Source organism: Oscillibacter ruminantium GH1, from assembly GCF_000307265.1.
Lineage (GTDB): Bacteria > Bacillota > Clostridia > Oscillospirales > Oscillospiraceae > Oscillibacter > Oscillibacter ruminantium.
In genome coordinates, this window is record NZ_DF158900.1 from 10,887 (window position 1) to 68,557 (window position 57,671).

At 51.4% G+C, this 57,671-nt stretch carries 39 protein-coding genes, 3 pseudogenes and 1 riboswitch; of the genes and pseudogenes, 27 read left to right on the forward strand and 15 right to left on the reverse strand.

Annotated elements, in window-relative coordinates; translation table 11 throughout:
* Window positions 1-158 precede the first annotated feature (158 nt).
* Both ON16_RS15400 and ON16_RS12275 read right to left on the reverse strand, forming a co-directional pair.
* A complete protein-coding gene (locus ON16_RS15400) occupies window positions 159-281 on the reverse strand; it encodes a rubredoxin (protein ID WP_081579695.1) in 123 nt (40 codons plus the stop codon).
* A 33-nt stretch (window positions 282-314) separates the two neighbouring features.
* On the reverse strand, window positions 315-1,667 hold the full coding sequence (locus tag ON16_RS12275; RefSeq protein WP_040663118.1) for an oxygen-binding di-iron domain-containing protein: 1,353 nt from the start codon (window positions 1,665-1,667) through the stop codon (window positions 315-317).
* Between the two features lie 511 nt (window positions 1,668-2,178).
* On the opposite strand from ON16_RS12275, the gene ON16_RS12280 reads away from it, so the two are divergent.
* The 3 genes and pseudogenes from ON16_RS12280 to ON16_RS12290 all read left to right on the forward strand — a co-directional run bounded on the left by ON16_RS12280 (window position 2,179) and on the right by ON16_RS12290 (window position 5,229).
* Window positions 2,179-3,111, forward strand: a complete 933-nt coding sequence (locus tag ON16_RS12280; RefSeq protein WP_040663122.1) for a tyrosine recombinase XerC — start codon at window positions 2,179-2,181, stop codon at window positions 3,109-3,111.
* A 144-nt stretch (window positions 3,112-3,255) separates the two neighbouring features.
* Entirely contained in the window at window positions 3,256-4,143 is an 888-nt protein-coding gene (locus ON16_RS12285) for a tyrosine-type recombinase/integrase (RefSeq protein WP_040663124.1), read from the forward strand.
* Window positions 4,136-5,229 (forward strand): annotated as a pseudogene (locus ON16_RS12290) (IS91 family transposase). The gene ON16_RS12285 and the pseudogene ON16_RS12290 overlap by 8 nt, the downstream one beginning before the upstream one ends.
* A gap of 325 nt (window positions 5,230-5,554) precedes the next feature.
* On the opposite strand, the gene ON16_RS12295 reads toward ON16_RS12290, so the two are convergent.
* Window positions 5,555-6,475, reverse strand: coding sequence for a carbon-nitrogen hydrolase family protein (locus tag ON16_RS12295; protein WP_040663127.1), 921 nt, complete (start codon window positions 6,473-6,475; stop codon window positions 5,555-5,557).
* Window positions 6,476-6,594: 119 nt separating this feature from the next.
* Window positions 6,595-7,086: a GNAT family N-acetyltransferase gene (locus tag ON16_RS12300; RefSeq protein WP_040663130.1), complete on the reverse strand. Its 492-nt coding sequence runs from the start codon at window positions 7,084-7,086 to the stop codon at window positions 6,595-6,597.
* A gap of 290 nt (window positions 7,087-7,376) precedes the next feature.
* On the opposite strand from ON16_RS12300, the gene ON16_RS12305 reads away from it, so the two are divergent.
* Complete coding sequence (locus ON16_RS12305; RefSeq protein WP_040663133.1) at window positions 7,377-8,369, forward strand: linear amide C-N hydrolase; 993 nt, start codon at window positions 7,377-7,379, stop codon at window positions 8,367-8,369.
* 279 nt (window positions 8,370-8,648) lie between these two features.
* On the opposite strand, the gene ON16_RS12310 is transcribed toward ON16_RS12305, so the two are convergent.
* The 3 genes from ON16_RS12310 to ON16_RS12320 all read right to left on the reverse strand — a co-directional run bounded on the left by ON16_RS12310 (window position 8,649) and on the right by ON16_RS12320 (window position 12,426).
* Window positions 8,649-9,044, reverse strand: coding sequence for a hypothetical protein (locus ON16_RS12310; protein WP_040663137.1), 396 nt, complete (start codon window positions 9,042-9,044; stop codon window positions 8,649-8,651).
* A gap of 324 nt (window positions 9,045-9,368) precedes the next feature.
* Entirely contained in the window at window positions 9,369-10,982 is a 1,614-nt protein-coding gene (locus ON16_RS12315) for a P-loop ATPase, Sll1717 family (RefSeq protein ID WP_081579716.1), read from the reverse strand.
* 298 nt (window positions 10,983-11,280) lie between these two features.
* Entirely contained in the window at window positions 11,281-12,426 is a 1,146-nt protein-coding gene (locus ON16_RS12320; RefSeq protein WP_040663140.1) for an IS256 family transposase, read from the reverse strand.
* A 398-nt stretch (window positions 12,427-12,824) separates the two neighbouring features.
* Here ON16_RS12320 and ON16_RS12325 point away from each other — a divergent pair.
* The 7 genes and pseudogenes from ON16_RS12325 to ON16_RS12360 all read left to right on the forward strand — a co-directional run bounded on the left by ON16_RS12325 (window position 12,825) and on the right by ON16_RS12360 (window position 25,297).
* A pseudogene (locus ON16_RS12325) lies at window positions 12,825-14,153 on the forward strand (phosphoadenosine phosphosulfate reductase).
* Complete coding sequence (locus tag ON16_RS12330; protein WP_040663142.1) at window positions 14,143-14,664, forward strand: IbrB-like domain-containing protein; 522 nt, start codon at window positions 14,143-14,145, stop codon at window positions 14,662-14,664. Before ON16_RS12325 ends, ON16_RS12330 begins: the two are co-directional and overlap by 11 nt.
* A gap of 253 nt (window positions 14,665-14,917) precedes the next feature.
* A complete protein-coding gene (locus tag ON16_RS12335; RefSeq protein WP_040663145.1) occupies window positions 14,918-15,793 on the forward strand; it encodes a metal-dependent transcriptional regulator in 876 nt (291 codons plus the stop codon).
* Between the two features lie 523 nt (window positions 15,794-16,316).
* Window positions 16,317-16,832, forward strand: a complete 516-nt coding sequence (locus tag ON16_RS12345; protein ID WP_144032126.1) for a hypothetical protein — start codon at window positions 16,317-16,319, stop codon at window positions 16,830-16,832.
* A gap of 93 nt (window positions 16,833-16,925) precedes the next feature.
* Window positions 16,926-22,115 (forward strand): S-layer homology domain-containing protein, encoded by a 5,190-nt coding sequence (locus ON16_RS15105; protein WP_051131745.1) that lies wholly within the window; start codon window positions 16,926-16,928, stop codon window positions 22,113-22,115.
* 186 nt (window positions 22,116-22,301) lie between these two features.
* A complete protein-coding gene (locus ON16_RS12355) occupies window positions 22,302-23,816 on the forward strand; it encodes an S-layer homology domain-containing protein (RefSeq protein WP_040663151.1) in 1,515 nt (504 codons plus the stop codon).
* 278 nt (window positions 23,817-24,094) lie between these two features.
* The gene (locus tag ON16_RS12360) at window positions 24,095-25,297 is read left to right on the forward strand and encodes an ABC transporter ATP-binding protein/permease (protein WP_243441832.1); all 1,203 of its coding nucleotides are present in this window, start codon (window positions 24,095-24,097) and stop codon (window positions 25,295-25,297) included.
* Here the strand turns inward: ON16_RS12360 and ON16_RS15410 are convergent.
* The 5 genes from ON16_RS15410 to ON16_RS12380 form a co-directional block, all read right to left on the reverse strand.
* Window positions 25,281-25,376 carry a rubredoxin gene (locus ON16_RS15410; protein ID WP_081579717.1) on the reverse strand — a complete coding sequence of 32 codons (96 nt, stop codon included), beginning with the start codon at window positions 25,374-25,376 and terminating at the stop codon, window positions 25,281-25,283. The two genes, ON16_RS12360 and ON16_RS15410, sit on opposite strands and share 17 nt — an antisense overlap.
* Before the next feature lie 607 nt (window positions 25,377-25,983).
* Complete coding sequence (locus ON16_RS12365) at window positions 25,984-33,033, reverse strand: S-layer homology domain-containing protein (RefSeq protein WP_040663154.1); 7,050 nt, start codon at window positions 33,031-33,033, stop codon at window positions 25,984-25,986.
* 11 nt (window positions 33,034-33,044) lie between these two features.
* Window positions 33,045-33,260 carry a hypothetical protein gene (locus ON16_RS12370; RefSeq protein WP_040663157.1) on the reverse strand — a complete coding sequence of 72 codons (216 nt, stop codon included), beginning with the start codon at window positions 33,258-33,260 and terminating at the stop codon, window positions 33,045-33,047.
* A 161-nt stretch (window positions 33,261-33,421) separates the two neighbouring features.
* On the reverse strand, window positions 33,422-34,708 hold the full coding sequence (locus tag ON16_RS12375) for a GHKL domain-containing protein (protein WP_040663159.1): 1,287 nt from the start codon (window positions 34,706-34,708) through the stop codon (window positions 33,422-33,424).
* Window positions 34,705-35,442 (reverse strand): LytR/AlgR family response regulator transcription factor, encoded by a 738-nt coding sequence (locus tag ON16_RS12380; protein WP_040663162.1) that lies wholly within the window; start codon window positions 35,440-35,442, stop codon window positions 34,705-34,707. The genes ON16_RS12375 and ON16_RS12380 overlap by 4 nt, the downstream gene beginning before the upstream one ends.
* Here ON16_RS12380 and ON16_RS12385 point away from each other — a divergent pair.
* From ON16_RS12385 to ON16_RS12415, 7 genes and pseudogenes are all read left to right on the forward strand, one after another.
* A complete protein-coding gene (locus ON16_RS12385; RefSeq protein ID WP_081579718.1) occupies window positions 35,426-35,923 on the forward strand; it encodes an ATP-binding protein in 498 nt (165 codons plus the stop codon). The genes ON16_RS12380 and ON16_RS12385 overlap by 17 nt on opposite strands.
* 1,282 nt (window positions 35,924-37,205) lie before the next feature.
* Entirely contained in the window at window positions 37,206-37,520 is a 315-nt protein-coding gene (locus tag ON16_RS12390; RefSeq protein ID WP_040663167.1) for an ArsR/SmtB family transcription factor, read from the forward strand.
* A 77-nt stretch (window positions 37,521-37,597) separates the two neighbouring features.
* Window positions 37,598-38,602 (forward strand): permease, encoded by a 1,005-nt coding sequence (locus ON16_RS12395; RefSeq protein ID WP_040663170.1) that lies wholly within the window; start codon window positions 37,598-37,600, stop codon window positions 38,600-38,602.
* A 185-nt stretch (window positions 38,603-38,787) separates the two neighbouring features.
* Window positions 38,788-39,063, forward strand: a complete 276-nt coding sequence (locus ON16_RS16365; protein WP_352416666.1) for a thioredoxin family protein — start codon at window positions 38,788-38,790, stop codon at window positions 39,061-39,063.
* Between the two features lie 163 nt (window positions 39,064-39,226).
* A pseudogene (locus ON16_RS16175) lies at window positions 39,227-39,634 on the forward strand (arsenate reductase ArsC); the annotation flags it as partial.
* Between the two features lie 109 nt (window positions 39,635-39,743).
* A riboswitch (NiCo riboswitch) is annotated at window positions 39,744-39,848 on the forward strand.
* 142 nt (window positions 39,849-39,990) lie between these two features.
* The gene (locus ON16_RS12410) at window positions 39,991-42,522 is read left to right on the forward strand and encodes a cation-translocating P-type ATPase (RefSeq protein WP_040663173.1); all 2,532 of its coding nucleotides are present in this window, start codon (window positions 39,991-39,993) and stop codon (window positions 42,520-42,522) included.
* 193 nt (window positions 42,523-42,715) lie between these two features.
* Window positions 42,716-43,660 (forward strand): magnesium transporter CorA family protein, encoded by a 945-nt coding sequence (locus ON16_RS12415; RefSeq protein ID WP_040663175.1) that lies wholly within the window; start codon window positions 42,716-42,718, stop codon window positions 43,658-43,660.
* A gap of 162 nt (window positions 43,661-43,822) precedes the next feature.
* On the opposite strand, the gene ON16_RS12420 is transcribed toward ON16_RS12415, so the two are convergent.
* Window positions 43,823-45,064: a peptidoglycan-binding protein gene (locus tag ON16_RS12420; RefSeq protein ID WP_040663178.1), complete on the reverse strand. Its 1,242-nt coding sequence runs from the start codon at window positions 45,062-45,064 to the stop codon at window positions 43,823-43,825.
* A gap of 340 nt (window positions 45,065-45,404) precedes the next feature.
* Between ON16_RS12420 and ON16_RS12425 the strand changes: the two genes are divergently transcribed.
* Genes ON16_RS12425 through ON16_RS12435 form a run of 3 tightly spaced genes read left to right on the forward strand, consistent with a single transcriptional unit; the run spans window position 45,405 to window position 50,427 of the window.
* Window positions 45,405-46,973: a S8 family serine peptidase gene (locus tag ON16_RS12425; protein ID WP_051131747.1), complete on the forward strand. Its 1,569-nt coding sequence runs from the start codon at window positions 45,405-45,407 to the stop codon at window positions 46,971-46,973.
* 2 nt (window positions 46,974-46,975) lie between these two features.
* Entirely contained in the window at window positions 46,976-48,682 is a 1,707-nt protein-coding gene (locus ON16_RS12430; protein ID WP_051131748.1) for a S8 family peptidase, read from the forward strand.
* A gap of 38 nt (window positions 48,683-48,720) precedes the next feature.
* Window positions 48,721-50,427 (forward strand): S8 family peptidase, encoded by a 1,707-nt coding sequence (locus ON16_RS12435; RefSeq protein WP_051131749.1) that lies wholly within the window; start codon window positions 48,721-48,723, stop codon window positions 50,425-50,427.
* 353 nt (window positions 50,428-50,780) lie between these two features.
* Here the strand turns inward: ON16_RS12435 and ON16_RS12440 are convergent, their stop codons facing one another.
* Together ON16_RS12440 and ON16_RS12445 are read right to left on the reverse strand one after the other, a co-directional pair.
* On the reverse strand, window positions 50,781-51,023 hold the full coding sequence (locus tag ON16_RS12440) for a helix-turn-helix domain-containing protein (RefSeq protein WP_040663180.1): 243 nt from the start codon (window positions 51,021-51,023) through the stop codon (window positions 50,781-50,783).
* A 282-nt stretch (window positions 51,024-51,305) separates the two neighbouring features.
* Window positions 51,306-51,548 (reverse strand): helix-turn-helix domain-containing protein, encoded by a 243-nt coding sequence (locus tag ON16_RS12445; RefSeq protein ID WP_040663183.1) that lies wholly within the window; start codon window positions 51,546-51,548, stop codon window positions 51,306-51,308.
* Between the two features lie 111 nt (window positions 51,549-51,659).
* On the opposite strand from ON16_RS12445, the gene ON16_RS12450 reads away from it, so the two are divergent.
* The 6 genes from ON16_RS12450 to ON16_RS12465 all read left to right on the forward strand — a co-directional run bounded on the left by ON16_RS12450 (window position 51,660) and on the right by ON16_RS12465 (window position 57,476).
* The gene (locus ON16_RS12450; RefSeq protein ID WP_040663186.1) at window positions 51,660-51,890 is read left to right on the forward strand and encodes a hypothetical protein; all 231 of its coding nucleotides are present in this window, start codon (window positions 51,660-51,662) and stop codon (window positions 51,888-51,890) included.
* A 266-nt stretch (window positions 51,891-52,156) separates the two neighbouring features.
* Complete coding sequence (locus ON16_RS15670) at window positions 52,157-52,639, forward strand: hypothetical protein (protein ID WP_144032128.1); 483 nt, start codon at window positions 52,157-52,159, stop codon at window positions 52,637-52,639.
* 24 nt (window positions 52,640-52,663) lie between these two features.
* Entirely contained in the window at window positions 52,664-54,514 is a 1,851-nt protein-coding gene (locus tag ON16_RS12455) for a LuxR family transcriptional regulator (protein WP_144032129.1), read from the forward strand.
* Between the two features lie 10 nt (window positions 54,515-54,524).
* Window positions 54,525-54,827 carry a hypothetical protein gene (locus ON16_RS12460; protein ID WP_040663188.1) on the forward strand — a complete coding sequence of 101 codons (303 nt, stop codon included), beginning with the start codon at window positions 54,525-54,527 and terminating at the stop codon, window positions 54,825-54,827.
* Between the two features lie 13 nt (window positions 54,828-54,840).
* Window positions 54,841-54,993, forward strand: a complete 153-nt coding sequence (locus tag ON16_RS15835; RefSeq protein ID WP_158441629.1) for a hypothetical protein — start codon at window positions 54,841-54,843, stop codon at window positions 54,991-54,993.
* On the forward strand, window positions 54,990-57,476 hold the full coding sequence (locus tag ON16_RS12465) for an S-layer homology domain-containing protein (RefSeq protein ID WP_040663191.1): 2,487 nt from the start codon (window positions 54,990-54,992) through the stop codon (window positions 57,474-57,476). The genes ON16_RS15835 and ON16_RS12465 overlap by 4 nt, the downstream gene beginning before the upstream one ends.
* The last annotated feature ends 195 nt before the right edge of the window (window positions 57,477-57,671 follow it).

Sequence of the window (57,671 nt, forward strand, 5' to 3'; positions counted from 1 at the left end):
TTACAAATATTCAAGTGCAAAAAAACAAAATAGGCGGGATAGTTCAGCAGTGCAAAAAAAGGATGTATTTGACTGAAGCTATCCTGAAAAATGACGATAAAAACAGGCCGTCCCCCTGAAGAAAAGAGGGAAACGACCTGCTTTTTCATGCCAATCGTTTATTCTTCCGGCTTGAAGTGGCTCTTATCGGCATCGCATAGAGGGCAGGTGTAGTCGTCGGGCATGGGACCTTCGGTAGCTTCGTCATAGATGAAGCCACAAATATCGCATACATACTTCATAAAAAGACTCCTTTCTATTTGTATTTTATTTTGTCAGGTTAGGGGCTCAAAATCACTGGCAGGACGATGGCAAATTGGACATTCAAAATTGTCCGGCAAGGTATCTCCCTCATAAATAAAGCCACAGACCTTACAGACAAAGCCCTTGGGTTTGGACGCTTCATTGTCCTCGACGAGGGCGGGCGTATCTCCGTGTACGGAAGCAGCCAGAGCCTTGGCCAACGCCTCGAGTTCCTGATCCTGGCCGGGAGCCAAGGCGGATTTCAGTGTTAAGGGGGCCTCCAGAACCTCTGTATTCTTCATCTCGCATAGGAGCTGAGACATCAGCTTTCCACTGGATGGAGCCCAGGAGCCATTTTGAATCAGGGCCACCTTTCGGTTTTGCAGGTTGTGGTGCGCCATGACATGAAGCAGATTTTCCATGGAAATAAAGATGCCGTTGTTATAGGTGGTAGAGGCAAAGACAATGTGACTGTACTTGAACAGATCGGACAGAACATAAGAGTAGTGGGTTACCGAAACATCGTACATGTCGACAGGAATCCCCAGTTCTGCCAGCCGACAGGCCAGAATGTTGGCTGCGGCTTCGGTCCCACCGTAGACCGAGGCAAACGCAATTAAAACACCCTGAACCTCCGGCTCGTAGGCGGCCCACTTGGAGTATTTATCCAGCATATAATCCAGATTTTTTCTCCAAATCGGACCATGGAGCGGACAAATCATCCGAATATCCAGCTTGACGACTTTGTTCAACAAAGAGATTACCTGGGGACCATACTTGCCCACAACGTTTGTATAGTAGCGCCGGGACTCATCCAGCCAGTTTCGGTCGAAGTCCACCTCGTCAGCGAAGAGAATTCCGTTTAGCGCCCCAAACGTACCAAAGGCATCGGCAGAAAAGAGAATTTGATCAGTGGAGTCGTAGCTGACGATTACCTCAGGCCAGTGAACCATGGGAGCATTATAAAAGGTGAAGTGATGCCGCCCCGTGGAAAGGGAGTCTCCTTCGTCGACTAAGACAACTTTCTTTGGATCAGTGCAGTGAAACTGGCGGATCATATTTACGGACTTTCCGCTGCACACAATAGTGGCTTCCGGATGACGGAGCATTAAGTCACCCAATGTGGCGGCGTGGTCGGGCTCCATGTGGTGGACAAAGACATAGTCCAGCGCGCGACCGTTAAGTGCGTACTCCAGATTTTCGAAGAACTGGGCCTGGACCGCACGGTCTACGGTATCAAACAGGACGGTTTTTTCATCCAGAAGCAAGTAAGAGTTAAATGACATGCCTTTAGGGGTGGGGAGGACCGCCTCAAAATGAAGATGCTGGCGGTCACTGGCGCCAATCCAAAGCAAATCATCGATTACCTTTCGAATGCAGTGCATAGCAAAGCCTCACTTTTTCAGAATGTGTTTTTGATTCAAGCAATGCGGCATCAAGTAAAAACTTGGCAATGGATGAAGAAGGAACATGCTCGACGCAAGAGGATGATAACTGCAATATAGATATTAGCCGAGAGTAAAATAAAGGTGCTTTTCTTATTTTCATTGTACTGTCTGTCACCGTTTTGTCAAGTGGCAAGAGCGGCATTATATCATTTTTGGGCACGATGACCTCAAATGTCGCTTCGTCCCAAAAACTGTGGAGGTGTTAATGATAACTACGAGCGAATATTCAACCAGCGCGGGCAAAGCGGAGATCGTATCGTAACTGAACATATATTGCAGAAATCAAGTAATCGTCGTCTATGTACTTTGCGGTGGAGGCCTTCGACAGTGAGAAGGAGAAACTGGCCGCGTCGGAGAATTTCTCTATTTACTATTACTTCCCAGTATGCTACTACTGCGTCTATTTCTTTTGCATATTGTCAAGACTCCAATCAAGGAGGGATACTATATGCAGTCAAACAAATCCTGCCCCATCATTGAGCAATACCTTGCATACTTGATAACCGTCAAAGGTCGAAGCCCAAATACCATATCGGAGTACCGATTAGATCTGCTCCAATTCCTTTGTTATATCGCTAATTCAAGGGGATATACACACTCTGATTTTAGCTTTGCAGACTTGGATTTCATCCGGTCCATCCGCCTTGGTGATATGTATGCCTTTTTGGCCTATTGTCAAGAAACATTGAATGCAGCGCCAGGCACCAGATACCGAAAGATTGTTTCCATGCGGCAATTCTGGAAGTATCTCAAGACAAAGGTGCACTTAATTGACAACAACATAGCAGAAGAATTAGAGACACCAAAGTTGCCCAAGCGAAATGTACGGACATTGACATTGGAAGAGTCTGTACGCCTGCTGATACAAGCAAAATCTTGCTCAGCTCGTGACGATTGTATTATCACTATTTTTCTCAACTGCGCCTTGCGTTTGTCCGAGTTAGCATCGTTGAATATTGATCAGGTTGACTCCGATGTTATCTCTATCATTGGCAAAGGAAATAAAGAGAGAAAAATTTATTTGACACCCGCCGTTAAACAATCACTTGCAAAATGGCTTGCCATCCGTAGCACGTTGAAGGTCGATAGTAATGCACTGTTTATCTCTAGGAATAGAGGCAGGCTTACAACACGTTCCATACAAAACGTCGTTAAAAAGCATATCGTTGCCGCTGGCATCAATCCAGAAGGTTTGTCCACGCATAAGCTTCGCCACACTGCAGCTACACTCATGTACAAGTACGGGCATGTAGATATTCGATCTCTTCAGCAAATTCTTGGTCATGAAAGCATTGCTACCACGGAAATTTATACGCATGTGGATGACCGCCAGTTGCAAGCCGCTGTGAATGCCAACCCCTTGGCCATGATGTTCACTTGAGCATCATGGCTTAAACATAGCACTAAACCGCTAGCGCGGTAGTATCTAAACCCAAAATTTTCCTTCTATTAAACCTGCTGCAAATGCGGCAGGTTTTCTCTTTATCCCGTACAATGGAAGCATCACTTTTAAGGAGATGGTTCCATGACAAATGAAGAGGTCTTTTCTCGAGCCTACGATGAGGTGCGACTGCGAGGTTTGTCGCCCAAAACAGTTGAGTCATATCTGGGCCGGCTCAAGCTGTTCCTCAAGTATTTCAATGACCAACCCATTGAAGAAATGAATGAAATTCAGATTCGTGAGTACTTATTGTACCTGTTGGATTCGGGACACAGCGCGGGAACGGTCAATGTGTGCAACAGCGCACTGCGCTTCATTTTCGGCGCTGTTTTGGGGCGAAACCTCAATTACCAGCTAATTCATCGACGGCGCGAACACCGGGAGTTTCCGGCATTGATGAGCAAAGAAGAGCTTGCTCATTTCTTTTCCAGCATGGGCAGTCTCAGTGACAGAGCTATGTTTGAAACCGTATACGGTGCCGGATTGCGTCTGTCTGAAATAACACGTCTTCGCGTACAAGACATTGATAGCGATCAGATGAGAATCTTCGTCCATCATGGAAAAGGTGGCAAAGACAGATATACACTGCTCTCCCAGCGCAATCTGGAAGTGCTGCGAGAGTATTGGAGAGAATACCGACCAAATCATCCCGAGGGGTATTTGTTTTATCTCAGAAAGCAGAGGCATAAAGTATTAACGACGCGCTCAGTTCAAAATGTCTTTCGCAACTGCTGCAAAAATGCGAGGTTTCCAGATACTTACACAGTACACACCTTACGCCACTGCTTTGCAACACACCTCTTGGAATCTGGTGCTGAAGTCTGCCAAATCAAAGAACTGCTTGGTCATACGTTCATCCAAACAACTGCATTTTATCTTCACATCGGCAACATGAACAAGCAGATTCAAAGTCCGTTGGACTCGCTGCCTAAAAAGCGGGGCCGCAAACCGAGGGTGTCATCAAATGCCTGAAGTACAAGATGTTTTAGAGCAGTACGGGGAAGGTTACCGGCAAAGTCATCGGCTATCCATGGCTCAACATAAAGCGATGAACTCTATTCTCAATTGCCGCACGACCAGACTGGGAGGGCACATGGATCACTGTCCGGAGTGCGGATACCAAAGGCCATCCTACAACTCGTGCCGTAACCGGCACTGTCCGAAATGCCAGACACTCACCAAAGAACGTTGGATTGACGGGCAAAAGGGAAATCTGCTCAATGTGGGCTACTTTCATGTGGTATTCACCGTACCGCAGGAGCTAAATCTATGGATTTACCGGAACCAGCAGGCTTGTTACAATCTGCTTTTTCGCTGTGTAGCCGAGACGATACAGGAGTTATCCGCGGACAAGAAATATCTCGGTGCTGCCACCGGACACGCCGCTGTGCTCCACACGTGGGGGCAGAATCTCTGCTTCCACCCACACATACACTGTATTGTTCCGGGCGGCGGTCTTTCCAAGTTGGGCAAATGGCTTCCGTCTCGGAAAAAGTTCTTCATACCAGTGAAGGTGTTGTCCAGAAAATTTCAAGGCAAGTTTTTGGCGCTGCTTAAGCAGCAGTTTCCCAGCATAGAACCATCTTTGCTGAATGAGTGTTATCATAAAGAATGGGTGGTTTACTGCAAACCGCCTTTTAAAGATGTGGCTTGCGTGGTGGAGTATCTGGGACGCTATACGCACCGCGTCGCCATCTCCAATAACCGAATCTTAAAGCTGGAAGCTGGACAGGTCTCTTTCAAATGGCGGGACTACCGGGACGGCAGCCGCTGGAAAGTCATGACGTTGAGAGCGGAAGAATTTATTCGGCGCTTTCTGATGCACGTCCTGCCGACGGGATTTATGAAGATCCGGCACTACGGTTTTCTATCCAGTCGTGGCAAGCAGAAGAAGCTGCACATCTGCAAGGTACAGACGGGCACATCACTGAAAAAAGAGAAAAGCTCTCCACTGAGGCCCTCATCCAAAAGATCCTCGGCAGAAAGCCCTCTCAATGCCCAAACTGCGGCTTTTGCGGTCTGCTTCGAACCGGACTCGCACCACCCACAGCCTGCTAAATTACAAAGCCTTTTTAAGTCTGCTCCAAGGGCAGGCTGGCTTTGCTGCACCCATTCTACCATAGAAAGGAAAGAATTGATAGGACTTCTTCCGAAAACCGCGCTTTTCAGGTGTCTGAAACACTATGCTTTGAGGAGCGAAATGAATGCTTTCCCCATAGCTGCCAGAAACCCGACCGCGGTTTCGTGCTATGGAATTATCCAAACATGGGCGACGCAGTTTTTGCTGTGTCGTTCTTTTTTGCGCCCATGCTCGGATAATTCTCTACTCATTAGACGAAGTTAAACTCAATTTCGAAATTGACTATTTTGGATTCGAACTTGTTCATTCGTGGATAGTCAACTCCAGTACATCCGGCCTTGCATAGTGCCCACAAACATCAAATTCCATACGGCTCATAGGGACCTTTTGCATATCCAATTCTGCATACATAATTTCTTCTTTGTCCCATACCGGCGTTGTTTCATAATGTCCGTATGGGTCAATAATACAACTCCCGCCTCGGCACACGGTTTCAGGGAGCTTTTCAATTTCATCCGGGCAGTGTAATTGCTGCGGATACATTGCTTTTGTAAAGTACATGTTGCAATTTATGAAATAGCAGTGTCCTTCAATTGCGATATGGCGAATGGTAGCCTGCCATTCCTCGTTGTCATTTGTGTTGGGTGAAATGTAGAGCGTGACACCTTTTTGATACAAGGCAACACGGGCCAGCGGCATATAACTATCCCAACAGATTAGGCTTCCCATAGCACCCCACGGAGTATCTACAATCGGGAAATATCCTTTGTCTGCATCCCCCCAAACAACACGCTCCGCACCGGTGGGTTTTAGTTTCCTGTGAATGGCAACTAATTCCCCATCTGGTGAGAAAAGCAGGTTTGTGTTATAAAGTGTCGCTGTGACAGCATCGCGTTCCGATACTCCGATACTGACATAAGCGTGTGCCTCTTTTGCGGCTTGACCTATACGTGCGGTTTCCTGACCTGGTACAATAATGGAATTATCATAGTACATTTTCCAATCCTTGCGCCCATCAGCATTACGGCTGCCAACGGAAAACCCAAAGGTCATTCCGTATGGATATCCAGGAATAAACAATTCAGGAAATACGATTAACTCCGCATTCTCTCCAGCAGATTTTTGAATCAGGTCAATTGCTTTTTCTACACAATCATCCTTATCAAACATGATGGGAGCAGCCTGAATTACAGCAATCTTACATTTATCGTCCAATTTTTTCATAATGTTCTCCTTAATAAATTTACTAATCATTGAGTTTCTGAACTTGTATATCATAAACAAACTGCGAAATTCAAACGCCCTGAGAGCTTGCCAAGTTTACTCAAAATGCGCCATTCAACTTATAGAAGGTGATAATAAGGGCAGATGTCCTCATAATGACCGTCTTTCATACGGAATCCACCCGGAATAGTCCCTAGTTGCTTGAAGCCAAGCCTCTCATATAAATGTCTTGCATGCGTATTTGTTGCGACCACAGCATTAAATTGCATAATTCTGAATTCATGCTGCTTGGCTTTAATAAGGCAATCCGTTACTAACTTCTCGCCAATATGTAGTCCCCTACTTTCGGAACTGACTGCATAACTCGCATTACATATATGACCGCATCTTCCCTCATTATTGGGGTGAAGTATATATAGACCATATATCTTTTTGCTTTCACGATCTTCTGCTACGGCGCAATATGTCTGTAAACTAAAAAAGGCATTGCCGGTTTCCAAAGTCAGAAACTCTTCTTGAGGAAATGCGATTCCCTCCTCAACGACTTCATTCCAGACATCAATCATTGAGGTGACGTCAGCAGCTTTATACGCTCGTATTTCAATATTCAATTTAAAATTCTCCTTTTCCATTAAAATCGTAATGGCTAATTAAACTTTGCACTTTAGGTAAATCATAAACATAATAGAAATTTAATAAAGAATTTAGCTTATTCAAGTTTAACCTGTGTGACATGAGAACCGTCCCCACGTCACCGCAGGATACTTTCAAGGTCAAACAAAATCGCCCTGATCATATCAGGCCTCCTTAAATACTCAAATATCATAAATCCCTGTAAATCATAAAGGCTACATTTCGCATAGTATGCCTTATATTCAATTGTTGCGGGAGGATGAAACCTATGTGCACAGCAATCACGCTGCAGACTGTACAAGGAGAAAACTTTATTGGCAGAACCCTGGACTTTTCATATCAACTTCATCCTCATTTTTATTTTGTGCCCCGAAATTACCAGTGGAGAAATGCCGTGACCGGCAGACTTGAGCGCGGTCATTATAGCTTTATCGGAATGGGGCAGAAAGTCGACGGAATACTCGGCTTTATTGACGGGGTCAACGAGCACGGATTGGCGGCTGCGGCGCTTTACTTTGCCGGATACGCCAGTTACGATACCGCAGCGTGGGATTCGTCGGCAATACAGGTCGCGTCCTATGACTTTCTTCATTACATTCTGGGAAACTGCGTGTCGGCTGAGAACTTTTGCGCTCAGATGAGCCGTGTCCGTATTATCGGGATGACAGATCCTCTGACACAGACCGTTGCGCCGCTGCATTGGATCGTTACGGACAGTACCGGGCAATGTATCGTGCTTGAGCAGACGGAAAGAGGCACGGAGCTCTTTGCAAATCCAATGGGGGTTCTGGCTAACAGTCCCGACCTTCGGTGGCATATGACAAATTTGCGAAACTACATGGAAGCGACTCCCCGGCAGATCGAGGAAATCGACTGGGGCGGAGTCCGTCTGTCGCCATTTGGTCAGGCCGGGGGAACAGTAGCTTTGCCCGGCGGGTATACCTCGCCTGAACGGTTTGCACGGGTGGCATACCTGAAATCGCATGTTCCGCAACCGGAAAGCTCCCAGGCCGCGATATCCTCTTTTTTTCAAATCATGAAGGGTGTATCTATTCCAAAAGGTGTCGTTGTGACTGACCGGGGAACAGATGATTACACGCAGTATACAGCTTTGATAAATACAAACAGCGGAGAATATTACTTTAATACCTATGAAAATTTGCAAATAAAAAAGGTGAGCCTTCGAGCTCCGGAAACGTCTTCCACCACGTTAGTTGATTTGGGAGGGATAATGCAACCCATGACCTTTGGAAAACTATAACAGATAGAAATTGCTGGTAAAATGATGACCGTTTTAATCAGTGGTTAAACTATGTACTCTGTCCAAATTACAAGCATGCCCGAAAACCCAATACGAATGGGCCTGTTTTATAAACAATCAGTTTGAGCCTTCTTCGCATAGTGGTACTAGTCTACTAACTTCTAATTTCTTTGCTGCTTGCAAGCCCAAGGGATACCCCTTGGGCTTGTCTCGTATTAAACATAATAGGTAATTAAGTCCCATATAGAATCGCGGCATATTTCTTATTTGAATACAAGACTAGCCCTCATTTTGTTTCAGTTTGCGCAGTGCACGCAGCGATTTATCAAGAAGAATACTATCAAACAGTCCAATAGTAGCCCAAAGAATATCATCCAGTTGTTTGAATTGCAGATAGTATACCATTACAGCATAGCAAAGGACGATCAGCATTGTAAAAGATGGAAGAGATAAAAAACCCCAGCTTCCAACATCTCCTAGCTCATCGGCTTTTGTGTTGACGGTATCCTGTATAATTAAAAGAAAAACCGGAACAAGCATCAGACATAAAAAAACAAGTATGGAAACTGAAAATGAAAAAAGTGAGATCGTCATAAAGGCAAGGTAAATAACGAAAAAAACAACAGACGCGATGGAAAAGAAGCGATGTAGCGCAGCTTTATGGTTCTCATCCATTTACTGTTACTCCTTAAAGAAAATGCTTAGATTTTTAAGCAAGATACATTATAAGTGCTAGGCAAATTCAGAGTGATGATCGGATGCGTATCTCAGCCAACTAAAATCTTAGAATATCCACCGGGACAATCCCAAGAAATAGCTCTAACATATTGAGTCTCCTCTAAATTCCAAATTTATTGCGTTTATAATTGTCTCCGACTCTGAGATTGCTAGAGGAGAGACTGCGCAATATACCAATTTTTTCAAAGTTTCCCGCATCTCCTGCATAGTTGATTTACAGTCTTGTGGTTCTCCTTTAGCAGTATAAACAAACTGTGAAACTCAAAATATCTGTAAAGATTTGTACAATCCTCTATGAACTATCATAGTTTCGTTAAAATTAAACCGTGGCGATTTTTTTGAAAATCTAAATATTGATTGTCCTTTCATCGAAGGTTGATTTCCAATTACTCCGGCATCAAAAAGGTTTAACAAGATATTTCTTACGTCACCTTGAGGAATCAACCCCCTTTTTACAAGTGCATTATACTCTCTTTCAAAGTCGGCGAATTGAAAACTCTGCTTTCTAATAGTCGATAGTAAACCCAATATTTCATTGATCTCTGGAATAACTGCAAATAATTCATCAATTGTTTCTCTTTTTAAGTATTCCGAAAAATCGTCATCTGCATCTTTTACGGATTGTGCCGATATGATTTTTTCAGAACGCGCCTTTGCCAACGTTGCCGCTTCTTTGACATATTGGATAAAATCTCTTGGTCGCATTTCTGTACTCCGCTCGATATATGTGTAGATTTGCATTTTTCGAGTTTGTCGGTTACCCATTCTAACCATATTCATTTCAAACAGACGGTTCCATACTGAATAAAAATCAGTATCAGGAATGTTATAGGAAACACAGAGTCTATGCGCAAGCATATTCTGTATTTCTGCAGTATTCCACTCCAAATCAATAATAGACTCATACCATTTATTTTTATCAGAGTCTTTTATACGCGCATAAATATCGCTGCGGAGAAACACAACCGGAAAAATATGCTTACCATAAGGATCAACAATACTACGCACATCCTGTACCGCCTTGAAAAGACTTGTTAGCATACTCATGTAATTGTCGCGTTCTTGCTCCGACGGAAAGTCCTTATAATCTTCATCTAACTCGTCAAAAACAATATAATAATTAGATTCGTCCCAATAATTCAGAATAACTTGTTGCAATATCTCTATCGCATCTATCCAAGTTGTACTTGAGTTTTGCTTCTCTCTTTCATAATTGAAGCCAATACCGAATAATTCAACCCCGAATCCTTTGCTTGTCCATTTCTCAATAAGGCGAGTTAACGACTCTGCTGGTGAATCCCCATATAATGCTATTAGTTTATCTCTCACACTTCGATCAATATTTTCGTTGCAAGTCATTTTTTTGCATATATACGAAAAAATAAGGTATTTCCATATGGAAATGAATTGATTTGGTGTTGTGTATCCACTGTTGTTTGCCAACGAATACAGCAAATTAAATGGGAAGTTCTTAAATGTTAACTTATCTGAAAAAGTCGTACTCGCTTCAATTTCGCAAAGATGTTGAGCTATCGCCGTTTTTCCACTGCCTTTTCTGCCTATAACATATGATTTTTTTCCAGAGGTAATAGCCTCTACCTCTTTTACATTATAGAAGTAAGCGTTATTTTCCTTTTTTGATTCGATACTCCAGTTTTCTATTATTTCGTCATATACCTGTTGCGTAGGGGAATCAATCGGTGCAATGTAAGCACTATTCTTGATAAAGTGTTTTCGTTTCTCTCTACATTCTTTACACCGCTTTGGTATTGATAACCCCTTGGTCTCATAAAATTCCTTTTCCCCCTGCGTGAAAAAAGCTTGGCCACACTCTGTACACTTTAGTAGAAAAATTTCGTCATTGCCATTATCCATCTTTATTGATCCCTTCATATAATTTAGTTTCTCATTATTGCTATAATGGGACTACAACGGTATGTTTGAATTACCAAAATTAGGATACACCAAAATAACGCCAATATCAACAAGAAAAGCGCCCTTGGGCAGTTTTAGTCCCAAGGGCACACAATTACCAAAGCGATGTTTGATTGTCAACCGCCGTGGCTAGAAGCTGCGGCGGTGTTTTTTTGAGTAACATTTGATAGGCAGCCGGATCTATCGGTAGTGTCAAGAATTATGCGCAAATTGGTTTGCAGTCTCTGAGAGAAAGTCGTTAGCCCGCAGCAGAGGCATCCTCGCAGATGGCCTCCAAGTGCTCCATATTCATGTATTTCTTGTTGCCCCACTGGGTGCCGGCCACATGACGCAGGCGGGCACAGACTAGCATCAGTGCGGAATTTCCGTCCGGGAAGCAGCCCACCACGCGGGTGCGGATGCGGGTCCAATGCTGGAAGGGGAAATCCGCATAGGTCAGGGTTTCTTCTACACCGTCCTCGATCTTTTTGGCGGCATCCCTGAGCTTCATCTCACGCAGTTCCACTACCACAGCCGCGGCCTTCTCCCGGGCAGCCTTCTTGCTCTCCTGGGCGTGGATCGCCTTGAGCATCTTGGCAACGAGCTTCACCTTGGATTTGGGCACAGCGGAGAAAACATTGCGGTAGAAGTGCACTACACAGCGCTGGTATTTAGCATCCGGGAACACCTCGCCTACAGCCTCCAGCATGCCCAGACACTTGTCGCCGACGATGAGCTTAACGCCGCCTAGGCCACGGCCTTTGAGCCACTGGAAAAAGCTGACCCAACTGGCCTTGTCCTCTTTCATCCCCTCAGCAGCATCCAAAACCTCACGGTAGCCGTCCTCGTTGACTGCGATTGCCACCAGATTTGCTACATTTTCGTACTCTCCTCCCCAGTTGCGGCGAAGGTAGCTGCCGTCTACATAGACATACGGACACTTACCGCCCTGCAAAGGGCGATTGCGCCAGTCCTCAATATGGACGTAGGCTTTCTTGTTCAGTTCGCTGATGGTGGAGGGGGAAACCTTGCTGCCCCAGAGGGCTTCTGTGATGTCCTCCACCCTGCGCACAGAGACGCCGGCGAGATACATTTCGATGAGCGCTTCCTCCACGCTGCTCTCTCTGCGGCGGTAACGCTCAATGATGGCGGTCTCGAAAGAGATCCCTTTGAGTCGGGGTACTTCCAGTTTCACGTCCCCGGAAGTGGTGGTGAAATTGCGGCTGTAATGACCGCTGCGGTAGCCCTGACGCTCCTCGCTGCGCTCGTATTTGGCAGCTTGCGTCAGTTTCTCAGCTTCAGCCTCCAGCAGGCCGTTGAGGGTTTCTTCCACGCTGCCACGGACTAATTCTTTGATGTGCCCCTTGATTACTTCCTCGTTTAACTGTACAATTTTCTCGGACATGGTTTGCTGTCTCCTTTCAGAATGGTGGTGTGGTTGCTTCATTCTAACAGAGACCTGCAAACCGTGTCCTTTTTCATACCTCTTTGAATTTGCGCAACTTATTGTACCTTATCAGAAAGTGAAACAATCTGACGGTTATGTGTTAAAAAGAAGGTTATAAAAAATCGAAAAATAGTAGAGTGGGCAGTTTGGTATACTGCCCACTCTACTATTTTTTAAATAAATTGGTGGTATTGAACAAATATCAAAAGCGATTCCAATTCAAAATAATGAAATAGTTGTATATGTGTTGAGAAAATACTTATATTCGTGATATGCTTATAAATATAATAAAAATTGCGTTGGTTGCCGTAGTTGTAGAAAATGTTAGGTGGAAATGTCGGCTGAAGGAGGTGCACATGCAGAAACGATATTTGAATATAAATGTGTATCAGGCGTTTCAGAAACGGTTGGATTTTATCTTTCGGGAGTTTGACAATATTTATGTTTCTTTCAGCGGAGGAAAAGACAGCGCGCTGTTGTTGCACCTGGTTATGGAGTATAAAAGAAAAAATCATTTACCACAGCGCATAGGGGTTTTCCACCAAGATTTTGAAGCACAATATCATGTAACCACAGAATTTGTAGAACAGGTTTTTGAGAAATATCAGTTGGACATTGAGCCGTATTGGGTTTGTTTGCCGATGGCAGTACGAACGGCACTGAGTAGTTACCAAATGTATTGGTACCCATGGGACGACAAACGGAAGGAACTTTGAGTAAGACAACTTCCGGATAAGCCGTATGTAATTTGCTTAGAAAACAATCCTATGTTTACATATCGGTACCGCATGCTACAAGAGGATTTAGCCAAGCAATTTAGTAGATGGTACAAAATGATTCATCAAGATAAAAAAACCGTTTGTTTGCTTGGCATTCGCGCAGATGAATCGCTTCAGCGATACAGTGGTTTTCTTAATAAAAAATATGGCTATAAGGGTGAGTGCTGGATATCTAAGCAATTTAAAGACGTGTGGGCAGCATCACCGTTATATGACTGGTCAACTTCAGATGTATGGACAGCATATTACCAATTCGGTTATCCATATAATAAATTATATGATTTATATTACAAGGCCGGCTTAAAACCGGGGCAAATGCGTGTGGCATCTCCCTTTAATGATTATGCGAAAGACTCTCTGAATCTTTACCGGGTGCTGGAGCCTGAAACGTGGGTGAAGTTGGTGGGCCGTGTACAAGGGGCTAACTTTGCAGCAATTTACGGAAAAACAAAGGCGATGGGGTATCGCAGCATTACTCTACCGCAAGGATATACTTGGGAGTCTTATACAAGGTTTTTACTGGATACGCTGCCGCCTAGACTCCGCAGTAATTATATAAAAAAATTTAGAACTTCGATGGAGTTTTGGCATCAGACGGGAGGGGGATTGTCGGAAGAAGCAATTCAAGAGTTATTGGAAAAAGGTTATAAAATTGAGCGAAATGGCGTTTCCAATTACACGTTAGACAAAAAATCAAGAGTGATATTCTTGCAAAAGATACCCGATGATACGGACGACATTGTGAGCACAAAAGATATTCCCTCATGGAAACGTATGTGCTATTGCATATTAAAAAATGACCATCTATGTAGATTTATGGGATTCGGGTTAAGGCGCAGAGAGCAGGATAGGGTTGATTTGATTCGAAGAAAATATAGAGGCGTAGAGGGGTGGAATGATGTTTAAGAGCCCGGCTTATAATGTGATTCCAGTTCCGGTAGAAAAAATTATCGCCAACACATACAACCCTAATGCAGTGGCACCACCGGAAATGCGATTGCTCTATGATAGCATTAAGGAAGACGGCTATACGCAGCCCATCGTGTGCTATTATTCTATTAAAAAAGATAAATATGTGATTGTAGATGGTTTCCATCGGTATAGAGTTATGATGGAGCATCCAGATATTTATGACCGAGAAAACGGGATGATTCCAGTCATAGTAATAGATAAACCGTTAGATCAACGTATGGCAAGCACAATTCGCCACAACAGAGCTCGTGGTTCTCACGATGTGGATCTTATGAGTAATATTATAAAAGAGCTACATGAAATAGGACGAAGCGATAAATGGATTGCAAAACATCTTGGAATGGACAAGGACGAGATTCTTAGACTAAAACAAATTACGGGGCTAACAGCGCTATTTCGTGATACAAAGTTTGGACAGGCGTGGATTCCAGAGGAAGAACAGTAATACTTGAGATGGTTGAAAGATCATTATGTGCATGAAATGGCTGTGAAAAGAACTGGGTAAACGATCAGAAAGCGGAGACTCAGAAACGGGAAAATTATAGAAAGGAAAGGTGCGAGAGGAGGGACTGCCTATATCGTTCAATGCCATGTGTCTCACAAAAAATACCTAGTACAGAGTGGTTTGACAAATAAGTACTATAAGGATAGAATAAATTCACGATTACAAACCAAAAGGTAAAGGAGAAACAAGACACATGGCAAAGATGAATCGGAGAGCAGAGGCATCCAGGCAGGCCGACGAGGATCTGCTCAAAACTGCCATGCTGTTGCAGCTCAAAAGAGGCCATGCCTATGTCAGTGACTTGGCAGAGGAACTGGAGATGAATATCGCTACCGCGTATTCAGCGGTGAATAAACTTGCTGTTAACGGCTACTTGCATCCGCTGGAACGGCGGGGAGGGCGCAAATCGAATAAGCAATCCCTGACATTCACACCGGAGGGTGAGGCCTTAGCAAAAAAAATTCTAGAGCGGCACCAGATGGTTCAAAGCTGGCTCATCCGATTGGGTGTTCCCTTGGAAGAGGCGGACGCGGAGGCCTGCCATATGGAGCACGGCTTGACCGACCAGACTATGCAAATATTAAAAGGTCACGTGGAGATGGCGTCCCAATTCATGGGGGGAGACACGCCGGCCCCGGAAGCTATACGGGAAATGATCCAGCGGATGAAGGAAAATCGCAAAAGCATTGGCCTGACGGCCAGTGAACAGATAATTAGCACGATTGAGCGGCTTGGCGGTATAGAGGGGATTGAGCGGAAAAGCGCATTGGTGTCCCGAGCCGGTGGAGAGGAAAGTTTGGAGAAGCTTCTGGATCTGGTAGATTCGTTGGGCGGAATCCAAGCTTTGGCGCGGCAAAAGGAGCAAAGTCTTGCTCTGGATAAGCTAGTGGAGATGCGCGGCGGAGTGAATGCTGTTCAAAGTGCCGTGAGAGATATGGATCGTCTGGGCGGCGCGGATAAGGTGCGTCGACTTGAGGAGATGGCTGAAAAGTTAGGCGGGATGGAAACGCTCTTACAGATACTTAGAAACGCCTATGATAGTTGGATTGGGGTTTTTCAGCAGAAGTGATTTTGGTCATATAGGCAGCAAGCAACAGGGGGTGGTCGTTGCTTGCTGCCTTTTTGTTGAGTCGAATAGCGAGAAAGTATTGACAAACGAAAGATGATAATATAAAATGCGAGTGCGAGGAAAATATTCTCAGAATCAACTAATAAATAAAAAGAATTAGTTGATGAGCGAGAATGTTTTTTATTAAGCATCGGTTAGCATAAGCTAACCGATTAAAAGGAGAGAAGCACTGCATAACTTGAAAAGCAAGGAATTTTAAAAGGCTCTATTTTTGGGTCTTTAGTTAGATTCCTTTAACTTGATCGGTGAAAGCGCACTGCTGCTGAAAAACTGCCAAATGAAATGGTCGGATCTAACATTTGACCAAGACTGCCCCCCTCCGAAGCGGAGTTTCCAGTTGATCTTTTTCTCCTGACCGGCCGGCAGGAGTTTAAGATACCAGACCTCATATCGGGGCTTCTGAGTTATATAACCACCCGAATGCCGCCGCTTAAAGTGCGGTGAGTACGAAAGGAGAAAAACAATGACACGATCTAAGAGTATTTCCAAAAGGCTTGGTGCGATGCTCATGGCGTGCGCCATGATGTTTGCAATGGCAGTTTCTGCAAACGCTGCTGACACGGCAAACGAAACGACGGAAACGTATCAGGTGACAATTTATAAGAAGAACGGCACAAGTATTTCCATGGCAAACGGTATTGTGGCGGGGAACGCGACCGTCACGACGGCAGCGGATGGAAAAGCCCGGGTGGATATTCCGATCAAGCCCATCTATAATTACACGGCCATGGGGATGTTTACCGCTGACGGATATTTGAAAAGCGTTGTGCTTTCTGGTGCGACGGGCATTGTTACGCCCAATACCATTACATACCCCTCGGCAACGCTGACGATTACGGCAAATAGCATGCCTACAAACCTGCGTTTTGCAGTGACTAGCTCTAGAATCGATCTCTACAAGGTGGGTACGTCTAATCCTTACTGGATGTCCCACGTTTCCCCTGCGTTTGTCATTGCGCTGACGCCTGTTTCTGCGTAACGAGGGCAATCACAAAACGATAGCACGCGCGGGCAGCGGAGCAATCTTCCAACGCTTCGCTGCCCGCAGTTTTGATGTGAAAGGAGAAAAGCGGTGAGTTTTTTAATTCGTCAGAATCACAGGCTGTGGCGGGATATTCTCGCGATGGTACTGATCGTAGCGATGTTTTTGGGTATGACAGCGCCTGCTTTGGCGCTGGAGAGTGGAGAAGAAGGGGCGAGTTCCTCCGGCACGGCGGTTGCCGTCTCTGAAATTACAGAGACGGGAGCTAAGTTAACGATTACGAATAGCGGCGAAACTACCGGATATCCGGTAGCTTTTTATCTGGTGAAGGGTGCGGATGAAGCAGCGCCTACGGCAGAGGAGCTGAAGACCGGGGGAACAGGAACACAGGATAACGCCTTTACCACGGGTGGTGTGGCCACCACAGCAGTAAGCGTTTCTGAACTGACTGCAGGGACGGCGTACATCGCCTATGCAGTGGTTTATTATGCCGCAACAGAGAAATTCAGTAATGTAGCCAGTGCAGCGTTTACCACAGAAGCGCCACCGGCGTCCGGCGCAGCGGTTGCCGTCTCTGAAATTACAGAGACGGGAGCTAAGTTAACGATTACGAATAGCGACGAAACCTCCGGATATCCGGTAGCTTTTTATCTGGTGAAGGGCGCGAATGAAGCAGCGCCTACGGCGGAGGAAGTAAAGGCCGGGGGCCAAATGACACAGGACGGTGCCTTTACGAGTGGCACATCCACAAGCACCCATGTAAATATCTCTGAGTTGGCCGCAAAGACCAGCTACATTGCTTATGTTGTGATTTTTTACGGAGAAACCCAGACACTCGGTGATGTGGCCCGCTGCGCGTTTACCACGCTGGATGCAGAGGGTGGCGGCGTTGGTCCCGGGGGCGATGTCATGTCTCTGAACTATCGAAATGGCGGAGGGAAGCTAATTACCGTCCAATATGAGGACGTTTCCAAGGCTGCCAGCGCTATGAACGGGATTGCAGAGGACAGCACTGACATAAAGCTGACCCTCCTGCGGGACGTTGCCATTGACCGTGAGCTTCCGGATTGGGGCAGCGCCATGGAAATCAGACGCACCTGCACGCTGGATCTGGCGGGACATACCCTGCGTATCCGCTCTAAGGCGACAACATACAACACTTACGGAATCTATGTGGAGGGAAATTTGACCTTTACTCTGGAGGACTCTTCTGACGCAAAAACCGGTACAATCGACGTGGTAAATGATGGGACCGCGATTCAGGTTGGTTCAGGGCGCTATCCTCTCCCGGAAGGGGCGGAGTGCGACGTCAACTTTGTGATGAAGGGCGGAACCGTACGAAGCACGGATGTCCAGACGGGCAGGTCGGGATACGTGCTTGGTTTCGCGCAGTTTGCGGAGGTTACCATAGAAGACGGCGCCCTATACGGAGGGGTATCCGCCCTGGGAAGGTTTGTGATGAAGGGCGGACTCATCGAAGCGCCCAGTCCTATCGGTGTGGTTATTGTGGCCGGTGGTGTCCCGTTTTTGATGACAGGCGGGGAAATTCGCAATACTGACACCCTTACCGCGCTCACAGACAAGGTTTGCGCGGTGTCTTATGATGGAGGCGGTACGCCGCTTGCAGAAGGAGAAGTGGGCGTTCATATTTCCGGCGGCACCTTATCCACCACCTCGGGACCGGCGTTATACTTGAGCCATAGCTGGAATAGCACACAAATCATAAAAATAGACGGAACAGCAAAACTGGTGTCGCAAAAGGGTCCGGCAATCGGGGTTGAGAGTTGGGGTGTGCCCAAGGAGTTTCAGGTTACCGTAGGCGCTGGGGCAAGCCTTGCCGGTGTCAATGCGGTTATGGTAAATCTGAAGGAGCAAGCGGCGAAGGAGTTCGTCAAAATCAAGATTGAAGATGGCGCGTATTGCAAATATCCGGAAAATTCGATCCCAGTCGCGCCGAACAGCACCTACGTTACCTATCCGGAGGGAATGGTGCAGGGCGTGACCCCTCTTGCAGAGGGTACATACGCGGGCTATTATCCCCTTGCGAAAGCTGCTGATTTGAAGCAGATGATTGGGAATAAAGAATGGGGCTATCAATACCTGGATAATTTAAACACCGCAATCAGCGGTGCAAAAGAGATCTATACAGCAGGGAACGAAGCGGGCAAATACGACGATGAACTGTGGAGCGCCTTTGCTGCGGCTTACGAAAAGGCCTTGCCCATTCCGGAGAATCAAAACGCGAACCAAAATGAGATTGATTATTTCACTCGCGCCTTAAATAAGGCGTCGATGGAAATGACCGCGCAGGCAGAGAGCGGCGTAGATGTGTCTCAATTGGCGGATGGCATTTATGAAGTCAATGTTGAGATGCGGATGTATGGCAGGACAGAGCTATCCATGGCAAACGGCGCAGTGAATTCCGTCGCCAAACTGGTAGTCAAGGATGGCAAGGGTCACCTGCGCGCGGATTTTAAGCCGATCATGCAGATGGGCTTCTGGGGTTCTTTGATGCAGTTCTGGACGTTCCATGGGAACACGCCCGAAGAAGCTCAAACGAACGTGATCAGCCACTCAGGTGACGGGGCCTACATGACGGAAGCGGAATATTTGTCCTATCACAATGTGTCGCTTACCAACGGAACCATTACGCCCATTACCGGAGCGCCTGCGGAAGCGCCCTCTCTAAAGAATGAGATTCGGCCCGCGGCGATCCGCATTGCGCTCCCGTATATGGGAAGCGCCCGTGATTACAACAAAATCTACTGCTATGTGGGCGTGGATATGATGCGCTCGGAAGATGGCGGAAGCGTGGGCGATCAGCCTGTCGTCATGTATATCAAGTACAGTACGCTGAAAGCGGTTGATGTGCAGGATACCCTGTCCCTCAGCGACAGCGCGGTAACACTGGCGAAGGGCGGAACACAAGGAATTGCCGCAAAAGTCATTGGGACTGAGGGCTGGTCCATTGCAGCGGAGAGCGATCAGGCCGGCGTTGCTGCGGCCAATATTCAAAATGGGACGATTACTGTGATAGCGGTGGAGCCCGGTACCGCGACGATTACGGTTACAGCCACCAAAGCGGACAAATCCCCGCTGGTGAAGCACATCACCGTGACCGTTTCCGACAAGGCGAAGGTCGAAGTGCTGACCACCACGGATGGAGTTGCCGCTACCGCCACCGTTTCTGGAACTGCGCTGCTTACTGCAGGCGGCTCAGATAAAGTGGCCGTTGGTGAAGGGAATATCACGGTTGACGCAAAATCCAATGCAAGCGGGACCGCGATTACCGACGCAGTGGTCAATATAGCGGCAGATACCTTGACGGCACTGGCCGGAGCGAACAAATCCGTGACCATCAAGACGGATATGGGTGATGCACAGTTGAGTGTTGAGGCGCTTGCCCAAATTAAGGATGTCGGCGCTGTGACGCTCACGGTGAAAAAAGCTGCCACTACCGCAGTGAAAAAAACGGTGGCCTGCGTGGATGTTACCCTCAATAAGACAAGCGATAGCAGCCCGGTGGTATTCAACAAAGGAACCATGATGCTCAGTATTCCCACTGGAGATCTGACTGCCGGTACAATTGTTTATGCGTACTATATCAGCAATGACAAGATTGCTGAACGCACTACCACCTCTACGTCCGGTGGTATCTCAGTGTGGAGTACAAACCACTGCTCAACTTGGGCGCTCAGCACTCGATATCAGAAGACGGATGCCGAGGGTGCAGTTAATCCGGAGCTTCCTCAGGCCGGGATTACCAAAGGAACATGGTCCGTGCCAATTTACATCAAAAACATTTCTACCGGTGGAGCCTCCATGGCGAATGGCGCCGTGGCTGGGTATGCGCTGGCAAAGGTTGCAGACAACAACGTAACCTATACCCTGACCTTCCAGGGAATGAAACTCAAGGGGCTCTACGGCCATTTGTTGGATCTGTGGTACTACACAGATTATCCAAAGGATATGGCAAGAGCGGACTATACAGAGTATCAAGATAAGGATTTGAAGGGTAAAACAGCTACTTTTCCGCGTACTGCCACATTTACGGTTGACGGCGCTCCCAGCGACGCTGTATATATCCGCGTCAATGTGGACGCTATGAACGACCCCTCGATTGGTGCCGGACAACAGGACGCTATTCTGACTTTCCGCTGGAACGCCGCCGAGAAAGGAGGTAGCGCAGCGGATGCTGCCGTCGGCAAACTGAACAAGGGAGTGCCTCAGATCGTTCAGACGGGGGCTGTAGTGAAATCCGGCTCCAGCATCAGCCCTTCCAAGCTGTCCGACTATATCGGCAAGGGCGGCTTGACTGTGGAGAATGCGAGCGACGGAATTACTGCTGCGCTGGACGAGGCAGCGCTGAAAGCGATTTCCAAAGCAGCGGGGACTTCCAACGTGCAAATCGCGCTGGATAAGGCCAAGATATCCGACCTCTCGGTTGCGCAGAAAGCTGCTGTGGGTAATCGGCCGGTGTTCAAGCTGACAGTGACGGCAGGGAAGAACGTCATTGCTGATTTTGGTACCGGCAAGATCACCGTGACCCTGCCGTATACCTTGCAGACTGGCGAAAAGGCGCAAGGGCTGGTGGTTCGCAGAGTGGCCGATGATGGAAAGACAGAGAAATTCCCCAGCACCTATAAGACATCCAACAAAACCATCAGCTTTACCACGTCTCGTTTCTCAGTGTACATGATTGCTTATGACGAAAGCCAACTTTGGACCAATCCTTTTACGGATGTTAGGGAAAGCGACTGGTTCTATGACGCGGTACACTATGTGGTGCAAAACAAACTGTTCGGCGGTACCAGTGGCACCACCTTCACGCCCAACGCCAATATGACGCGGGCGCAGTTGGTTGCGGTATTGTATCGGCTGGATGGACAGACAGAAGTGAAGGAAAGCAGTGGCTTCAGCGATGTAGTTGCCGGCGCGTACTATGAAAAGGCGGTGATCTGGGCCAAAACCAGCGGCATTGTGAGCGGCTATCCCGACGGCAGCTTTGGTGTGAGCGATGTTATTACCCGTGAGCAGCTGGCTGTGATTTTGCACCGCTATGCAGCTTACAAAAAGTATGATGTCGCGGTCCGCGCCGATCTGAAGGGCTACATGGATCTTGAACACGTTGGAAACTATGCTGGCGATGCCATGCAATGGGCAGTGGGCAGTGGGATCATCAGCGGCACCAGCGCTGCAACGCTGACGCCAAAGGGAACAGCAACCCGCGCTCAGGCAGCGGTTATCCTCCAGCGCTTTGCAGAAAAGTTCGGGAAGTAAATTATCAAACCTTCAAGCATTGTAGGGAATCGGCCGAGAGCTGTCCTAAATACCGGGACAGCTTTTGGCGGATTTTGTGAAATCCACCGCAGACCGGCGATTGAGCCCACGACCTCGGTGCTGGGTTCAATCGTGGTTTGTATGGGACACCCCACGTTGATAAATGAATATCAGGAGGAACCGGTTATGATGAAAACCTTAAAAAAAGCAATCTCAGCCTTGCTGTCCTGTGCTTTGCTATGCGGTTTGGCCGCTGTCCCAGCCCAAGCGGTGGAGAGTAGCCGGCTTGTAAAAATTGACCTGTGGAACGCTGTTTCAAATCAGGCGTCTATGGGCAATGTGGCAACGGATCATAATGGACAGGCGCTGTACAACCCGGCGGCGAATACCCTGCAGATCGCTACCAACTCCGTCAGCGTCAGTGGGTATCAGTCCGCTATTGTGGCAGCCCAATATGATACCACCGGGAAGGGAAATTTTGTGGACGTAAAGGTGCTATCAACCAATACGGTGGATACGGGAACGAAATACGATGACACAAACCATACGGTGACTTATCTCTCCAGCTTTGAAATCACGCTGCCAAGCTATCTTACCAAAACCGGGGTGGAGTTCATCCCGGTTAAAATGAGCGTACCCTATACGCCTATGGATGTTGTGGTGGGCACCGGATATCTGGACGCCCGGCTGCGTATCGACTGGAATCGGACTGCGTCCACCAACTTAGCACAGATTGTACCGAATAATACGATGTCCAGCGGCAGTATCGCCAATGTGGTGCTCCGGGATAGCAGCACCGGAATTACCCTGAACGCCGACACCTCCAAGGTGCGGGAGAATACACGCTTTTCCGCATCTCGTGCTGCCTCCGGCAGCAAATATCAGCTGGCTCAGACAGCGCTTGCCGGGGTAACCTCTGATTTTTTCCTGTTTGAGTTGAAGCTCGTTGATGGCGCTGCGGAGGTGAATCCTTACGGTGCGGTGGAGGTCATTTTTCCCTATTCCGGGAATGTGTCTATGTATCGCATCAATGCCGATGGCAGCAAGACCGTTTTGCGGGGAACTGCGGGAGATAACGGGTACACCATTATGACGACCAAGCTGGGGCTTTTTGCCGTCTCTGGCGGCACAGCCATAAATACGGAATCTTTTCCAGAGGGAACCTCTTTCAGCGATGTGCCCGACACTTACTGGGCGAAGAACTACATCAACCAAGCGGTATCCGCAGGATTGTTCAAGGGAACCAGTGCCACTACCTTTTCACCGGATGGAAAAATGACCAACGCCATGGTGATCGTGGTTTTGCACCGCATGGCCGGTGCTCCTGCCGTGACTGTGCCGGCGAGTCTTGACAACGTTCCCAAAGGTGCGTGGTATGAGACTGCCGCGGCTTGGGGCTATGAAAATGGTGTCATTGGCGGATACAAGACGTTTGATCCGACTGCCCATGTCACCCGCGAAGAACTGGCGACCATGATCTACCGCACGCACAGTCTGGGCAGCGTGCCTGTGGCGGGCGCGGATATCTCCGGATTTACGGATGTCGGTCAGGTTTCCCCATGGGCCAAGGATGCAGTCGCCTGGGCCAACGCTGTTGGTGTGGTGGGCGGTACCGGCACCACCACTTTGTCCCCTGCCAGTCATGCAACCCGGGCGCAGGTGGCGGCGATGCTGTGCCGATATTTGAATGACGTGAAATAACGCCATTCAACCGCAAAATACAGTAGTTTCCACGGATACAGGTACAGTGTGCAAAATGGATACCTCTTGCTGTTCGCGATGCTGGGGGAGCGCAAGGAGAGCATCTTGGCGTCAGGGGCAGCGGGGCTGGTGAAAACAGACCTATACAGTCTTTGCAAGAACTGTGGTTTTACGAAGATGTACGGTTTCCATAAACCGTTCCAATAGAAACAGAAAGCTTTGAGCGGAAAGGGTACAATAAAATGAAGCGCAAACAGATAGGTATTTGGGCTGTCTGTATGGCAGTTTTGGGAAGCCTGTTGGCAGTTCCGGCCATGGCGGTAGATACCGGTGTTTATACTGGTGCTGTGATCACCAGCTATTATACCATGATGGATCTGGTAGCTTACGGTGGCACAGCCTTAGGGGGGATTCTCACAGGTCGGGCTTTTTTGCTAGGCCAAGTGGCAATGGGGCAGGCAGTGGCAATGATTCTGCTTTCCAGTGAGTTTTTCCTCGCCATGCGGGCGCTGGGCAGCTTATTTCATGTAGCCATGAATGGTATGAGTGCCGCTGACCGGATGTTCCGTCTATTTGACCTCCCGGAAATGGAGGATGGAACACAGCGTGTAGAAGCAGGCGGTATCACAGTCCGGGATGTAAGTTTCTCCTATGACGGAAAAAAGGAGACTCTCTCCAGCATCAACTTAAGCATTCCACAGGGCAGCTTCGTCTCACTATGCGGGGTATCTGGCTGCGGTAAATCGACCCTTTCCGCGCTGATCTCCGGAATGCGTCCCGGGTATGAGGGCAGCATTATGATCGGCAGCGTAGAGTTACGGAACGCTGCGGGTGAAAGTATACGAGAACTGATTACAGTGGTTTCAAGCAACAGCTATCTGTTTGGCGGAAGTGTCTATCAGACGCTGAGGGAGGGAAAGGCTGATGCCACGGACGAAGAGTTAAAGGATGTTCTTCGCCGGGTCAATCTATTGGATTTTGTCAACGGGCAGGGCGGGCTTTCTATGAAGCTTTCGGAACGTGCGGTCAATCTCTCTGGCGGCCAGCGGCAGCGTCTGGCAATGGCTCGTGCACTGCTGAAGGACAGCCCTATCTATATCTTTGATGAGGCTACCTCCAATATTGATGTAGAAAGCGAAGAAGCTATTATGGGTGTGATTCACTCACTGAAGGGAAGTCATACGATTTTGTTTATCTCCCATCGGCTTGCCAACGCGGTGGAGTCCGATTATATTGCCTTTTTGCAGCAGGGGGTGCTGGCCGAGCAGGGGACACATGCAGAACTCATGCAGAAACGTGGCGCCTACTTTCACCTGTTTGAGGCCCAAGAGAAGCTGATGCATTTAGGGAAAGAGGGTGAAACGCTAGGCTCCCGCTGTTCCATAAGTAACCGAAGAATGTGCGGTTGCTGGTTTATGTTTAACTTTGTGCCGAAAAGCCTTCTTTGCCAGCGCCGCAAAGAGGTCATTCAAAAGCTATAGAGAGAATTTCCCACGTAGTTCCGGCAACAATATTGATATTAGGGTTGCCTCTGGCTTCATCATAGATGTAGCCACAGATGCTTTTTTGGGGATTATATTTTCTGCGAGTTCTTGAATACCTACGGCACTGTTACTAGAAAAGGAGCCTATTTTATTGAACAGCCCTTGGTTATAAATTTTGAAAATTGTTCACTGTGTCTTGGTTTCTGCGATGTGCCATGGAGCATTGCAGATTGTTCATGTAATCGATTTAATGCTTCCATATTGAATTCCTTCTTTCAGCTTGGATTGCGCCGCTCCTGTGTATTTTAGAACAACCGCCCCAATTAGTCTGTAGCCCGTTTCTCCATAACCGGCATCATAGTAAAGGCCGCCATACCATCGCGATACCGCGCAGATGTATTTTGAACAGGAAATTTATAGGTAAATGTAGTAGTTCCATTGCAGCCATTGACTCTGGTTGTACGCCGCCGCTTAGTGGTTCATACATATATTTCGATATAGTGGCAGGATATTCAAAGTACGATTAACCTTCATGTTCAAAAAATGATTGGATTGCATCACAGGAATTCTTAAAGTACACACGGACAAGCGCAAGGCCCGGATTCTCGAAAGAGAATCCGGGCCTTGCGTGCTGTGTAGGGTGGCTGCTGAGGGGCGGCGAAGCCGCCGCGACGTTTGCTTGGTCAAGACAAACCGTCAAAGCGGGTGAGAATGACGGCAACCTCCGCGCGGGTGGCATTCCCCCGGGGATTCAGCGTGCCGTCGCTCCGACCGGAGATGATGCTCGCGCCAACGCCCCACTGTACCGCCTCCAGCGCCCAAGCGGACGGCTGGTCGGAAAATGCGGTCAGGTTGCCCTTAGTGGTCACATCCATTCCCTTGTACTGGGCATAGCGATAGAGAATGGCCACCAACTGCTGGCGGGTAATCAAATCGTCCGGGCCGTAATTTCCGTTGCCATAGCCGTTAACGATGCTGTTTTCCACGCCCCATGCAACGGCCTCGGTGTAATATTTCCCTGCGGGAACATCAGCGAAGTTCGCCGCCTTGGCTGTTGTAGGCTGACCCTCCAGCCGCCAGAGAATGGTGATAATCATACCTCGGCTGGTGCTGCGATAGGGACTGAAGGTGCTGTCGGACGTGCCGTTCATGAGGCCCGCCTCGTACACATGCTTCACGCCCTCATAGAACCAGTCCCCGGCATTCACGTCGGTGAAGGGCAGCGCACTCATCTGCTGATACGTGACGGTGACGGTGACCTTGCCACTGCTGGGCTGGGTATAAGTATAGGTGTTGTTGCCCTTGTCGGTGACGGGCACAGGCTTGCCGTTGGCGTCGGTGACGGTGACCTTACCCACGTTGTACCCGCTGTCGGGCTTGACGGTGATGTCCACCTGTGCGCCCGCGGTGGGAATCTGGGGGGTGACCGTGACGGTTCCGTGCCCGCCGTTGTTGACTGTGGGGGCATAGGTCCCGGAGCCGCAGGAGGAGGACCCGCCACTGCCGCCGGAACCATTGTTCCCGGAGCCGCTGCCGGTGGCGTAGGCTACGGCGTAGGTGGAGAACTTGGATGCGTAGACATAGAGGAGGCTGTTGGCGCTGTCGGCGAAGAAGGTCTGGTCCGCGCCTGCCTCAGCCGACGGACGACTGGAAAGTGCACGCAGCGCTTGGGCCTCGCCGTGGTAACGGTAGACTGCTACGTCGGTTTTGCCTGTGAAGTCATAGGGGATGACGATCTCCAGCACCGTGGCGTTGGCGCTGCCGATATCCGTAACCCCTGCGCTTACGCCCTCCACGATTTTGGAAAGAAAGAGGTCCAGAAAGTCGCTCACGGTTTTGCTGCCAGCCAGCGTTTTCAGTGCGCCGGCATTGGCCGCGTCGCCTTCCTCCTTGCGCTGCACCGTCAGCTTGATGGTGATGCTGGTGCTTCCGGGCTCCAGCGCGGAACCTTCGGCGATCTTGTCCAGACCGCCTACCACCGCGTCCGGTGTGTTGGCTCCGACCTCCAGCACAGAGTTCTTGCGCTGGCTGGGCATGGTGAGGTTTTGCTCCGTGAGGTTCGCGCTGACCACGTTGATGAGCAGCGTGACTGTTTTACCGTCCTTACTGGCCACCACGTTATAGGCCCCCACGGGCACGTCGGCGAAGCTGTACGCGCCCTGCGCGTCGGTAGTCGTGCTCTGCACCTCCGTGCGGCCCCGCACCAGCTTGACCTGCGCGCCCGCCACGGGCTGGTTGTCGCCGCCGTTCACCGTGCCGCCCACGGCGAAGGTCTGCTTCCAGTGGGCATAGACGGTAGCGTTGGCGGAAAACACAGTGGTAAGGCCGACCTCTGTGCCGCCGCTGGCGGCGGTGAACCACCCAGCAAAGGCATATCCGTCCCGGGTGGGGGTGGGCAGGGGGCCGGTGAGAATGCCGCTGGCATGGGTGGTTGCGAGGGCGGGAGAAACCGTGCCGCCGTTTGCGTTAAAGAAGACGGTGTAGACCGTGGTCGCGCCGGAGCCGCCGCTGCTGGTAAGGTTCAGAATGGGAAAGCCTTTGTTGACGGTCGCGTTCAGCTTCCAGCCGATGTACGGAGAGCCTTGTTGAGTCACCCATTCGTTCAGGAGCTCCAGCATCGCCGTGCCATCGTTGCTGAGTACCTTCATCTCCCCCGCGGTCAGAGACTTTCCGTTCAGGTGATTGAGGCCCTTGGAGTCGGTGGCGGTGGTGTCGAGGGTGAAGATGTTTCCTGTGAAGGCGTCTTGCGAAAGCTCGGTTGGGTAGTAGCCCGCAATGCCGCCCAGATAGCCTCCCGTACTGCCGGTGGAGGTGATGTCGCATGCGGTGTAGCAGTTGATAAACTGATTATCCGCGGGCTCCGCCATGCCCGCGATGCCGCCCGCTGCGGCCTTAGCCTTGGTTGCCGTGGCGGAGACGCTACCGGTCACAAAGCAGTTTCTGGTGGAGAAGCCGAGATAGCCGTAGCCCACCACGCCGCCCGCGCGGGCGACGCAGCTAGAGCCGGTCGTGGAGCTGGCCGTGGAGCTGGCTCGGATGTTGACGTTGATCAGACCCAGATTCCACACCCCGCCGCCGCTGGCTTCGCCCAGCAATCCGGCGTAGGCCGTGCCGACGGTGGGCTTCACGTCCACGGTTAGTCCCGTGATGCTGTGCCCCTTGCCGTCAAGGCCGCCGCCAAAGGGAGCGTCGTGCACACCCACCGGCGTCCACAGGAAGCCGGACAGGTCGAGGTTGTTCTCCAGCGTGACGGTGAGAAGACTGTTTTCATATTTGCTTCCGTTGACGCTCCACCACGCTGCGCCGCTGGCGGTTTTGATGGCCAGTGTTCCGCCCAGCGACGGCAGCGCATCGCAGGTCAGCACGTAGTCCGTGCCGTCGGCCGCCGGGTGGCTTTCGAGGTATTCCTCCGCGGTGGGGAGGCCGGAGGGTGCGTCGTTCATGGAAATCAGAATGGGATAGCCGCTGTTGACCGTGCCGTCCAGCTTCCACCCGGCGTAGTCCGCGCCGTTTTCGGTCGCCCATTTGTTCAGGTTTGCCATCATCCCCGTGCCCAGCTCGCCGGGGGACTTCATCTCCTCCGCCGTCGACACTCTTCCGTCCCTGCTGAGGTTGCCGCCGCCGCCCGCAGTGACGGAGCCGGTCAGGGAGAAGCTGTCCGTGGCGACGTTGACGGCGTTGGACGTGAAAATGCGACCCGCGATGCCGCCGCCGTAGGAAGACGCGCTGTTTGCGCCATTTGCGGAGACGCTGGCGGCGCTGTAACAGTTGTCCACCGCCAGCTTGCCGCCGGAGCTGTCGGCAAAGCCCACCAGACCGCCTGCGACGGCGCAGGTCTTGGCGGAGGTGGCGGCGACGCTACCGGTGACAAAGCAGTTGTAAATCGTGCTGCTCAGGGCGTAGCCCGCCACGCCGCCTGCGAGGCCGTACTGTTTGGGATCCGTAGCAGTGGAGGTGGAGGTGGCGGTGACGGCAATGTTGACGTTCACCAGCCCCAGATTGCGAATGGTCGCGCCAACGACCTTGCCGAACAGTCCGGCGTAGGCCGCCGAGCTGGATTGCATATCCACCGTCAGATTGGAAATGCGGTGTCCCATCCCGTCAAAGGTGGCGGCGGTGACGGGTCTGCTTTCGCTGCCCACTGGCGTCCACAAAAAACCGGACAGGTCGAGGTCGTTTTCCAGCACGATGGTGTAGCTTTGGAAGCCCTTGTAGTCGGCGGAGTTGCCGTTGGCGCTCCACCACGCCGCGCCCTCGGCGGTTTTGATGACCAGCGTATGTGCGGATGTATTTAGCGCGTAGTCCGTGCCGTCCACCGCCGGGTGCTGCAGCAGGTATTCCGCCGCCGAGAGGGTGGGGGGCGCGCTGGGGTCGCCGGAGCTGGAGCCCGCCGTGGGCAGCACGGGGAAGCCGCTGTTGACGGGCGTGTTCACGCTGTCCGCCAGCCATGTGGCGTAGCCATTGCCGGGATTCTGAGCCACATAGGCGTTGAGACTGCTCACCGCAGCCTGCATCTCCGCAATCGGCTTCAGCTCAAGTCCGGCCATCGCGTCATAGGTCCAGTTCGACTGATTGCGATAATAGTAGCATCCCTGAATGTTCTCCGCGTTTTTGCTTGCGGTTCTGCCTGTGATGCCGCCCATATGTTTCGTAGAACTCTGTAGGTACACGGCGTTATACTGCCTTCCGGCGCTGTAGCAGTTGAGAACCTTGCTGCCGCCGTCGTCGCCCACAATGCCGCCCATCTGCATCCAGCCCCCAAAAGACTGACCTAGAACGCCGGTGTTGTAGCTGTTGGCGATCACGCCGGTATTGTCCCGCATCTTGCCCACCAGACCGCCTGTAAAGGCATTCTGAGTGGAGGTCTGCAGGCAGAATGCACTGATCGCGGCCCGGTTGCCGCAGTTGACAATAGTGCTGCCCTCTGCGCAGCCCGCCACAGAACCGACGTAGGTCTCCACATCTCTGTAAACGTCAAATATTTTACCGGAGGCAATGCACAGGTTTTGAATTTTTGCGTTCTTCACACAGCCGAACAATCCGGTATACTCGCCCTTCGCCCGAATCGACAGGTTGAAAAGGCGGTGGTTCTGCCCGTCAAACGTCCCGATGAAGGGGGCGTTTGCGTTCGCACCCACCGGGCTCCAGAGGAAGTCGAACAGGTCGAGATCGGTGTCCAGCTTCACCGCGTAGTCCAGATAGCTTGCACTGTTGACGCTCCACCACGCCGCACCGCTGACGGTTTTGATGGTCAGCGTCTTCTTGCCGGTATCCAGTGCGTAGTCCGTTCCCGCCGTCGCCGAGTGGGCGGCGAGATATTCGCTGACCGTGGGCATTGGCTGAGCGGTGAGATACCGGCGCTGATAGTCGGCTGATTCCGGACTCATCTTTGTGAGTAGCTTCATTTCGCTTTGACTGTCGCCCAGCATCACCCGGGAGGCCAGAATGGTGGCGGTGTCAGCGGCCTTGCCCGGCGTGCCACTGGCGCTGGCTCCGCCGGTGGCGTTCAGGCTGACCGCGCTGTTGGGGTCTATGGCAAAATTACCACCCATTGCGACTCCGCCTTTGCCGCTGCCCGTCGCGGCTCCGCCGGTGGCGGTGAGGGTTCCATTGCCGCGCAGAATCACAGAGCCTCCCACGCCCCCCACGGCGTAGCCGCCGTTGGAGGTATTGTCTGCGCTGTCGCCGCCGGTGAGAGAGCTGTCGGCGAGGATGTTGATGGAATTGGTGTACGCGAGGGTAAGCGCGTTCTCCCCCGCCGGGGCGGTGATATGCACCCCTTTCAGATTCAGGGTCACGGTGTTTTGCCCGGCACTGCGGTCCACGGCGATGCGGTCATGGGTCTCCGCCACGCCGTCCGCCATGGAAACAGTGTATTCTCCTGCCGCCGTAAAGGTAAGCACGCCGTCCTCATAGGTGTAGCCGTTGGCGTCTCCTGTGACCTTCAGGCCGGGCCCGGGTGCGGGCTCCGGGCTTGCAGACAGCACCGGATAGCCGCCGTTGGCGGGACTGCCCGCGCTGTCCGCCGTCCATGTGGCATAGCCCTTGCCGGAATTGGCAGTTACATAGCCGTTGAGCGCGGTCAGCAGGTCTTCTCCGTGGCCAAGGGTCTGGGCCTGATACAAAAACTGCGCCGCCGTCCCGGCAGTCAAGTCCCCGGTGTTGTCCGCGAACGTGCCGCAGCCGGTGATCGTGCTGGTCATGTAGGAGACTTGAACGCCCACCGCGCAGCTGTTGGAGCGATAGTAGCTGTTGGAAACCTTTGCGCCGAATAAAGCGCCCGCCAAGCCGCCTGCATAGGCGGAAGCCCCGCCGGTGGCGGAGATCGCGCCAGTGTTGTAGCAGTTGGAAATTTTGGCGTTCATGTAACTGTAACCGCTGATGCCGCCCGCGTCGATATAGGCTGTGGTGCTGTTGGTGATGGCGTAGATCGCGCCGGTATTCAGGGCGTTTTCAACGGTGGAAGACATACCGGCATAGCCCACGAGACCGCCGGCGTGGGTGGTGTTTGTGTCGGGGCTGCCGGTCGTCTGGGCGGTAATGGCGGCATGGTTTTCGCAGTTCAGAATGGTGCTGTAATAGCTGTATCCCGCAATGCCGCCCGCGTAGGCCGAGGTTGGACACTTCACCGTGATACTGCCGGAGGCAATGCTGACATTTTTGACGGTGCCATTGGTATACAATTTCCCGAACAAGCCGCCATAGTCGTCGGTGGTCAGGTTTACCGTCAGCGCGGAGATGCTGTGTCCCTGCCCGTCAAAGTTTCCGGTGAAGCCGTTTCCATGGCTGTCGCCCACCGGTGTCCAGAGGAAGCCGGATACGTCGAGGTTGGCGTCCAGCGTGACGGCGTAGTCCAAATAGAGTTGCTTGCTGGCGCTGTCGCTCCAGAAGGCCGCGCCCTTGGCGGTTTTAATGGCCAGCGTTTTCTCGCCGGTATCCAGCACGTAGTCCGTGACGCTTGCCGCGTCCGCGGCGTATTCCGCCGCCGTGGGCAGCGTGGGGGTGCCGGCGCTCACTGTGTACTCCAGCGTGCCGGTTGCCGCCTGATTATACGCCGTCGCGGCATATTCGGCGGACAGGTTGTAGGTTGCCTCAGCGGTAGGCGTCCACGCGCAGGTGGCCACGCCGCCTGCGCTCAACGTCCCTGTGCCGAGGGTGTCTTCGCCGCTTTTGAAGGTGATGGTCTGACCGTTTACTCCTGCGTCGATATGATAACCGGTCAAGGTGGCCGTCAGGGTGATTTGGGTATTGGCCGCCTGCGGGCTTTCAGGGCTGGCGGTCAGCGTCAGCGCGGTTTCCCAGCCCACCACGTTCATAGCGACCTCGTTGGAATACCAGATCATGGGCGTGCTGTTTACCAGAAAGGTTACATAGTAACGCAGCTGATACGTCAAAGTTGTGCGGGGAGAGATCACAGTCGCTCCGCCACCGGGGGCGGTAAAATTGGACCAGCCGTCGGAACCCTGCTTTACCTCCCATCTCTGCCCAGTGATCGTGTAGCCGTTGTCCGTAACGGTGGGCACATAAGCTGCGAAGGCGTCGGATCCGATGGAGACGCCCGCTGTGAAGGTGGCGCTGCCCAAGTCCAGCGTGCCAATGGTGGGGCTGGTTGTCGCGAACGCCGCTGTTGGCAGCAGTGTCAGGAGAAGGCACGCTACCAGAATACTGCTGAAAAGCCGTTTCAGCATGGGCTGTTTTCTGCCGCTGCGCGGCACTGTGTTTTCATTTCTCATGGCTTATGCTCCTATTTTGTGATTTTTTTTGGCCAATAGCAAATGCCCACCTCCAGCGAGCGGGGCTTGCCAAGATGGAAGTCGGCGCTGCGGCAATACCAGCACTGCCGCAATCCCTCCGGTGCGTCGCCCCTTGGCTCGAAAACCGGACAAACCTGCTTGGGCCAGACGTTACCCTCGGCGTTGGGTGCGGTCAGGGGCGCGTCCTCACGCCTGCGGTTCTCCATGGGCGATCCCTCCTCTCCCCAAAAATCCATAGGGTGACTTTTTCACCCTTTTTTGACAAATTATCACAAAAAAAGAAAAAATGAGCCCTTTCACTTAAAAGGCTCATTTTTGCGCTTAAAAAAAGCTGCGGGGCGGAGGCGCAAGGGCGGGGGACGCCGCCTTAGACCAGCAGGCGCACGCGGAAGACACGCCCCTCCTGCTTGTAGAGCAGCTCCCCGTCGTACTTTTTCGCAAAGGCGATGACACTTTTGGTCCCCACGCCGTGGCCCTCCTCCGCAGAGACGGGATAGCCCTCCGCGTCCAATGTCACCGGACCTGCGCAGGGATTTTCCACCTCCAACAGCAGCCGTCCCGCGATGCGGCAGGTCACCCGGAGATACCGCCGCTCTCCTGCGGGCAGGGCGGCGCAGGCGTGCAGCGCGTTTTCCATCAGATTTGCCACTGCCATGGAAAGCTCCAGACTGTCCACCGCCAGCTGACGGGGTGCGTCCACCTCAATTTCCGTCTTGATCTCCAGCTGACCGGCCAGCTCCGCGTAGTGGCAGACCACGGCGTTCAGCGCAAGATTTTCACAGTAGACCCGACTGCCGCCGTCTCCGGCGGCGCTCTCTTTTTTCAGCAGGGCCGTGGCCGCGTCCATGTCCCCCCGCTGCACCAGTTCCAGCAGCAGATTGTTAAAATGGCGGCGGTCGTGGGCGGCGCGGCTATTTTGCACTGCCGTCTCTTCCATCAGCCGCAGCCGCTGGGTCATGCTCTCTGCCGCCAGCTGCAAGTACGCCCTCTCCGCGTGCATGGCGTGGTTTTCCTGCTTTACCTGATACTCCTGCTGCAAATTTTTCAGGGAGATGAAAATGGAGGAGTAGGCCGCAAGAGCAATAAAGATCACCAGCAGCAGCTGCGCCGCGTTCTCCGTGAGCATGGACACCACATCCTCTGAGAAGAGAACATAATAATTAAACGTGAGGTAAACGCCCAGCGCCACGGCGAAATACGTGGCCCAATGCTCCACCGCCTGCCGGTAGAGGGGGCGGACCCACCGATTCAAAACCAGCAAAAACACGGCGAACAGCACAATGCGCAGCACTGTGTTGCCGTATTCCGGGCAGGGCAGAAAGCGTGCGATCTCAAAGCTGAGAATAATGACCACGTCGGAGATGTTCTGCACCGTGAGATAGGAGAAGAGCCACTGCATAAAGCTGTCCTGAAACAGGGGGCGCACGGCGAAGCACAGCACCGCGAACAGCACAATGTCCAGCTTTGCCAGCATTGTCAGGTTGCCGCTGAGATAGCAGTAGGCCGCCGTGCCCAGATCGGCGGCGAGAATCCCCAGCATGGCAAGGCGGGTGACGCGCTTGGAATACTTCGGCTGCAGCAGGCTGGACATCAGCAACACGTTGGCGGTGGTGGAGACGATTGCCCGCAGAAAGTCGGGAAGATGCTCCCTCATTTGTCCGCCCCCTTTCCCATGAGATAGTCCATGTACGCGTCCCGCACGGCGGGGTATTGCCGAGCCGCAATGGGAACGGCTTTGCCCCCGCAGAGAGTGAAACTGTCCTTGGCAAAGCGCTCCACCCAGCGCATATTCACCGCGAACGCCGTGTGACACTGCAAAAAGTGCCTGTCCCGAAGCAGCGGCGCGGCGTATTCCGCAAAGCTCTCCCGAAAGCTGCGGCTGACCAGCTCCTCGCCTGTGGTCAGGGTAAAAGCGGCGGTGTGATTCCGGTATTCGCAGCAGACAATCTCCTCCAGCTTGAGAACTCGCAGGCTCTCGGCGGTCTTCACGGGGAAGCTCCGCTGCCCCGCCAGATCAATCTTGGAAACGGCCAGATCCAGCGTGTCAAAAAGCTGCTCCTTGTCCAGCGGTTTGACGAGATAGTTGATGGGGCTGGCGGCGTAAGCCTGTAAGGCGAACTGGGGCTCAGTGGTGGCGTAAATGATCTGCGCTTCCCGGTCCAAGCGGCGAATCTCCCGGCCCAGTTCCAGTCCACTCATCATGGGCAGCACAATATCTAAGATGTAAAGGGGAAAGCGTTCCTGCGCCATGGCGGTCAGCAGCGTGTCGGGGTGGGTGAAGGCTCGAAGCTCCATCCCCGTGTCCCGCTGAGAGAGAAATTCGCCGACATAGGCCCGGAGCACCGACAGATCGTCCGGCTGGTCGTCGCATATGGCAATCTTTAACATGGCGGTCACCTCCTCCGGCGTCTTGCGGCGCAAAAAAACTTGCTTGCATTTTAACACAACAAAGTGCGACATTCAATCGCTTTTTCCGACAGCAGACGTAGAGGCAAAAGCCGACGGAAAGGCAAAAGCCGACGGAAAGGCCAAGCGACTCAATATCTCCGCCAGACTTTCAAAAACGCTTGAAAATGAGCTGAATGTCTGCGCCGTGCTGGCAAACGGCCTTGAGAACGCGTTGTACGCCTGCACGGGGTTGGAAAGCCCGAAAATCTCCGGCGAATGCAACTGGTACGTGGGAAAGATTGTCATTCAAATCAAAAACCTCTATGCGGGGCAGGCCGACTTTGTGGACGGCCTGCCAAAAAGCGAGTGTCCCGGCCAGAGACTGGGGAAAAAAAGCATGGAGCCGATTGCGGAATCCCGCGGCGGTGGGGCGGACTTCTCCGCTGAAAACGGCGTGGCTACCCTGCCGGCGGTGTTCTAAAACACGGAGTAAAGACTGCTTCAAAGGGTGTTCGCTCCGTCGTGCGCCGCCTGAACCGATAGCAGACGGCAGATTTGGCTTGAACGAGCATTGCTATCATTTCAACAAGAGCATATGCCGACGCATGTGCGAATCCTGATGTGGATATTGTGGGGCAGCATATTGAAAATTTAGTCGATAACTATCGATTTAGTGATTTGTCTAAAGACGATCAGAAGTCATCTATTGGCTGGAAATTATTCCGGATATTACCGTTTCTGGAGACTACAGCAATCTTTATAAGAACGATGCAGACTTTAAGACGATGGCTGATAGCGTGCTTGATCGCTCCTATGATCTCTTCAACCACGTTATTATTCCAAGTCTTGGAGCGGATTGAACTGACCGAATTTTAGTTGCAATCCATGCGATATTACAATGAAAGGAAATGGCTGGAACAAAACGGAAAATGCGCCGGAGCCTGAACTTGAAAAATTTCTCAGAGATAAGGTAAAAAGCGCCCAACGACGGATTCGGGAAAGTACCGGGCGTAAATATGGAGCCGATTTACTACCGTGCCGATTATATGGATGGAAGCAGTGCGCAAAGACCCTACAACCTCTCAAAACTACTGCATTTCATCATTACCCATACACCGGAAGAAAACGGATCGTTTATGTAGATCATATTGCTAAGGATCAGGAAAACCGGAGCGGTGATGAGTGACAAGAAAACTACCCCAAAAAGAAAGAAGAGACGCTACTTGAAAGCGTAGAAAAGGAGCCGCAGAGGGAGCCGATATGGAAGAAAATATTTCGGAGAGCGGGTGGACAAAGCAGGCAGAGCTGCAAGCGCTATTGGTGAGTCCGTAGCTGGATTTCTAGGTAAAATTTTTGAATAAGCATAAAGTGTCTGTCTGCATATCCCATCAATCAGCTTTGCCGATGATGGGATACCCCTAGCTTCGGTGACGGAGTTGCGCAGGATAAGTTGCATGCGCAAGCGATTGAAGCAATGCTTCGCGAAACATACGGTTCAACCAACTATCTGTGTGCTTATGGATTGATTGATCTAATGCTTGTGATTTTGGAGGGAGGCACACGAGACATGGGAACCACATTCCATCTCCTGAATGATGTGATTCTTCCGTATATGCAAAGAGATCGGGTTTTAGCTGCGTTCATTTAAATGGATATGGAAATAAAGGGACATTGCTGGGTTTCGGATAAGCATCAACTTGACAATTTTTCATTTGAGGCATATACTTCGTCATATCAAAATAAGTTGATTTGAGGTGTGGCAGTTGGACCTTTGCCCAGAGAAAAACGCCAAGGTATTCAAAGCGTTTTGCGATGAAAAGCGGCTGGCAGTTCTGGAATTGCTGCGCAGCGGCGAAAAATGCGCATGTGTCTTGATCGACCGGATGGAGATCGGGCAGTCTTCGTTATCCTATCACATGAAAATCCTGTGCGAATCTGGCGTTGTGGAAAGCAGGCAGGAAGGCAAGTGGACGTATTATAAGATCAGCGAACAGGGAAGCCGCGAGGCCATGCTTTTGCTGAAGGCAATTACCACCCCAAATGCGGCGGCAGACGATTGCGGCTGCTGCCAAGGATAAAAGCCATCTGTTTAGATGGCTTTTATCCGGCAGAACAAATCGAAATTTTTCGATATGAATGGAGAGGCGATAATTTTATGGGTGCCATATGGATGTTTTTTCAAGATCAGATTCTCGGAATGCAATGGCTCAATACATGGATTGGCAACTTGCTCATGGCACTGGGCGTGGACACCGGGTCCCGCTGGGGCGGCAGTATCCGGTTTTTCCTTTACGATGTACTGAAAATCTCGGTGCTGCTCTGTTTTTTGATTTTTCTGATTTCCTATATTCAAAGCTATTTTCCGCCGGAGCGCAGCAAGAAGATCATGGGACGCTTTCGCGGTATCTGGGCCAACTGCATGGCGGCCGTCTTGGGCACGGTGACGCCGTTTTGTTCCTGCTCGTCCATCCCTCTGTTTATCGGTTTTACCAGTGCGGGACTGCCGCTGGGCGTGACGTTTTCTTTTTTGATCTCCTCACCGATGGTGGACTTAGGCTCCCTTGTTTTACTGGTGAGTATTTTTGGAGGGAAGGTGGCCATTGCTTATGTGCTTGTGGGGCTTTTGGTGGCGGTTGTCGGCGGCAGTCTGATCGAAAAACTCCACATGGAAAATCAGGTGGAGGAATTTATTCGCAGCGCAAGCGGCGTGGACATTGAATCGCCTACGCTGACGAGGAGGGAACGGCTGCTCTTTGCCAAGGAACAGGTGGTTTCCACCTTTCAAAAGGTCTTTCCTTATATTCTGGTGGGCGTGGGCATTGGGGCTGTCATTCACAACTGGATTCCCGAGAGCTGGATTGAGACGGTGCTTGGCAGCGACAATCCGTTCGGCGTGATTCTGGCTACGTTGCTGGGTATACCTATGTACGCGGATATCTTCGGTACCATTCCCGTGGCGGAGGCACTGCTGTTCAAGGGGGCGCAGCTGGGAACGGTCCTCGCCTTTATGATGGCGGTCACCACGCTAAGTCTGCCGTCCATGATTATGCTGCGCAAAGCGGTGAAGCCGAAACTGCTGGGGCTGTTTGTGACCATCTGCACGGTGGGAATTACCCTTGTGGGGTATCTCTTTAACGCATTTCAATTCCTGTTTATCTGATTTTTTGTAGGAGGATTTTTATTATGGGACTATTTGGCTTTGGGAAAAAGAAAGACGCGGATGAAGCGTCGGCCCAGTGTGACTGCGGCGGAGCGTGCAAACCCGTTGACACGACTGAGGAAAAAACCATAGGGAAAGAAACGGCGTCGGGCTGCTGCTGCGGCGGAAACTGCAATGCCGAGACAATGGCGCAAGCGGAAAAAGCGAAAACCGGCGGTTCCGCGGTCAAAGTGCTTGGCTCCGGCTGCGCCAAGTGCAATGCGCTGGAGGCGGCGGCGTCGGAGGCCCTGAAGGAACTGGGGATGGACACGGAGATCGACCATGTGACGGACTTTGCCCAGATCGCCGCCTACGGCGTGATGACCACCCCGGCGCTGGTGGTGGATGGCAAGGTGGTTTCCTTCGGCAAGGTTTTGAAAAAAGAGGAAGTCGTTCAAATTTTGCAAAAAACACGGGGATGATTCGATGAAGAAAGGTAATCTGCAAGCGGATGGCTCTTTCCATCAATCCGACGGCTTGAGTCGCGCCCCGCACGGCAGCGGGAGAGATTCCGCCCCGTTCGTCAGTGACGCTGCGGCTGAACCGTACTGTCAAACAGATGGGGAGACGGGTCTATGCGGAAACCGCCCAAAGGTCGCCTTTGTCTGCGTCCACAACTCCTGCCGCAGCCAGATTGCCGAGGCGCTGGGCAAACACTTTGCAAACCATGTGTTTGAGAGCTATTCGGCGGGGACGGAAACCAAACCCGGAATCAATCAGGACGCGGTGCGGCTCATGAAGAGGCTCTATGGCATCGACATGGAGCGGACACAGCACAGCAAGCTGCTGGAGCGGCTGCCCGATGTTGACATGGTGGTGACCATGGGCTGCAATGTGGAGTGCCCTCTGCTGCCCTGCAAACACCGGGAGGACTGGGGGCTGGACGACCCCACCGGAAAGGACGATGCGGCATTTGCGCGCACCATCGCGGAAATTTTCTGCAAGATCGAAGATCTGCAAAAGCGAATCCAAGGCGGGCAATTGCTTTTATGAGTTCTGAACAGTGGCGCCAAGAGAATTTAGTTGACAATTCTCTTGGCGTCACATATAATGCTGAGTATTCTCTTTGCACTGCATTACATTCACAAGGAATGCGAGATCAACAGTACAAACTGAGCAGGCGATGAACCTTTTTGCAAAGGTCATGGGGCCGGGCCGCCCAGCGAGCGGCAGCAGTGTGCATCTTTTGCACATCTGTGGGACAGTAGTATGTTCCACGGGTGTGCTATTTTTATGTTTATAAATAAAATAGGAACGACTGCACACATGTGGATCGGTGACCCCGAAAAAATGAAGTGCCATAGGAGAAATCAAACGCTGCCGCAAGGCAGACAACGGGAGGTTCTTTTATGACAAACAGCAAGACTGACGCGGCGGGCCTTACCGCCGCCGAAGCAAAGCGCCTGCAAGAGCAATACGGCAAAAATGAGCTGACGCCGCGGAAGAAGGAATGCTTTTTCAAAAAAGTGCTCCATACCATCTGCGAGCCGATGTTTTTGCTGTTGATCGTCGCCGCGGTCATCTACTTTATTCTGGGGGAACCCCGGGACGGCGCGATTATGCTCATTTTCGTGGTGGGCGTCATCAGCATCGACGTGATTCAGGAGTGGAAAACCGACAAAACGCTCAATGCACTCAAGGACTTATCCGCGCCGCACATCTCCGTGATCCGCGACGGCGTGGAGCGGACGATTGCCAGTGCGGACCTTGTTCCCGGCGACCTGATGATGATCTGCGAGGGCGTCAAAATTCCGGCAGACGGCGTGATCGTCAAGTGCAGTGACTTGTGCGTGGACGAATCTTCCCTGACCGGAGAAGCGGAAGGCGTGTGGAAGGTCCCCGCAGAAAATGCGGAGCCGACCGACGACTATTGGCGGCGGGACTACTGCTATGCCGGAACGCTGGTTACGCAGGGAACGGCCACCGTGCTGGTGGACCGAATCGGCAGCAGCACGGAGTACGGAAAAATCGGCGCTCATGTGGCCGCCGCACCGGAGGAGCCGGCCCCCCTGCAAAGGCAGACGGAAAGCCTTGTAAGGCTGTGCGCCGGGATTGCCGCCCTTCTCTTTGCGCTGGTGGGCATCTTCACTTGGCTCAACATCCCGGACCACAGCTTCGGAGATCGGCTGATTGAAAGCGTCCTCTCCGGCGTCACGCTGGCGATGGCCATGATCCCCGAGGAGTTTCCGGTCATTCTCACGGTGTTTCTCTCCATGGGCGCGTGGCGGCTGGCAAAAAAGCAGTCGCTGGTCCGAAGACTCCCCAGCGTGGAAACGCTGGGCGCGGTGTCGGTTCTCTGCGTGGACAAAACCGGCACCATTACCATGAACCGTATGGCCGTGCAGGAGACTTGGGCGGCGGATGGCGACAGCCGCGCCCTGTGCGAGGTCATGGGCTTGGCCTGCGAAACCGAGGCGTATGACCCCATGGAACACGCCATGCTGGCGCATTGCGAGAGTCTCGGCCTGTCCGGGAACGACCTTTTTAGCGGTGAGCTGGTGCGGGAATACGCCTTTACCAGTGAGCTGAAGATGATGGGCCATATCTGGCGGCGGAACAATCGGCTGGTGATTGCCGCCAAAGGCTCCGCCGAGCGGATTTTAACCATCTGCGACCTGACGGAGGAAGAACGCGAAACGGCGGAGCGCAAGATCACCGAACTGGCCCAAGAGGGACTACGCGTGATCGCGGTCGCGGCGGGAAGTCCTGCCAGCGAAGCGGAGATCCCACCGCGGATTACAGACTGCCGCCTGCGGCTTTGTGGGCTGGTGGGTCTTGCCGACCCGCCCCGTGAAAGTGTCAAGTCGGATATCGCCGTATGCGGCAGGGCGGGCATTCGCGTGGTGATGATTACCGGGGACAACGGACTCACCGCCTCCGCCATCGCAAAAAAGATCGGAATGCCAAACAGCGACCGGATTCTCACCGGCGATATGCTCAGTGAAATGAGCGATGAGGAACTGCGGGAAAAGGTGAGGAACGTCAGCATTTTCTCCCGCGTCATCCCGGAACACAAAATGCGCATTGTGAAAGCGTTTAAGGACAACGGCGAAATTGTCGCCATGACTGGCGACGGTGTGAACGATGCGCCCGCCCTCAAATACGCCGACATCGGCATTGCCATGGGCAAGCGGGGCAGCGAGGTTTCCCGCGAGGCCGCAGACCTGATTTTGATGGATGACAACTTCACAACGATTGTGGAAACAGTGAAAGACGGCAGGCGCATTTATGACAACATTCGCAAGGCCGTGGGGTATGTGTTTACCATCCACATCCCCATTGCCTTTGCGTCTTTGCTTGCGCCGATTCTGGGCGTTGCGCCCGCAGCGCTGTTGCTGCTGCCTCTGCATGTGGTCCTGATGGAGCTGCTGATTGACCCCACCTGTTCCATTGTGCTGGAGCGCCAGCCCGCGGAGACGGATATTATGGACCGCAGGCCCCGCGATCCTGCGGCAAAGCTGCTGACAGCGGGCATCCTCGTAAAAAGCGTTTTGCAGGGGTTGAGCATCTTTGCCGCCTCCTTCGGCGCATATCTCATGATGCTGGATGGCAGCGCCGCCAATGCGCCCGCAGCCCGCTCCATGGGGCTTGCCATTATGATGCTGTCCAATCTCTTTTTGGTGCAGGTCAACAGCTCCGAACGCGATTTTGCCATTCAGTCGGTGAAGCGCTTGGCAAAGGACTGGGTCATGTGGGCGGTGACTTTTGGTACGCTGGCGATGCTGGGCGTCGTTTTGTACTCTCCGCTCAACGGACTTTTAAAACTGGCGCCCTTGTCTGCACCGCTGTTTTTTAAGGCGGTGGGGATTGCGGCGGCCGCCGTGTTTTGGTATGAACTGGTGAAACTCGTTAAAAAGCTGCGCCCGGATTCAGAGATGTGAAATTTTGACCACGGCACTCTCTGAGGACGCGCTTTCTATATAAAATAAGACTGCTGCGCAGCTGCGTCTGCTTTGAAAGGAAGGGATTATATGGACTCAGGCCCAAGTATAGAACACCCCTTATCAAAAAGAAAATATAGTTAAAACGACACAGTGTCCTTCCCAGACGCTGTGTCTGGAAAGGACATTTTAAATGACTCGTTACTATTTTACAGAGGATAATCAGCTGCGGGAAATATCCGCACCTCAGAGCGGATGCTGGATTTCTATGGTTGCACCGGACGAACAGGAGCTGCGGCAGCTTTCCGACCGGTATGATCTGGACATGGACACTCTGCTGGCGGCGCTGGATACCGACGAGCGTTCCCGCATCGAGATGGACGAAAATTATACCATGATCCTGGTGAACATTCCCACGTCGGAAGAGCAGAGCAAACGTGTGCTGTACAACACGATTCCCCTTGCCATTTTGATGGCGCAGGACGTTCTCATCACGGTTTGCAGCAAGGAAACACCGGTGATCCAAGCCTTTGCACAGGGAAAGGTTTCTAATTTCCACACCCAGATGAAATCGCGTTTTATACTCCAATTTCTGTATCAAATCGCCACCCAGTATTTGCAGTATCTGCGAACCGTGGACAAAAGAAGCGAAGCGGTGGAAGCGCAGCTTCACAAATCCACGCAGAACCGGGAACTGGTGGAACTGTTGAATTTGGAGAAAAGTCTGGTGTACTTCACAACCTCCCTCCGCTCCAACGAGGCGGTGCTGGAAAAGCTGCTGCGGACGGAACTCATCAAAAAGTATCCCGAGGACGCCGAGCTGCTGGAGGACGTTATCATCGAGAACAAGCAGGCCATTGAGATGGCGAATATTTACAGCGGGATTCTCAGTGGTATGATGGATGCGTTTGCGTCCGTCATCTCCAACAATCTGAATATCGTGATGAAGGTGCTGTCCATCATCACCATTGTAATGGCCATCCCCACCATGATTTTCAGTGCCTACGGAATGAACGTGAATATGGCGGGAATGCCGTTTGCGGAAAGCCCGTGGGGGTTTCCGATTATCATCGGCATGGCTGTGGTTCTGAGCGTTGTGGCAACGCTGATTTTCAGCAAGTGGAAAATGTTCCGATGAGACGGGCTGCGTAACGTTCTGCATACGAAAGCAAGAATAGCAGGGAGGGCCGGAAATCACCGGAACCTCCCTGCTGTCATTTATAATGGTTCTTCACCCAGAGGTTCCGCTCTGGGGCAAAAGAAGGCGCTGCGTATTGATTTAACGCAGCGCCTTCTCCTTTTAGTGCAGTTCGGCTAACTTCGAAATGCCCACGAAGATATTTGATATCTCGTACCACGTTTTAAAATCAACAGCGCCGGTCACAGGAAGATGGAAAATTTCCTGGAACTTCATGACGGCTTCCTGAGTCGTGCTGTCAAAGTCTGAGTTGCTCTTTGTTTTAGGAATGGCAGGGTAGTGAGTTGCAATTTTATTCAGTTGATTCTGAATGGTCAGCACAGCACTGCCGGTGCTCCCCAGCTGCAAAACATTGTTGTCATAGGAGCGGGGCACCCCGGCCACCTTTTCTGCCGCTGCCAGATAAATCTCTGGACCATAGTAGTGCTTTAAAATATCAATTGCCGCATACCCCTGTTCACCAAGAGATTGTGAGCCCCACTGGGAAAGCCCGGCGCACTGTGTGCGCTTTCCATCGCAGTATTGCGTAAAAAGCGGCTGATTGATATTTTCTCTTGTAATATAAGTGGTGAACAGGTCATCTACAAGAACAGATACCATTTCAAAGATATTTCGGCCGTATTGGAATGCCTGATCATAAGCAGTGGAGTTGGTGATTGTAAAGTTATAGCCCTTTCCACGATACCATTCCGTGTAGACGCGGTTGAGTGTGAAAGAAATAATGGCAAGGATATTTGCTTTGAGTGTTTCCGTTTCCCAAGTTGAATAGATTTCACAGCAGGCGACGTTTTTCACATAGTCTTTAAATGTCACCCAGACATTTTCGGCGTATGTGTCGGAAGGCGGTCCTTGATGGACGATAACAAATTCAGGGATAACAGGCTGATCCAACACAACCAGTCCGTTGCTTTCCGGAAGCGGTTTCACGTCGTCTTCCGGGATTTTCGGGGGGAAATCGCCCCATAATGTATGGGGGGCAATCAGTATATTTTTGACGTTAAATCCATTTTTTGTAGCCGTTTTAAGGCTGGCGTTTTGCAGAGCAATATTCTGCGGAAGAATCTGAACACCGCCGATGTGAAGCGTTTCAAAATCCTTGGCAAGGATTGTCATGTTATACGACGCATAGGGTTTTTCCTCGCTGCCTGGGGTGACGGAGTATTCCTCGGGTGGCGCAGGCAATTCAAAGACGGGCGTTTGGCCCGAAGAATCGGTGGGGAATTCGTCAACAACTTCGCCGGTTGATATATCTGATATACGAACTGTGGCTTCTGAAATCGGATATAGGTTATCCTTTGCGGACACGCTGACTTGCAGCTTGCCTTTGTCAGGGTACTGATTCATATTAAATCCGCCTTTCACATATAAGGTATCAACCCCTTATCTATTATATTTCAATATGGAGTGTTTGATTATGCCGATTAAGCATTATGTACCTCCAGCACCTCCTCCCCGTTATACGCCCAAGATTCATTCATGCCTGAAAGGCACAGGGCCTCAGTATATAAAACAGTATTTGTTTCTCTGCACATATATTCTTACGACAAATAATCAAGAACTTTGGATTTACCCGGTCAGAGTTGATCAATTTTTTGTTTATGCGTACATTTGGAAAAACGAAAGATGGACTTCAGGAAAAATGGCAATTAATGAAATTGACTGTATTTATTAAGGCGGAGCACTCATGAATGAATATATTATCAAGTACCACGGCATTTTGAATTTGGAAGGATACGACGTTGAACTGCTGAACGAAAGCTATGCTATCGTTACTACGGATGCAGCTGGTATAGAACAACTTTATCATCATATACAAATTGAGTATGTAGAACCCGCCAAGAAGTTGTTCTTGTCACGTTTGGACAGCATGGGCTATTCCTGCATCAATTCTGTGAAATCGAAGTCCGGCATGGGATTAAACGGGCGCGGGGTTGCGATTGGCGTCATCGACTCGGGAATTGACGTCACGCACCCTGATTTTTTGAATCCGGATGGAAAAACCAGAGTTGCATACTTTTGGGATATGGAAGGAATCGGAACGCCGCCGGTCGGCTTTCTTTTTGGCGCGGAATACGATGCGCAGCAAATTGATTCAGGCGCTATCCAAAATGGTGACACGGTGGGACATGGGACCGCAGTGTCGGGCATTGCGGCGGGAAATATGGGGATTGCATCCGGCGCGTCCATCATTGTGGTGAAATTAAATCTAAGAGAAGTGCGCTCCACAGACATTATGCGAGGAATTAAGTATGTCATTGACCGGGCGCAAAGCATGGAGATGCCTTGTGCGATCAACCTCAGCTTTGGAACGAACGACGGTTCACATACCGGGGACTCCTTGTTTGAAACATACATCAGTGATATGGCACGAAGATGGAAAAGCGTGATTGTTTGCGCGGCGGGGAATGAGGGATACAGCGGGCATCATTTTGAAGAAAAATTAGGCCCCGTGGAGGAGTTAAACGTAGACTTTGCAACTGCCGCCCACATTTCAAGAATGTATTTATCCCTTTGGAAAAATTTTGCCGACCGCGTATCGTATGAACTGATCGGTCCAAGTGGACGTTCTTCAGGGCGGCTGACCGAGGTGATGGGGAGACTCGACACCGTGCTGGACGGGGTTAGAGTTCGTTTGATTTATGGGCAGCCAAACCATTATTCTGATAGGCAGGAGGTTTATCTCCAGTTTGAGGCGATTAATGGCCCGATCCCAAATGGAATATGGACGCTACGCTGCTACGGGGAAGACATTGTAGAGGGTACGTTTAATGTCTGGCTGCCTAATATTGGAGCCGTAACAGAGCGGACGGCGTTTTTGGAGCCTTCCGTCTATTTAACAATGACCATCCCATCCACATCGGACAATGTCATCAGCGTGGGGGGATACCGTGGCAGCACGGGAACCATCAGCGCGTTTTCCGGCCGGGGTAATCATTTTGAAGGGTGCAAGGCGCAGCTTGACATTGTTGCGCCCGCAGAAAATATTTTTACAGCAAAGGCAGGCGGCGGTTATGATGCGTTCACAGGAACCAGCATGGCGGCGCCTTTTGTAACTGGTTCCGCAGCCCTGATGATGGAGTGGGGCATTGTGCGCGGAAATGACATTTTTTTATATGGAGAACGCATCAAAGCGTTTTTATGCCGAAATGCAGTGCGGAAGGAAAACGTAAAATATCCCAATCCGCTGTGGGGATATGGAGCGCTTAACTTATGCGAGACGATGGAGGATCTCATATATCTGATGCGGAGGTAGTCATGGAATACTCGCAGGAGCTTTTGGATTTTATTAATTCGCCGGATACGGTGGATTTTATTGCCAGAAAGAGCGGATACTTACTGGATTATCTTAAACACGATCCAAATGTCATCATCACGCAAACGCTGGTGGATCGTTATGTAATCGGCTACATTACACGCAGTCGCTTTGAATCGCTGGCCAGATTATTGGGGTCCGCTTTTATTAGCTCTGTGTCCATTGTACTTGGACTCCTCAACCGGGAGGCGCTTAACAAATCGGGGATTATACAAGTGCATAACCAGCCGTATTTAGGTCTGAAAGGCAGCAATGTATTGGTCGGCATTGTTGACACGGGAATCGACTTTACACAGCCTCCGTTTATATACGACGATGGTACCAGCAAAATTCAATATATTTACGATGAAACAGGCGTTGGAAACACACCTCGGGGGTTTACAGTGGGAACAGAATACACAAACGAGCAAATCAATGCCGCATTAAAATCGGATCGCCCTTTCGAGATCGTAAAGCAGCGGGATGAGTCCGGACACGGGACATTTAACGCTTCCGTGGCGGCGGGACGGCAGGTCGGCGACTTCATTGGCGCAGCGCCTGAAGCGGAAATTATTGCGGTTAAATTAAGAAAGGTTCGTCCCACTTATCGAGATTGGTTTTGCATAGCTAAAGATCAGGAGTTTGCATTCGAATCGAGCGCGGTCATGATTGGCGTTGAGTATATTATTACAAAAGCGCAGGAATTGGGCCGCCCGGTTGCAATTTGCATTGGGCTGGGGTCCAACTTTGGCGGCCACGATGGAAACAGCTTTCTGGAAGAATATCTTGCCTATGTCGCAAATCTCCGCGGAGTTTGTCTTTGCGTTGCGGCGGGGAATGAAAGCCAAGCACGGCATCATACGCAAGGAAAGCTGAACATGGCGGGCGAGACGCAAAACATTGACCTGAAGATTGGTGAACGGGCAGGTAATGTCTGCATTTCTATTTGGAACGCAGTTTCTGATCGGTTCTCTGTATCAATTCATTCGCCATCAGGCGAGTTGATACAGCGTGTACCTGCGCGAAACGGGCCGGAAACCTCGGCGGAGCTGCTGCTGGAATCCTCGACGGTGACAGTTCAATATTTCTTCCCGCTTGAACACAGCGGTGGACAACTGACAATGGTTCGCATTTTAAACGCCACACCGGGCATCTGGTCGATCACGGTTCATGGGGATATTGTGCTGGATGGGACATATCATGCGTGGCTCCCCATGACAGGGTTTGTAGCCGAAGGTGTGGAATTCTTGGCGCCCTCGCCATATTACACGATTACTGTGCCCGGAACGATGCTGGGGTCCATCTGCTGCGGCGCATACGACAGCGAAGATGACCGCCTGTATCTAAGATCTTCCTGGGGGCCGACGCTGGCTCCGACAATGGCCCCTGATTTGGTGGCTCCGGGCGTCAATATCAGCGGATATACGCCAAGCGGATTTGGAACAATGAGCGGAACAAGTTCGGCAACTGCGGTCACAACGGGAGCGTGCGCCTTGTTTCTTCAATGGGGAATCGTTCAAAAACATAATGTTGCGATCAGCACAAACCAAATTCGGGCATTTTTAATTCGGGGCTGTTCCAAGACGGAAGGAATTGAGTATCCCAATGTACAGTGGGGGTATGGAAAGTTAAATCTAATGCAATCGTTTAGTTTGATGAGAGAGCTTTAGCGTATATTGGCAGTTGGAAACAAGAATGGGAGGAGAGCATGGCTTTCACACAAGCAGAATTAGACTTTTTTAATTCGCCCGACTCGGTGGATTTTGTTACAAGGCAGAACTCATTTTTTATCGAATATGCAAAAAACGATCCCGGACTTGTCATAGCGCAAACCTTGTCCGGCGGCTATCTGCTCTGCTACATCAACAGGCATGAGATTGAATCGCTTGTCACGGTTTTGGGACCCGGTTTTGCAACCACAGAATCCATTGTATTGGGACCATTGATTGATGCACCGCTGGATGCATCAGGAATCACGCAGATTTACAATCAGCCCTATCTGGATCTTGATGGCCGGGATGTACTGGTTGGAATTGTGGACACCGGAATTGACTTTACGCAGCCCGCTTTTATACGGGATGACGGCACCAGTAAAATCAGATATTTGTATGACCAAACCGGAATTGGGAATGCACCGGAAGGATTTGCGATTGGAACGGAATATACAAACGCGCAAATTAATGAGGCGCTAAAATCGCCGAACCCGTACGATGTTGTGCCGCAGCGCGACACTTCGGGACACGGCACGTTTGTCGCGTCCATTGCCGCAGGACGTAAATTGGGTGATTTTGTTGGTGCGGCACGCGGCGCAGATATCATTGCGGTAAAACTGCCTCTGGCAAAACCGTTTTATTTAGACGCGTTTTTTGTGCCTCCGACACAGCAAAACGCTTTTTCATCCAGCTCAGTCATGGTTGGTGTGGAGTATATCTTGAAAAAAGCACATGAGTTAGAAAAACCTGTCGCCATATGTATTGGCCTTGGAACAAATTTTGGCGGGCATGATGGATTCAGCGTTTTTGCAGAGTATTTAGGCGGAGTTGCCAGCCAAAAGGGTGTGTGCCTGTGTACGGCCGCGGGAAATGAAAGCCAAGCCAGACACCATATGGAAGGCAAATTAAAGTCGGCGGGGGAAACCCAAAATGTTGATATTCGGGTGGGAGATGACGCCGGAGACGTTATGGTTTCTTTATGGAATACCATTTCGGATAGACTTTCGGTAGCGATACGGTCACCATCCGGAGAGTTGGTAAGCCGCATTGCAGCAAAGGCAGGTCCGTCGAAAGAAACAAAGCTGCTCTTGGAACGCTCTGTTGTAGTTGTGCGATACTTTTTACCGGTGGAGGTAAGCGGCGCACAACTTACGGTTGTTCAGATACGAAATGCCACGCCGGGGCTTTGGACAATTATTGTACATGGAGATATTGTTCTGGATGGGACGTTCCACTGCTGGCTTCCGCTTACAGGATTTGTGGACGAAAGCGTTGAATTTCTATCCGCATCGCCGTACTACACCATCACCTCTCCCGGCACAATGCTCCACTCCATTTGCTGTGGCGCGTATAATAGCTTCAATAATAGTCTTTACATCAACTCCTCTTGGGGGCCGACAAGAACCCCGATGATGGCGCCGGATTTAGTGGCGCCGGGAGTGAATGTGCTGGGCTATCTGCCGGGTGGGCCCAAGGTCATGAGCGGCACGAGTATAGCCACGGCAATTACAACCGGTGCTTGTGCGCTATTGCTGCAATGGGGAATCGTTGAAGAAAATGACGTAGCGTTGAGCACCTATCAGATTCGCGCCTATCTTATTCGGGGCTGTTCTCGAAGTGCGGCGATGAGTTATCCCAACACCCAGTGGGGCTATGGAAAACTGGACTTAATGCAGACGTTTCATTTGATGCGGGAGTTATAAGCCGCATAGGGAAAAAACGGGCAGATGAGCAAAAACCCACCCTTTACCGATTCCGGTAAAGGGTGGGTTCTGATTTGGCAACCATGATCCGGTAAACAAAAGGCGAGGTCTGCGTCCAGCGTCATGCCCCAACACAACAAATGCCGCGCAGCGCAAAATTCGGAGCGAAAGAATGTGCGCCAAAAAGCCGCCGGGGCGTTTCGCTCAAAAATCTCTACGCTAAGTCTCAGCCGAAAGAGCGCGCACAACTGTGATGACGGCCCTATCCGCATCCAACCGCCGCCTCAGCAGGGCCGACCTATGCCTTCACAAATTCCGTCAAAAAAATGCGTCTCCATTCGAGATGCATTTCATCACTTAACTTCCTGTTCTAAATTTTCAAACAGCGTGCTGTTAAAAAACTCCCGGACGCTGATCTCAAGGCCGTCACAAATCTTTTGAATAGAGACGACGCCCGGATTCTTGCTCTTTGCGTTCAGCATACTGTAAATGGTGGAGGGCGGCACACCACATAAATTTGCCAGACCATTGATTGCAATATTTCGCTGTGCACACAACTCCTTGATTCTCCGCGCAACGGCTTCTTTTGCGTTCATGCTTTCCCCCCGTCTTGATATATCGCAAATACATTGTAATAGTATTTGCGATATATCGTATGGGATGTATCCCAAATCAAAAGCCTGTGCTATAATGTATGGGATATATCCCATGGACGAAGGGATGACAATAAAAAAATCGATTGCTTTGCCGACCGCAATAATCCGCTGAAAGGGGGTGCGTTGAGCACTGGCCGAGGTGCGAAACAGGCCGAAAAATGCGGTTCAATTCCAGACGCATTTTAACAACCGGTTCCATTCTCGTTTTGAGATATGCAAGGATTATTGGATTTCTTGCTCCAGACCATGAAAAAGGTCTGAGCGGAAAAAGTCCTCAATGCCAATATCAAGCCCATCGCAGAGTTTTTTAATGGTAGAAACTGTAACGCTGTTGTTGCGCCCGCTGACAAGGTTATTTACAGTGGATTGTGTGACACCGCTCATGGAGCAGAGCTTATTAACGGACAAGTTTCGTTCCTCGCATAATTCTAAAATGCGCTCCTTTACAGCTTTCCCAATTGTCATGAGTCATCACCTCTTAAGAAACAGAGTATCCAATTTTGTTTGCAATGTTTAACCCTTTTGAGTTAAAATAACTCAAAAGGGTTAAATTAAAAATTAAAGGAGAGATAAAAAATGTACACAGAGAAAGACTTATTGCTCCAATCCGCCGCGCGGCTGTATACGCTGGGCGTGGATGTGGAGGGGGCGCGGGAGGAACTGCGGCAGCTGGTGGCGGAAAAGGTGCCCTATCACTCGCCTCAAATGCTCGCTGCCCTGAAAAACTTTGAGGAGTTAAACGCACAGTGGAAAAATCTTGAGTATGAATATTTAAAGCTGCGGTCGGAAACGGTAAAAAATAAATAGCGCATATTCAACGGATACCTTACGGAGCAGTTGTCGAAGCGAAGCAAAGCAGAGGCAATAGGAAGCCTTCGGTGCAAGGAATTCTCCAGTTCTAAACATCAATTTATTTGGAAATTAATTAAAAATATGGAAAATCATACTTTAGATGGACGACAGATTTTTTGCTTGCTGGTATACTGTTATAGAATTTAATTACAATGCTCTGCCGTGAGGTTTAGCAGGCGGCAAGACGGAAGAGTCCGACACTCCTGAAAGGAGACACCCAGATGCTGGAAAGCAAACCGACGATTGTCCCGGAGCTTTTGCGAGAGCGCTTTGCCCTCGCTTACAAGCACAACCGGGTGCTGTTATTTCATGCCCCTTGCGGCAGCGGAAAAACCGTGGTAGCACGGGAACTGCTAAAACGCTATAACACCTGCTTTCTGAGTGTGGCGGACGAGGATTTTTCACCGGATGCCATGGAGGAATGCTGCGAAGTGCTGGCGGTGGACGACCTGCATCTGATGGAGGACAGCGGAGACAAGGAGACGCTTTGCGAATTAATCCGCACCGAACGGGAGCGGCATTTCGTTCTTCTGACGCGGGGCGCAATTCCCGGCTGGCTCATGCCCTTTCAGTTTGCAGGGGTGATGGAGTCATTTGGATTAGAGGATTTGCTGCTGGACAAAGCCGCCGCAAAAGCGCTGGCGGAGGCCTACGGCGTATCCCTTACAGGTACGGAACTGAGCGCGATGCTCAGCGATACCTAGGGCTACCCGGTAGCGCTGGCCATTTTGCTGCGCCTACTGTCTGAACAGGGCAGTTACAGCGAAGCGGCTTTAAACGTTGGACGGCAGCAGCTATTCCTTTATTTTGACGAGATGGTCTATCGCCGGTTTGAAGTGCCGCTGAAACAGCTTTTAATCGAGGTTGCGCCTTTTGAAACCTTTGATGCGGAGTTGGCGCGGCTTTTAAGCGGCGACAGCCGCGCCGGGGAGCTGGTGGCCCGGCTTCAGGAAAGCACCTCCATGATGGAGCCCGGTGCGCCGGAACAACTGACCTTGCGCCCCATCTTTCGCTCATTCCTGCTCTGGAAGTTGGGACAGGAGCTGAACGCCGACGAGCAAAAGGCGCTGTTTTCCCGGGCGGGGCTTTACTATGAGCTGCGGGACGAAATGAAGAGAGCGCTGGATTGTTACGCCCGGGTGGGCGACCACCGCAGGATTTCCGAACTGCTGGTGAAAAACGCGGAGATGCACGTGGGTGTGGGGCAGTACTTGGAGATGGAGCAATACTACTTTGCCATGCCCAGAGAAGAAATCCTGCGTAGCCCCACGCTTATGGCGGGCATGAGTATGCTCTGCTCCCTCTTTATGGACTTTGACCGATCAGAACACTGGTATCAAGAACTGCAAAACTTTGCCGCCGGACGGAAAAAATCGGAACCGGAGTACAGAGACGCCAGAGGGCGGCTGGCTTATCTCGACATTGCGCTGCCCCAGCGAGGCAGTAAAGGACTCATTGAGATCATTGCCAGTGTGTTTCAGGTAATGGGCGACAAACAGCTCAAACTGCCTGCTTTTTCCGTCACCAGCACCCTGCCCAGCTTGATGAACGGCGGCAAGGATTTTTGTGAGTGGTCGAAAAAAGACGATATTCTTTACGCCACCATGCGAAAGCCTGTGGAGGGCATTTTAGGCCGGGACGGCGTTGGCCTTGCGGACTGCGCCATCTGCGAAAGTTACTTTGAAAAAGGCGAAGAGTACCAACCAAAGCTGCTGACGCTGCTTTCCAGATTATCCGATATTCAGCGATACGGTTCGCCGGACATTGAGTTTGCGGCGGTGGGCCTGCTCTCCCGGGCGCAGATGGCACAAGGGCAGGCGCAGATGGCCTTTGCGTCTGTGGAAAATCTGCGTGGCCGATTTGTGGAAACAGGCGAAACGCGGTTTCTCCCCAATATGGATGCGCTGCTGTGCCGCATCCGAATGCGGCAGGGGGACGCGGTTTTCCTTGACCGCTGGATGAAGGAGAAGGCGCCCAAGGACGATTTGCGTATTTGGGCGCTGCACCGGTACCTTTACTTAACCAAAGCCATGGTGCAGATCGCAAACGGTGCGTGCATCAACGCTTTGATGATTCTGGCGCGGCTGCTGCCCTATACGGAGAAATGCAACCGGATCATGGATCAAATCTACATCCACATTCTGTCGGCAGTCTGTCATTTCCGTATGGGGAACCAACAATGGAGAAAGGAACTGTCCCTCGTACTGGACTTGACCTGCGAGTATGGTTTTATCTGTCCCGTGGCCGAGTATGGCGCGGCGATTCTGCCCTTGCTCACCGCCTGCGATTGGAAAAAAGACGGTACGCATCTGGAAAAACTAATTGCCGCCACTCGGATACAGGCGGTGAATTATCCACTGTTCCTCAAGCCGGAGGTCAAACTGGCGGAGCCGCTGACGGCGGCGGAGCAGCAGGTATTAAAGCTTTTGTGCCACAACATGAGCAATCAGGAAATCTGCGACATCTTGGGCATCAAGCTGGCAACGGCAAAAACCCACGTGAGCCGCATTCTGCAAAAGTTGGGCGTCAACCGAAGAAGCGAGGCCAAGGAAGCGGCAGAGAAGCTGGAACTCATATGAGGAGGGCAGCATGGAAAAAACACTGTTTGTTGTTTTGAAGCCCGGTGCGGAGTTAACGGAAATGGACGGATGTGTTGGAATTCAGAGGGATGGAAAATCACGCTTTGCCCAGAATGAGGGACAGGCCGCTGCTCTGCGGGCGCTGGCAAGACAGCCGCAGACGCTTGCCGTCGTTTCCGCACTGCTGCGGGCACGGGATGGCCCGGAAAAGGAGGAATGGGAAATCGCCCTGACGACGGCGGCGTTTATTCTGGACTTTGGCGATTTTTTTGATACCTGCGGCACGGACCCACCCCCGGCGTGCAGCAGATAACGGAGGAGAGATTATGGAAAGAACGTTTACCCTGACCATCACCGGCACGGAGCACGGCGAATGGCAGGGGCGCTTGCAAAATGGATACGGCTCCGAGGAATCCTTTGCCTCCCTCTTGGAGTTACTCAAACAAATTAATCACGAATTGGAGAGAGAAACCACATGAAAAAACGACTGTTGAGCATTTTGCTGTGCGTGTGCATGGCGCTGACCCTGCTGCCGCTGCCTGCGGCGGCAATCGACCTTGTGAAGCCTGTGGGGGAGGGAACCTCCGTTTCCCCCTATCAAATTTCCAGCTCCTCAAACCTGCTCTTCCTCGCCGACGCTGTGAACCGAGGCGAGGAAGCCTACGTCTCCGCCTACTACAAGCAGACGGCGGACATTGACCTCTCCGGCGTGTCAAACTGGACGCCCATTGGCAAATATGATCCCTACAACCATCAATCCGACCGCCCCTTTTCGGGTACGTTTGACGGCGGCGGCAAAACCATCCGCAACCTGACCGACAATGCACCCGGTACAAACGGACAGGGCCTGTTTGGCTATGCGCGGGGAGCCTCTATCCGCAATCTCACCTTGGCGGATTGCGCTGTTTCCGGCAAGGGATTCGTCGGCGGGATTGTGGGGTCTGCTCCCCAAAGCACGATATCCGACTGCACGGTGAGCGGCACGGTTTCGGGAAGTAGTAGTGTCGGCGGCATTGCTGGCTCGATTCCTGGTGCCGAGGGCAAGGAGGGGAGCATTGTCAACTGCATCAACCGCGCTTCTGTCAGCGGGACAGGTAGTTATATTGCCGGCGTGGCGGGGCAGGTTGTTAATTTTGCCAAGATAGAAAACTGCCTCAACGAGGGAACGGTCACAGGTAATAATAATGTCGGCGGTGTGGCTGGTGGGATTACTGGAAGCACCGGCATTCTGCGCAATTGCTGCAATGTGGGAGCAGTGACAGGCTCTCGTTCGGTCGGCGGCGTGGCCGGCAGAAGCTATGCAGGCGGCGATGGGGATGACGGAAAAATTCAGAATTGCTACTCCCTCGCAAGCGCGGTGACAGCCGCCAACAGCCCGGTGGGTACGGACGCAAACCCCGAGAACAACAATCATTATGAGCCGGGCGACTATCTTGGCGCGCTGGTGGGGCAGAATATTGCTCTGAACCCCGTGATTGATAATGGAACACTGATCGGATATGAGATTATCGATTATTGTGTATTGACCGGCTGCGGCACATTTACCGCGGTGACCGGAAACATCACGCCGGTCAACGACTATGTGGGCGAGGTTGACCAGAAAACCTTCACCAATCTCTATGTCCCCAACGCCTCCACCACGCTGCTCAACGCCCTGAACGGCTGGGCGAGAAGCGCGGAGGGCAAAGCGGCGGGCGCAAAGTTCTGGGCGTTGGATAGCAGCGGCAATCCCGCCCCCACCCAGACGGCCGACCCCGCCAACAGCTCTGGTGGCGGTTCCGGCTCCGGCAGCACCGGGGGCAGCACGGTCAAGGTTCCCGCGTCCTCTGACGCGGGCAGCGCGGACATTTCCGCCACCGTTTCCGGAACTACGGCGAATGTAATCATTTCTGATGAGCAGGTAAACAAAATCGTCTCCGCTAGTAAGAACACCGGGATGATCTCCCTCAACCTGTCCGGCGTCAAAAATGCGGACAGTGCAAAGCTGACAGCTGGCACCGTTAAAACCATGGCTGAGAACAGCGGCACGGACGGCTTGGAGGTAAAGCTGCCCACCGGAACCGTGGCGCTGGACAAAACCGCCCTCGCCAGCGTCAGCATCGGTAAGGACGTTGCCGTTTCCGTCCAGAGCGTCAAGACCTCCGGCTTGACGGACGAACAGAAGAAAGCGCTGGGCGACAAGCTGGCTTCCGCCATCGTGGTGGACGTGAATATCCTTGCAAATGGCGCAAAGATCACTGATTTCGGTGGGGGCAAGCTCACGATTTCCGTTCCCTACACGCCCAAGGAGGGCGAGGATACCTCTAAACTTACCGTTTGGTACGTCAAAGACGACGGCACGATTGAGAATATGGGCGGACACTACGATGCAGTTAATAAGTGCTTCGTTTTTGAAACCACCCACCTTTCCAAGTATGCACTGCTGACTGATCCCAACCCGTTTACGGATGTAGCGGGAAATGCCTATTACTATAATGCAGTGCTTTGGGCTTTGGATAATCATGCGACCGGAGGTAAGACGGCCACTACCTTTGCGCCCAACGCGGTCTGCACCCGGGCGCAGGCGGTCACGTTCCTGTGGCGCGCTATGGGCAGCCCGGAGCCGACGAGCACGGTCAATCCTTTTACGGACGTGAAGCCCGACGCTTATTATTACAAGGCGGTCCTGTGGGCCGTGGAAAAGGGCGTGACCGGCGGCGTTTCCGCCACCGCGTTCAATCCGGGCGGCGTTTGCAGCCGCGCGCAGGTGGTCGCGTTCCTGTGGCGTGCGGCGGGCAAGCCTGTGGTGAACTACGCCATGAACTTTGCGGACGTTCCCACCGACAGCTATTACACCGAGGCGGCGCGTTGGGCGGTGTCCGAGGGCGTGACCGGCGGCACTTCCGCCACCGTGTTCAGCCCCGGCAACTCCTGCACCCGCGCCCAAATTGTTGCCTTCCTCTATCGAGCATTGGGGAAATAAGCGGCGGACGTACATAAAACCCTATATGCAGTCGGCGGGACGTTTTTGTCCCGCCGGCTGCTTTTTTATAATGAGGAATACTGTGTTTTGACGATTGGAGTTTCGCAGGAATTAGACCGGGCGATGGAACATGAGCGAATGGCGTGGATGCCTGCCGATTCTGCGATCTTGCGCCAGGTCTGCTCACAGTGGAAG

Bases quoted from the DNA above. Each gene is read 5' to 3' on its own strand.
- ON16_RS15400 (WP_081579695.1), bottom strand. From the start codon at position 281: ATGAAGTATGTATGCGATATTTGTGGCTTCATCTATGACGAAGCTACC.
- ON16_RS12275 (WP_040663118.1), bottom strand. From the start codon at position 1,667: ATGCACTGCATTCGAAAGGTAATCGATGATTTGCTTTGGATTGGCGCC.
- ON16_RS12280 (WP_040663122.1), top strand. From the start codon at position 2,179: ATGCAGTCAAACAAATCCTGCCCCATCATTGAGCAATACCTTGCATAC.
- ON16_RS12285 (WP_040663124.1), top strand. From the start codon at position 3,256: ATGACAAATGAAGAGGTCTTTTCTCGAGCCTACGATGAGGTGCGACTG.
- ON16_RS12295 (WP_040663127.1), bottom strand. From the start codon at position 6,475: ATGAAAAAATTGGACGATAAATGTAAGATTGCTGTAATTCAGGCTGCT.
- ON16_RS12305 (WP_040663133.1), top strand. From the start codon at position 7,377: ATGTGCACAGCAATCACGCTGCAGACTGTACAAGGAGAAAACTTTATT.
- ON16_RS12310 (WP_040663137.1), bottom strand. From the start codon at position 9,044: ATGGATGAGAACCATAAAGCTGCGCTACATCGCTTCTTTTCCATCGCG.
- ON16_RS12315 (WP_081579716.1), bottom strand. From the start codon at position 10,982: ATGGATAATGGCAATGACGAAATTTTTCTACTAAAGTGTACAGAGTGT.
- ON16_RS12320 (WP_040663140.1), bottom strand. From the start codon at position 12,426: ATGTCCGAGAAAATTGTACAGTTAAACGAGGAAGTAATCAAGGGGCAC.
- ON16_RS12330 (WP_040663142.1), top strand. From the start codon at position 14,143: ATGATGTTTAAGAGCCCGGCTTATAATGTGATTCCAGTTCCGGTAGAA.
- ON16_RS12335 (WP_040663145.1), top strand. From the start codon at position 14,918: ATGGCAAAGATGAATCGGAGAGCAGAGGCATCCAGGCAGGCCGACGAG.
- ON16_RS12345 (WP_144032126.1), top strand. From the start codon at position 16,317: ATGACACGATCTAAGAGTATTTCCAAAAGGCTTGGTGCGATGCTCATG.
- ON16_RS12355 (WP_040663151.1), top strand. From the start codon at position 22,302: ATGATGAAAACCTTAAAAAAAGCAATCTCAGCCTTGCTGTCCTGTGCT.
- ON16_RS12360 (WP_243441832.1), top strand. From the start codon at position 24,095: ATGGCAGTTTTGGGAAGCCTGTTGGCAGTTCCGGCCATGGCGGTAGAT.
- ON16_RS12365 (WP_040663154.1), bottom strand. From the start codon at position 33,033: ATGAGAAATGAAAACACAGTGCCGCGCAGCGGCAGAAAACAGCCCATG.
- ON16_RS12370 (WP_040663157.1), bottom strand. From the start codon at position 33,260: ATGGAGAACCGCAGGCGTGAGGACGCGCCCCTGACCGCACCCAACGCC.
- ON16_RS12375 (WP_040663159.1), bottom strand. From the start codon at position 34,708: ATGAGGGAGCATCTTCCCGACTTTCTGCGGGCAATCGTCTCCACCACC.
- ON16_RS12385 (WP_081579718.1), top strand. From the start codon at position 35,426: ATGGCAATCTTTAACATGGCGGTCACCTCCTCCGGCGTCTTGCGGCGC.
- ON16_RS12380 (WP_040663162.1), bottom strand. From the start codon at position 35,442: ATGTTAAAGATTGCCATATGCGACGACCAGCCGGACGATCTGTCGGTG.
- ON16_RS12395 (WP_040663170.1), top strand. From the start codon at position 37,598: ATGGGTGCCATATGGATGTTTTTTCAAGATCAGATTCTCGGAATGCAA.
- ON16_RS16365 (WP_352416666.1), top strand. From the start codon at position 38,788: ATGGCGCAAGCGGAAAAAGCGAAAACCGGCGGTTCCGCGGTCAAAGTG.
- ON16_RS12410 (WP_040663173.1), top strand. From the start codon at position 39,991: ATGACAAACAGCAAGACTGACGCGGCGGGCCTTACCGCCGCCGAAGCA.
- ON16_RS12415 (WP_040663175.1), top strand. From the start codon at position 42,716: ATGACTCGTTACTATTTTACAGAGGATAATCAGCTGCGGGAAATATCC.
- ON16_RS12420 (WP_040663178.1), bottom strand. From the start codon at position 45,064: ATGAATCAGTACCCTGACAAAGGCAAGCTGCAAGTCAGCGTGTCCGCA.
- ON16_RS12425 (WP_051131747.1), top strand. From the start codon at position 45,405: ATGAATGAATATATTATCAAGTACCACGGCATTTTGAATTTGGAAGGA.
- ON16_RS12430 (WP_051131748.1), top strand. From the start codon at position 46,976: ATGGAATACTCGCAGGAGCTTTTGGATTTTATTAATTCGCCGGATACG.
- ON16_RS12435 (WP_051131749.1), top strand. From the start codon at position 48,721: ATGGCTTTCACACAAGCAGAATTAGACTTTTTTAATTCGCCCGACTCG.
- ON16_RS12440 (WP_040663180.1), bottom strand. From the start codon at position 51,023: ATGAACGCAAAAGAAGCCGTTGCGCGGAGAATCAAGGAGTTGTGTGCA.
- ON16_RS12445 (WP_040663183.1), bottom strand. From the start codon at position 51,548: ATGACAATTGGGAAAGCTGTAAAGGAGCGCATTTTAGAATTATGCGAG.
- ON16_RS12450 (WP_040663186.1), top strand. From the start codon at position 51,660: ATGTACACAGAGAAAGACTTATTGCTCCAATCCGCCGCGCGGCTGTAT.
- ON16_RS15670 (WP_144032128.1), top strand. From the start codon at position 52,157: ATGCTGGAAAGCAAACCGACGATTGTCCCGGAGCTTTTGCGAGAGCGC.
- ON16_RS12460 (WP_040663188.1), top strand. From the start codon at position 54,525: ATGGAAAAAACACTGTTTGTTGTTTTGAAGCCCGGTGCGGAGTTAACG.
- ON16_RS15835 (WP_158441629.1), top strand. From the start codon at position 54,841: ATGGAAAGAACGTTTACCCTGACCATCACCGGCACGGAGCACGGCGAA.
- ON16_RS12465 (WP_040663191.1), top strand. From the start codon at position 54,990: ATGAAAAAACGACTGTTGAGCATTTTGCTGTGCGTGTGCATGGCGCTG.